This window comes from Mesorhizobium sp. M0800 (assembly GCF_040320095.1).
Taxonomy (GTDB): Bacteria; Pseudomonadota; Alphaproteobacteria; order Rhizobiales; family Rhizobiaceae; genus Mesorhizobium.
Genome location: NZ_JAMYOZ010000002.1, coordinates 1 through 55619, shown reverse-complemented (window position 1 = coordinate 55619; position 55619 = coordinate 1). Strand labels below are relative to the sequence as shown.

Here is a 55619-nt window from a genome sequence, read left to right as displayed (position 1 = left end):
TCCGACTATTCCATCCAGCATTTTCTTGCCGAGCGCCTGACCGAAGGCGCCGTGCTCGAGGAAGGCCTGTTCAAATTCACCGACACCAGCTTCGGCATGGAGCGGATGATCGCCGTCTTGACCGAGGCGCCGCCGCAGAGCGAGAAGCAGGATCTGAGTTTCCTGGCGCAAGAGGGGGTTATCTCGGTAACGCGCGGACTTGGACAGCCAAGCTTCGCCGATATGCTGGCCGATATCGGCATGGCGCCGGCGACGCGTTCGGCCATGCGGCTCACCGACGACAAGGGATCGAAGGGCGCCGTGATGATCTTCCCGATGGAGACGGTGCCGCGCGCCTGAGGCGCGGTCAGGTGCCCGGCCGGGCCTCTTGCCTAATCGGCTGATAATGAACATTCTTCGACCGCCGCTGTCGGCGGCCGAACGGAACGGATGAGGGCGTTCGTGAACAGAATCGTATTTTCGTGGCGCGCAACAACCGCCGGCCTTGTCGCCGGGCTGTTGCTGGCCGCGAATGCTTCGGCGGACGAGGCTTGCGGCCTCTGCGCCAAGGAGGTCGTCATCAATTCCGAACTGGCGAGTTGCTTTCTCGACCAGTACGACCAGATCGCCAAAACCGGCAACGCCGCCGTCGTCGTCGATCTCAGCAGTTGCACCTCACGCGGCGTGGTCGAACCATTGCCGTCGCCGGGCAAGGCGCAGGTGGCGCCTGACGTGCAGTTCATCGTTTCGCGGGCGCAGCTGGATTGCCTGAAGAAGAAGCTGGAGGCGCCGGGCATCGTGCTCGACCCGTCCGCCACCATAGAACTGGACAGCTGCGGATGACGAAAGCGGGGGGCAACGCAACGCAGCAGGCAGTGACGGCGCCGGTACCGCAAAAGAAGCCGGTGTCGCTGCCGGAAACCGTCGAAGGCCTGCCGTGGGTGAGCAATCACGAGGTCAAGAAGGAGGCGAACCCGTTCACCGATCGCGACTGGCGCATGCTCGTCTATGCCTGGTCCGGATTGCTGGTGCGCCTGGCGATCATCTTTACCTTGATCTTTTCGGTCTACCAGTTCCTGGCGAACCAGGAGCAGAAGCGCGTCGAGCAAACGATGTCGCTGGTCGAGCTCTTGGAAAGCAAGGATTACCAACAGGCGCAACGGGCCTTCAAGCAACGCCTGGCGGCGCTCAACGCCAAATACGGCAATCTGCTCAGTGCCAATCCGACGCCGACCGAGGAACAGGTGTTCAGACAGCGCATCGGCATCGAAGCGATGAGCGCAACCGGCGGCGACATGCCGCTTGCCGAGTTCAGCGACAATTTCGACCGCATCGTCTATTTCCTCAACCGCCTTTCCTTCTGCGTCGAAGGCAGGCTGTGCTCGCGTGAGGTCGCCGACTCCTATTTCCGCGACTATGCCGCTTCGTTCTGAAGCTATTTTGCCGGCTATATCGACAAGGAACGCAAGGCCGGTTCGCCGACTTTCGCCCAGCCGATCGAGAACTATGTCCGCCAGGCGCCACCCTCGGCCCAGTCCAGATAATTCCCGAAAATGCGAAAGCCGGCGACGGAAATGCTCCGCCGCCGGCAGGTTTTCCGCGACGATCGCGGCCGAAATTCTGCAGGCCTATTTGTACAGGCTGTTGATCCACTGGACGTTGATGGCGTTCAGACGCACGGCTGTGTTGGCATCCGGGCTCTCGGCCACGTTCACGCCGGTGATGACGCGCTGCTTGGAGCCATTGTCATAGGCGTAGACCGAGCTGCCGCTCGATCCTGGATAAGTGTCGCAGTCGTACTGGAAATACTCGGTGGCGATGTGTTCGGCGAGCACTTCGCAGGTCGCCTTCCACATCGTGCCCATCGGCTTGTCGCCGGGATAGCCGACGATGTTGGCGGTGAAGTCGCCAAGATCCACGTAATTGGCATAGCCCAGCCAGCCGAGATTGGTGCCGACATCCTGTTTCAGGGTGACGATGCCGAGATCCCACGGCACGACCGAGCCGTAAAAGCCCTGGTAATTGTCGATGAAGCCCTGGACGATATAGGCGCTTTCATAGGTGAAGGCGCCGAACGGTGCGTCGTCGGCGGTCTTGCCATTGAGAGCCGGGACGAACAGGATGTCGTCCAGCCAGGCCTTGTCTTCGTGGCTGTAGAGGCAGTGCGCCGCGGTGAGCACCGTGCGCGGGCCGATCAGCGTCGCCGAGCAGCTGCCATAGCTGCCGCTCTTCGATTTGCCTTCGAGGTAGCCGATCGCGGTGAACGGGTAGGTTTTGGTATTCTTGATCTGCTCGCGGTCGTCCGTGCCGAACACCTGGCGGCCGGCCTCTTCGCCTCCGCTCAGTCCGGAATTGTCGGACTTCTGCCCGTCGGCGGGCGCGTTCATTTCCTTGATGACAAGGTCCTTCAGCGTCTCGTTCGGATCGATCTTGATGTCCTTGCCATCGGCGGAGCGGCCGACGATGCCATAGGATTTGACGGCTGTTGCTTCGTCGGTGAGCGGCGCGGCGCGGTTGGCCTCGTCCTCGGTCAGTTTCGGCGGGGCGATCGGTTTCGCCCGGCCAGGCTTGTAATCGCCCGATGTCACATCCCGCATGCTTTCGCCGTTGCCGGCATTGGCGGAACCTGGATCGGCTGCCAAGGCAGGAACCGCCCACATTGCGGTGGAAAGCAACGCGGACGCAATAATGCACTGTGTCAGTTTTGTCATGGTGAGACTCTCCCAAAAGTCAGCAAGGACTGGATCAAGATACAGAAATATTGTCGAGATCGTGGTGGCGCAGAAAAATGAAATTGGTTACCGGTGCCTTTACCGGGCCATTATTCAGTGCAGCCAGTTTAGGTCCCCGCCAAAAATGCCTGCAACGGTATACTGCCTAAAATAATCCAACATTGGCAACGACTAATTGCTTCCACATAGCCCGTGGGGGGCTATAGGATTTTGGGCGGGTTTGGCTCGACAGCACGACTAGCAGAAATGGTGCTCGGCTTTGTGACGGATCATGCTTCGCCGTGGAGCATGATCTCACCGGCCGGTTCCATTTCAGTGGATCATGCGTCGGCGACTGACCTGTCGGGAACATCGTCTCAGGGGGTTCGAGGTGAAGATCATCCATAGGTTCAGACCGATTGCCGCCGCCGCACTGCTCGGCATCGCGGCGGCCTTGCCGGCCGTCAATTCCGTTCATGCCACGGACGCGGCCGCCCGGCCGGAGGCGGCGATCTCGCCGATGAAACGCGTGGCCAAGGCCAGGGCCAAGGCCAAGGCGGAGAACCCCGACGGCGCCGATCGCGTCTACGGCGGCAAAGAGGCCGAGAAGGGCGCTTACCCGTTCCAGGTGGCATTGTTGACCACCAACAGACTGGACAAAAGCCCGGCCTCGCAGGCGAATGCGCAGTTCTGCGGCGGCAGCCTGATCGCGCCGCAATGGGTGCTGACGGCGGCGCACTGCCTCAATGACGACGGCGGGCCGATTTCGCCTGATGTGGTCACCGTGCTCACCGGCGCCACCGATCTCAGCGAGGGCAAGCGCTACAAGGCGGCGGAGATCATCGTCAACGAGGGCTATAGCGAGCAGACGCTGGACAACGATCTCGGCTTGATCCGGCTGGCCGCGCCGGCCGATGCCCCGACCATCAAAATTGCCCGTGAGCCGACACCGGACACCGGGAAGACGACGGTCACCGGTTGGGGCAAGATGCAGGACGGAACGTTTCCCACCGCGCTGATGGTCGCCGACCTGGACCTCCAGCCGAACGCAACCTGCAACAGCGGCATCAAGGCGATTTATGCGCATGATTTGAAGGCAGCGCTCGGCGAGCTCGCCCGCCGCATGCGTTACTCGGAAAGGGGCATCGAGGCGGCTGCCAACGCGATTGCAGCCGACATGGCCGATCCGCTGACCGGCAACATGATCTGCGCCGGCACCGCAAGCGGCGAGCGCGACGCCTGCAACGGCGACAGCGGCGGACCGCTGTTCATGACCGGTGCCGATGGTCCGGTGCAGGTCGGCGTCGTCAGCTGGGGCGAAGGTCCGGCCGACGGCAGCACCGCCTGCGGCCACAAGAACGCCTACGGCATCTACACGCGGCTGGCCAATTACACCGGCTGGATCGAGGAGAAGATGAGGACGGCAGCGCCCGCAGCGCCCAAAGCCCTCGGCACGGCGCAGAAGCCCGCCACGCCCTGACCGGTGTCATTTGCTGAATGACGGCGGGAGCAATCCCGCCGTTTCTGCCCGGAACCTTAGGTTGGGACTAGAACCAGCGATCGCGGCGCTGGTCTGTGGCGGCCAAGGCGAGGCCCAGTAGCGCCCCTACGGCCGCTCCGAGTATGAAGGCGGACGATATTGTGCCGGGATTCTCCTGGACCACCCCGGACACTGTCTGCGCCCTGTTGCGCAGGGCTTGTGCCGTCCGCGAGGCGCGCTCAGCAGCGTTGCCATACCAATCGCCGGCGTCCTCGATCGCCTCTTCCGCGCGTTCCGCCAAGGTTCGGTTGATCTTGTTGATCTCGCGCCTCAGCTGCGCGACCTGCTTCTCCAGGGCTTCCTGAGCTTCACGTTGAGTCATCTTCGGTGCTGCGGATTCGTTCGGTTCGTCGGCCATTGTAATCTCCTTTGCTCAGGCTCGGCTCAACGGCCGGCCCACTGTGCAGGTTCCTCCGCAAAACGCGTATGTCCGGTGTTTGTTCGGTGAGAAACCGGCTTTTGTCCGGCATGTCTGCGAATTCGGCATCAACATCGGATCGTTCCGGCGCTCGCCGCGTTGGTGAAAACGCCACAAGGGAGGATCCGCCATGGACGACGATCGGCATGAAAAAATTCGGCAGCGAGCCTATGAAATCTGGATGCGCGAGGGCCGCCCGGATGGCGCGCATGAGCGTCATTGGCAGCAGGCGAAGCAAGAGCTTGGCTACGATGAGACGACGACCGGCCAGGCTGATGATGGAGCGGCCGAGCACGGTCCCACTGGAACGATCGCCAGTTCCGACGTTCTGACGGTCGAGGCGCTGGCGATGCGCACCGGGATAACCGGTGATCAGGCGCAAGAGCTGATCGACAGGCTTGGCAACGACAGGGCGACGCTGGAGGAAGCCGCGCGGAACCTCAAGGCAGCCGAAAGTTAGAGCGTGTTTGAGAAGGGGATTTCCAGCGTGGCTAAGGCGTACTTCATCGCACGCTATCAGCGGCGCTCGACACCCCTTGCCGCCAGGATGTCATCAACGGCTGCCGACATCAGAAATGCCGACAGCTGGTTGGCCGCTTCTGCATCCGTCGATTCGGCGCTGATGCCAATGGCGAAGTCGACGTAACTTTGGAGTTCTGCAGGAAACCGACCGACAAGCACGACCTGGGGAGCGGCCGCGAGAATCGAAGTCACGGGAACGACCCCCAACTCGGCTTCCCCACGGCCCACGGCCGGCGCTGTCTGCCCTCCTGGTATGGCCACCAGCTTGGGCCTCACCTCATCCGCTATCCCCAAACGTTCCAGCAAACCGGAGAAGTAGCCACCGCTGGTTCCTTCACTGGCGTAGGCGATCGATCTGGCGCTCTTCAACGCGTGTTCGAATGCTTCCACGGACCCGATGTCGAGCGGTCGACTGCCTGCCTTGGCCGCCACCCCCATTGCTATCCGGCCAAACACCATCTGGCTCCCCGCCTTGACCTTTCCCGAGGCAGTCAGATCCTGAACCAGGTCCGGATTGGTGATGACGAGGTCAAAAGCTTGCCCAGCTTCAATCTGCTTCTTTACTGTCGGATTGAGCTCCCACCTGACCGCAACTGTGAATCCCGTGGCCGTTTCGAACCGGGGTATGAGAGCTAGGATGGCGGGGCGGACCGCAATAGCGCCAAAAAGCCGGATTTCCTGATTCATCGCCTAACCCCGAATCGGACGAAACGACCTTCTTGCAATACCCATCCAGCTGCCCGGCCATTCTATGCTCAGCGTCCCGGAAGCCGTCGCCCTTCGGCCACCGGATGCCGTCGTCGCCTACTTCCTCGGCGGCCCCTTGCGCTCGGCCGATGCCGCCCAGAGATTGATATCCGACTCGCGGGCAAAGGTGTCGATCTCGGCGAGCTCGGCATCGCTGAAGTCGAGCGCCTTCAGCGCGCCGACACAATCCTCGACCTGTTCCGGCCGGCTGGCGCCGATCAGCGCCGACGTCACCCTGCCCCGGCGCAGCACCCAGGCCAGCGCCATCTGCGCCAGCGTCTGGCCGCGGCGACGGGCGATGACGTTCAGCGCCTCGATATTGGCGATCGACTTGTCGTTGATGAATGCCGGGCGCAGCGACTTGCCCTGGCTGGCGCGGCTGCCATCGGGGATGCCGCCGAGATATTTTTCGGTCAGCATGCCTTGCGCCAGCGGCGAGAACACGATCGAGCCGACACCAAGCCCCTCCAGCGTATCGAGCAGGCCATCATCCTCGACCCAGCGGTTGAGCATCGAATAGCTCGGCTGATGGATCACGCAAGGCGTGCCGAGCTGCTTCAATATGTCGGCGGCCTCGCGGGTGCGCTGCGAATTATAGGAGGAAATGCCGGCATAGAGCGCCTTGCCCGAGCGCACCGCGTGATCGAGCGCGCCCATCGTTTCCTCCAGCGGGGTGTCGGGGTCGAAGCGGTGCGAATAGAAGATGTCGACATAGTCGAGCCCCATCCGCTTCAGGCTCTGGTCGAGGCTGGCCAGGACATATTTGCGGCCGCCCCATTCGCCATAAGGTCCTGCCCACATTTCGTAGCCGGCCTTGGTCGAGATGATCAGCTCGTCGCGATAACCGGTAAAGTCCGTCCGCAGGATCTCGCCGAACGCCTGCTCCGCCGAGCCGGGCGGCGGGCCGTAATTGTTGGCGAGGTCGAAATGCGTGATGCCGAGATCGAACGCCTTGCGCGCGATCGCCTGCTTTGTTCTATGCGGCGTGTCGTTGCCGAAATTGTGCCACAGCCCAAGCGAGATCGCCGGCAGCTTCAGGCCGGACCGCCCGCAGCGATTGTAGACCATCTTGTCGTAGCGGTTTTCGGCGGGGACATACGGCATGGGAAATCCTCAAATCGAAACGAGCCCGACGGCTGCCGCCGCGACAGTGGGGCGGTCGAGCTTGCCACCCTTAGCCTCTCCCCGCGCAAACGGGGAGAGGCTTTTTGCGGTGCTTGGGAGGTGCGCCGCCTACTTGGTTTTCTTCTTCGCCAGCAGCTCCTTCGCCGCCTTGACGCCGAGTGCCGCGGGCCGCTCGCAGCTGGTCTGCATGGCGACGAACTTTCCGGTCTCGCCCGAACGCAACAGGCCGGTCATGACGTCGACGGCATGCAGCGCCAGTTCCATCGAGCAGCGGTGCGGCCGGCCTTCCCTGATCGCGATCGCCATGTCGGCCAAACCGGCAGTGCGGTAGTTGGCCATCATGCCTTGCGAATGCATCTCGTTGGGCACGCCGAACGGATGCGGCCATTTCGGCAGCTTCTTCACCGGTTTGGCGGCTTCGGTGTAGCGCACTTCGCCGCCGAAGAAGTTCGGATCCGGCACGAACACCGTGCCCGCCTCGCCATAGAGTTCCATCGGCGCGTGGCCATGGCTCCAGACATCCCAGCTGGTGTTGAGCGTCACCATGGCGCCGTTCTCGAATTCCAGCACGCCGTGGATCGTCGTCGGCGTGGAGACCGGGATCTTTTCGCCGGCGCGCGGCTTCGAGCTGATGATGCGTTCCGTCATCGGGATCGAAGCGAAGGCCGCGACCTGCTTCACCGGCCCGATCAGCTGGATCAGGTTGGTGATGTAATACGGTCCGATATCGAGCACCGGCCCGGCGCCCGGCTGGAAGAAGAAGTCCGGATTGGGGTGCCAATGCTCCATGCCATGGCTCATCACATGACAGGTGCCGCTGGTGATCCTGCCGAGCCTGCCGGTGTCGATCAGGTCGCGGACAAGCTGGTGCGCGCCGCCGAGGAAGGTGTCGGGCGCCGAACCGATGCGCAGCCCCTTGCTTTCCGCCCGTTTCTTCAGGTCGAGCCCTTCCTTGACCGACAGCACGAAGGGCTTCTCCGAATAGACGTGCTTGCCGGCGTCGAGGATCTGCTTCGACACCTCGTAATGCACCGCCGGAATGGTCAGGTTGACGATGATGTCGATATCGTCGGCCTTGAGCAGCCCCTCGACGGTCTCGGCGCGCAGCTTGAACTCTTTTGCCCGCGCTTTCGCCGCTTCCATGTTGATGTCGGCGCAGGCGCGCATCTCGATGCCGCGAAACAGCGGCGCCAGCGAGAAATACGCCTTCGAGATGTTGCCGCAGCCGATGACGCCGATGCCAAGTTTTGTTGCCATGCTGATGTGCTCCTAATAGGTCTTGGCGGCTGCGATCGAGCGGCGGGCGAAGCGCTCGATATCGTTGGGATTGTCCTGTTCCATGACGTAGTATTTTGCGGCGCTTTTGGCGCGTAGCGCCTTGATCAGGCCGGGCCAGTCGATGGTGCCGTGGCCGACGTCGGACCAGCCGTCCTCGTCGAGGCCCTCGCCCGGCTTGGCCAAGTCCTTGACATGGACGGCGACGATGCGCTTGCCGTGCTTCTCGATCCAGGGCAGCGGATCGACGCCGCCGCGCACCACCCAGGCGACGTCCATCTCCCAGCCGATGTCGGGCGCGGAGGACAGGATATGGTCCTGCGGCACCGAGCCGTCGGCAAGCGCCTTGAACTCGAAATCATGGTTGTGCCAGGCAAAGCCATAGCCGGCTTTCCTGGCCGTCTCGCCGACCTTGGCCAGGCGTTCGCCGAAGCCGCGCCAGCCGGCTGTGTCGGCCGGCCTGAACTCGGCGTTCAGGAACGGGCAGATGAGCAGCGTGATGCCGAGCGCGTCGGCCGTCCTGCGCACGCCGTCGAAATCCTTCTCGAGCGCGTCGATCGAGAAATGCCCGGTCGGCATGGCGAGCCCGTTCTTGTCGAGCTCGGCACGGAACGCCTTGAGATCGTCATAGACGCCGCCGAACCCTTCGACTTGGCTGTAACCAAGCTCCCCCAGCATCTTGAGCACGCCCTCCCAGGGCTGGAAATTGCGGGCGCTGTAAAGTTGGAATGACCAGTTCATCGTCTCTGTCCGTTTTCTTGTGGATGGTTAGTTTTGGGGGATGAGTCTTGGGGGAGTGGAAGAGTCTTGGGAGGCTAAATCATGCTCTAGAGGCGGTTACCTGTGGCGGCGTCGAAAAGCGAGGCGCGCATCGGGTCAAAACCGATGCCGACCGCCTCGGCGTTGTTTGGCGTGCGCTCGGCTGTCACCCGCACCGTGAAATTCTGGCCGGCGAGCTTCAGCCAGACCAGCGTGTCGGAACCCATGGGCTCGACGACCTCGACATTTGCCGTGGCTGCGAACGGCCATCCCGTGCCGCTGTTGAACGCCACGTGCTCGGGGCGGATGCCGAACACGGCCGGCCCTGGCACCGGCTCCTTCTCGAAAGCATAGGTGGCAAGCGGTATCCGCACATCATCGGCGACGAAGTGCCAGTCGCCTGCCGCTTGCTCCAGTCTGCCGTCGAGGAAGTTCATTGCCGGCGAGCCGAGGAAGCCGGCGACAAACCGGTTGACCGGCCGGTTATAGATGGTCTGCGGCGCATCGAGCTGCTGGATGACGCCGCCCTTCATCACTGCGATACGGTCGGCCAGCGTCATCGCCTCGATCTGGTCGTGGGTGACGTAGATCATGGTGTTCTCGAGCTTGCGATGCAGCAGCTTGATTTCGACGCGCAATTCCGCGCGCAGCTTGGCGTCGAGGTTGGAGAGCGGTTCATCGAACAGAAAGACATCGACGTCACGCACAAGTGCGCGCCCGATCGCCACGCGCTGGCGCTGGCCGCCGGACAGCGCCGCCGGCTTGCGATGCAAAAGCGGTTCGATCTGCAGGATCTCGGCGGCCCGGGCGATGCGTTTGGCGATCTCGTCCTTGGCGAGGCCGGCAACGCGCAGCCCGAACGACAGGTTCTTCTCCACCGTCATCTGCGGATAGAGCGCGTAGGACTGGAACACCATGCCGATGCCGCGATCCTTGGGCTCTTCCCAGGTGACGTTCTTGCCCTTGATGAAGATGCGGCCTTCGGAAACGTCGAGCAGCCCGGCAATGCAGTTGAGCAAGGTCGACTTGCCGCAGCCGGACGGGCCGAGCAGCACGATGAATTCGCCTTCGGCAACATCGAGGTTGAGCGTCTGCAGCACCGATATCGCACCGAAATTCAGCGACAGGTTCTGGATCGAGACGCTGGTGCCGTTTGCCGCAATGCTGCCGTTTGCGTTCATCGCCATCATCCTTTCACCGCGCCGGCGGCGATGCCGCGCACAAACAATTTTCCGGACAGGAAATAGACGATCAGCGGCACCAGGCCGGTCAGGATGGTGGCTGCCATGTTGACGTTGTATTCCTTCACGCCTTGCACCGAGTTGACGATGTTGTTGAGCTGCACCGTCATCGGATAGGTGTCGGGGCGGGTGTAGACGACGCCGAACAGGAAGTCGTTCCAGATGCCGGTCACCTGCAGGATGATGGCGACGACGAAGATCGGCAGCGACATCGGCAGCATGATGCGGAAATAAATGCCCCAGAAGCCGGCGCCGTCGACACGCGCTGCCCGGAACAGCTCCTCCGGCATGGAGGTAAAGTAGTTGCGGAACAACAGTGTGAGGATCGGCATGCCGAAGATGGAATGGACGATCACCAGGCCGCTGAGGCTGCCGTAAAGGCCGACCTCGCGCAGGATGATGACGATCGGATAGATCATCACCTGATAGGGAATGAAGGCGCCGACGATCAGGATGATGAAGAAGGTGTCGGCACCTTTGAAGCGCCAGTTGGCCAGCGCATAGCCGTTCACCGAGGCGAGCGCGATCGACAGGATCACCGACGGGATCGTGATGCGCACCGAATTCCAGAAACCACGCGACAGCCCGTCGCAATTGAGCCCGGTGCAGGCGCTCGACCAGGCCTTGACCCACGGCTCGAAGGTGATCTCCATCGGCGGCGAGAAGATGTTGCCGAGGCGTATCTCGGGCATGCCTTTGAGCGACGTCACCACCATGACGTAGAGCGGCAAAAGATAGTAGAGCGCAACCACGATCAGCGTGCCGTAGAGGAAGATGTTGCGGCGCGAGAACGTGTGGCGCGGCTTCGGTCCGCTCGGCCCGTAGGCTTCGAGCCCGCCGGCGCCGGCAATGGCGGGCAATGAAACGGCTTGGTCAGACACGCTTCTTGCCTCCGAACTCGAGATAGGCCCACGGCACGATGACGATGATCACCGACAGCAGCATCATCGTCGAAGCGGCGAACCCCTGACCGAGGTTCTGGGCGAAGAACATGTAATCATAGACATATTTGGCCGGGACTTCGGAGGCTATGCCGGGTCCGCCGCTGGTCTGGGCGACAACCAGGTCATAGATCTTGACGATACCGGCAGCGATGATGACGAGCGTAGTGATGAACACCGGCCGCATCATCGGTATGATGATGAACAGATAGGTCTTCCAGGTCGGTATCCCGTCGACCCGCGCGGCCTTCCAGATATCCTCATCGATGCCGCGCAGGCCCGCCAGCATCAGGCACATGATGAGCCCGGTGCCTTGCCAGAGAGCGGCGATCAATATGCCGTAGATGACGATGCTGGAATCATAGAGCGGATTGAAGCTGAAGCTCGTCCAGCCGAGGCTGCGCACCACTGCCTGGACACCGAATTCGGGGTTGAGCAGCCACTGCCAGACAAGGCCGGTGACGATGAAGGAGAGGGCGAAGGGATAGAGGAAGATGGTCCGGAACGTGTCCTCGAACCGGATCTTCTGGTCGAGCAGGGCGGCAAGCAGGAAGCCGATCACCAGCGAGAACACCAGCGACAGCACGCCGTAGATCAGCAGGTTCTCGATCGAGACCAGCCAGCGCGGCACCGACCACAGCCGGTAGTACTGGTCGAGCCCGACGAAATTCAGCCGTGGCAGGAGCTTCGAACTGGTGAAGGAATAAAGCACCGTCCACGCGCTGCCGCCGACAAAGATCACCAGCGCGGTGAGGATCATTGGGATCGAGGCGATTTTCGCATTGAGGTTGCGAAAGAGTTGGCTAGGGCGTTCGCTCTTGCTCATCTGCACAGCCGCGCTGGATCGGGTAAGGGCGGGAGGGTCAAGAGGCCTTGACCCGAGCTCCCGACCCTGCGTTTGCAGGGGCGGGAGTGAGGCGGTCGGTCGATCGCTCAATCGGCCGAACCGACAATGGCGGCGAAGCGCTTCTGCGCATCTTCCACGGTCATGTCCTGCTTGGCGAAGAACTCGGAGAACAGATCCTCCTTCTGCTTCTGCGTATCCTGCGAAAGCAGCTGGTCGGTCCACGGCATGACATTGCCCTTGGCGAGAATTTCGAGCCCCTTCTTCATGCAGTCGTTCGCCGCCTTGAGGTCGACGTCGCCGCGCACCGGCAGCGAACCTTTCTTGAGATTGAAGGCGACCTGCGTCTTGGGATCGAGCAACGTGTGGGCCAGCACTTCCTGTGCCTTCGATTTTTCGGGATCCTTCAGCAGCGGGAAGTAGAAAGCGTCGCCGCCGGTGGCGATGACCTCGTTGAGACCGAGGCCCGGAAGGCAAGTATAGTCCTTGCCGGCGGTCTGGCCGGCAACCTGGAACTCGCCCTGCGCCCAGTCACCCATGATCTGGCCGCCCGCCTTGCCGGTGATGACCAGATTGGTGGCCTGGTTCCAGTCCTGCACATTGGTGTTCTTGGCCATCTTGCGGGCATCGTCCGCGGCCTTGAAGACCTTGGCGACCTCGGGCCCAGCGGCGAATTCCGCGTCCTTGTCCTTGTAGACCTTGAGGAAGGCGTCGGTGCCGCCGACCGCCGCAAGCAGCACGTCGAAAGCGCCCGAGGCCTGCCAGGGCTGGCCGCCGACCGCTAGCGGCTGGATGCCTGCCTTTTCAAGCGCGGGCGCCGCAGCGACATATTCATTCCAGTTCTTCGGCACCGGCACGCCGGCTTTTTCGAAGGCCGCGTTCGACAGCCACAGCCACTGCCAGGAGTGGATGTTGACCGGCACGCAATAGATCTTGCCGTTGAGGGTACAGCCGTCGAGCAGGCTCTTCGGCTGCACGATTTCCGTCCACTTTTCCTTGGTGGCGAGATCGGTGAGGTCGCGCATCAGCCCGGCCTGCACCAATTCTTCCGCCTGCCGGCCGTGATTGAACTGGGTCGCGCCCATCGGGTCGCCGCCGGTGATGCGGCTGATCATGATCGGCCGCGCCGTGCCGCCGGAGCCGGCGATGGCGCCGTCAACCCAGTGATTGCCGGTTGCGTCGAAAGCCTTGGCGAGTTCGGCGACCGCTGCCGCCTCGCCGCCGGAGGTCCACCAATGGGTGACTTCCAGATCCGTCGCGGCCGCCGGGCCGGCAAATTGCAGCGCGACCGTCGCAGCCAGCGCAGCAGTCATGAGTTGGTATCGCATTTCGTTCCTCCCAGAATCTGAAACGTTACAGATTTTCGATACGGCAATTGCTTGAGGCGCGCAACCCCTCAGGCGAAGGTGGCATCAAGTTTTTTCGAAGCGCGAATAAAATCGCGCGGCTCGTCGGCCTACCGCATCGCAACAAGAGGGGTTGCACTGCAAAATGCAATGCTGCGACGCCAGAAAACCGGAAAAGCGCCTTCTGTCGCTCTTTTTTGCGCCGACCGGAGTGCCGCTCGTTTTGCGCCTGTCACCAGTGATATCGCCATGGCAGTGACAATCTGTAACGTTTCAGTATATAGCGGTTTCATTCGGTGAAGGCCCGCGGCGTACCCGCGGCCCGCCGATTGCCGGCCTGCCCGGCAACTGCTATGCGCCTGACGGGGCGGGATGAATGAACAGGCATCAAAAAGAGAAGGCCGACGAAGCGTCGGGCCGGGGCCGGCCGACACTGAAGACGCTCGCCTTCATGACCGGGCTGGGCGTCACCACCGTGTCGCGCGCGCTAAAGGATGCGCCCGAGATCGGCGCCGAGACCAGGCGGCGCGTCCAGCTTGTCGCCAAGCAGATCGGTTATCGGCCCAACCGTGCCGGCGTCCGCCTGCGCACCGGCAAGACCAATGTCATCAGCCTGGTGCTCAACACCGAGCACGAGATCATGAGCTTTGTCTCGGATATCATCTACGGCGTTTCCGAAGTCATTGCCGACACGCCCTACCATTTGATCGTGACACCCTACTCGCGCTCGCAGGATCCGCTCGACCCGATCCGCTACCTCGTGGAAACCGGTTCAGCCGACGGCGTCATCATTTCGCGCACGCAGCCGAACGATCCGAGGGCCCGTTATATGCTGGAGCGCGGCATCCCCTTTGCCACGCATGGCCGCACCGATATGGGGCTGATCCATCCCTACCATGATTTCGACAATTACGCTTTCGCAGCCGAGGCGGTGCGCCATCTGGCCGGCCTCGGCCGTCGCCGCCTGGCTCTGTTGGCGCCGCCGGTCGAGCTGACCTATCACGGCCACACGCTCGCAGGCTTTGCCGATGCGCTGAGCGAGGTCGGCGCCAGCGAGATTCCGTTCAACACCGTTTCGATCGATCATTCGATCGAGCAGATCAGAATGCGGACCGCGCAGCTGATGCGCCGCGAAAGCCGCCCGGACGGTTTCATCAGCAGCGCCGCCGCCGCGACGCTCGCCATCGTCGCCGGCATCGAAGACGCCGGCCTCAAGCTTGGCCGCGATGTCGATGTGGTGTCCAAACAATCGTCGGAGCTTCTGCACCTGTTTCGCAGCGAATTGCTGGTCGTCAACGAGAACTTCCGACTGGCCGGCGCCGAACTCGCCCGCTCGGTGCTGGGCTGGATCGGCGGCGCCGCACCCGGCACCCTGCAAAGCCTGAGCGAACCGGGCGAAGTCCAGGCCTATCGCCGCCCCGAGTAGAGCGGGATATGTTCAGATTGATCTGGCATCCGGCTCCATCTATTTGTCTTAGCGCATTTCTGCGACGCCAAATGATTCCACTTGGCTGAAAAATGCGCGCTGCTGACTGGCAGCCTTGGGGCCGTTTCCTGACGGTCTGGTTTCGGGCCTGCACAAACGAAAGCTACCGTTCGGCAACCGATTCCATTGCGGACGTTCACGGTCACCGATAACTGCTCGAAAGCTGTCGTTTCCGGCACACCACCTGTCGGCGTGACGGGGCCGAGAGCGGACTATCCACCATCAGCTGGACTGGGAAATAGTTTTACAACTATCATTCGCTATCCCATAGCAACTTCTTTTGGCAGAGATAGCGAACACTGCGTCCCTCGACGGCAGGGATCTCTCGCTATTCTGTAAAATTTCGCGGCCTTGTCCACCACATAGCCAGAGTGATCACTTCACAAACTACAACCATTATGAGCACATTCCGGACGAGAATCATACTTTCTGGCCGGGTCATAGAATGAAAAACAAATCTGACTTCGACCTGTTCTTCGACCTCAATTTCAATTCCCTCAATCAGACCGGCTTCGAACAATGGTTCGCCACGATGGCTGCATGCGTCTATGGCGGGGACTTCGAACTCATTAAGGCAGGTGGACCGAAAGGCGACAAGAAGAGTGACGGCCGACGTCTCTCCACTGAAACTATATTCCAGTGCTATGCGCCTGAGTCGCCTGCAAAATTTGCGAGCAATGCTGCGACAAAGATGGCAGATTCATTCCCGGAGGTGGTCAAGTTTTGGCCAACGATGAAAGTTTGGCACTTCGTTCATAACAACGATGCTGGGTTGCCAACCTCGGCGAGCGATAAGATCGAAGAGCTGCGGAAAGCCTATCCGAGCATCAAATTCCTCTCAGGCTCGCGGCGATTCCTGAAAGACGAGTTGCATGACAAACTATCTCTGCAGCAACTGATCCACCTTTATCCAAAGGCCGCCCTGAATATCGAAGGGGTGCAGATGGAGCATATTCGTCCTCTCCTAAAGCGGATCATCACCGAACGTGGGAAGCAATTCGGTTCAACGGAGTTTGGCGAAATACCGGATAGGGCTAAGCTGGAATTCAATCGGCTTAGCGAGGCATCGAAATTCGATATCCGCAGGGCCCGGAGCAATGTGGATGTAGTGGGCCGGTTCCTAGACGGTCAAAGCAATCCGGCAGCGGTTAGCGTCATCCAGTCTGCTATGCGTGAAAAATATCTTCAGCTCGTCGACCTTGGATACGATCCTGACGATATTTTTTTCAAGTTGTGCGATTATGTTCGAATCACCGCGACGTCGGAAGAAGTCGCAGCCTCTCACGTCATCATAACCTATTTCTTTGATTCCTGCGACGTTTTCGAAAACGTGCCGGTGTCCTGATGCTTTTGCCCACGAAGCACATCAAGATTGAAAATGCACTTTTAGGGGTGGGCGCAGAGGTGTTGGCGGAACTGGATCGCCCAAAGACCGTCTCTACACTGTTTTATGACATCCAGGCGCGTCGGTCAGAGTATGAAATGACGACGATCGAATTCGACTGGTTTCTGCTTGCGGTTGATTTCCTATATGCAGTCGGTGCGGTGCGCCTAGAGGCGGGCGTGCTTAAGAAGCTCAACCAATGATCACTGAAATCTACAGCAACCTGCCGAGTTTCAGAACCCTGACATTTAAACCGGGGATGAGCATCCTGCTGGCTGAGAGGCATGAGGCCTCGAGTGCACGCGACACTCGCAATGGTACCGGAAAGACCAGCATGGTCGAGCTGATCCACTTGCTAGTGCAGGATCGAAAGAACCCTGACGACGATTTTCACAAAGAAATCTTGGTGAGCCGAACATTCGGAGCGAGGTTTCGCGAGGCCAAGCACCAATTTACAATCGAACGGAGGACGAATCCTGGCAAGGATAAAGATGAGGCCTTCCTTGACGGCGTCTCAATTGATTTTAAAGAGCTTCGGTCAAGGCTTGCGCGGCAGTGGTTCGGGTTAACTGACGAGGACGCGGGAAGCATATATTCACCCAAGTTCGGTGCATTGTTCGCATTTTTTGTACGAAAGGCGAGAAACGGGGCCTTTAATAGCCCAGCCTTAAACTCATCTGACCAAAGCGCTTGGGATAGTCAGGTCAATCTCGCTTACCTTCTCGGCTTCGACTGGCGTCTAGTGCAAAAACTCCAACTGCTCAAAGAAGAAAAGAAGAAGGCCGACAACCTTGTTGGAATGATCCGCGAAGGTTACTTTTCCAATGGCGCGCTCGATCTGAACAAGATGCAATCTCGCCTCGACATTCTTGAGGTTGAGGTGGAAAGAAAGCGCGGCGAGATCGCTTCGATGGAAGTCGTCGACGGCTATCGAGACCATCAGCAGATCGCCAATGGAATTGCCGCTGAAATCCGAGACTTGAACGAAGCAAATCTGCGGGATCTTGACCTTAACGAGAATATCAATCTGGCTTTGCAAGAGGTCGAAGAAGCGAAACTTGCTGATGTGAAAACAATGTACGAGCAGGTTGGTATTTTCTTCGCCGACCATGTCAAGCGCCGGTTCGACGAAGTGACTGAATTCCATAGAAAGCTCACTGAAAATCGACGCGCGCAGCTGAACGACGAGAAGACTCGGGCACTACAGCGCATAAAGGACCGGCGAACTCAGATTGACCGCCTGCAGAAGGCCCTTAAGGAGAAAATGGCGATCCTGCGCTCGGGCATCGCAATTGATCGAATGACGTTGATGCAGTCCGAACTGACCGCCCTTGAAAGAGAGATGGCGGACCTCAACCAACAAATCCCGCGCCTTCGTGATGTGATTGAGGATCAGGCTCGTCTTAAGCGGCAAATTGGCGAGCAGGTGGAACTAATCGGACGCGACGTGTTGGAGCGCGAGGACGTCCGAAAGTTTGCTGTCCAAGCCTTTGCCGACGTTTCTAGATATCTCTACGACGAACCTGGTAACTTGATCATCGGGCGCTCTAAGGGTGTAGGCGGTCTCGAAATTGACACGGATATCGTCGGAAAGAAGAGTGGTGGCAAAAGCCACATGCAGGTGTTCTGTTTCGATTGGATGCTTGCCCAAGCGGCAAAGCGATACGACCGCTCGCCAGGCTTTCTGATCCACGACAGCCATATCTTTGACGGTGTAGACGGACGCCAAATCGGTCTTGCGCTCAGCTTTGCCGAGCAGAGATCCCGCGAAATTGGCATACAGTATATCGTCGCGATGAACTCCGACGACCTCGACAAAATCAAGACCGAGGAAACCGCCACCGGAGAGTCAATTTTTGATCCAGAACCGTTTATCATAGACCCCCGTCTTACGGACGATGAAGCTGGGGGACTGTTCGGCGTCCGGTTCTAGGTTAAAGACGCCCCGCTATTAACAGCACTTAAGTAGTTCACGACGAATGACCGCTATCAGGACCCGGTCACGAACGGCGAAAGGACCGACATCAGGCGCAGTCCCGACGTCCAGATGGCGAACCGCCGGACCGGCCCGAGAACTCCCAACGGCGCGCTTGAGATCACCCGCGCGCGGCTCTACTAGTCCGAAAACCTCACGCTCACGCCGCGCTGGCGAAAATAGGCCTGCATCAACTTGCGCCCCGAGCGGTTGTTCTGCGCCAACTTGGTCGGATCGAACACCGCCTGTTTTATCCCTTCTCGTGTCAGCGCCGCTTTAAGCGTCGCGATATGTGCGTCGATGTCGGCATTATCCGCCCGCAGCGAGGCATAGATACTTTCGGTCGCCTGGGCCACGGTCGGTTCGCTCACAGGTGTCGTCCTTTGGTTGGTTGAGCGGCGGCTTACCACAGATTCGCGGCTCCGCCGATACCGATGAGACCGTCAATCGTCTCTACCGGCATAGCAGGTTCCTGGCGCGAACCGACACCCAGTTGGTGGCTGGAGATATCTGCCTTCTGACAACCGCAAAATTGGACTCTAGGTCCAAGTCGCGGCGCTAACCCGCCGCGCCGCTTCCCCACGGGCCATGGAAAGCACCCTGCCCATCGATGCGCTCGAAGCCGTGCGCGCCGAAGAAATCGCGTTGCGCCTGGATCAGGTTCGAAGTGCCGCGGCCCTGCCGGTAACTGTCGAAATAGGCAAGTGCAGATGACAGGGCCGGCACCGGCGAGCCGGCTTCGGCCGCCCTTGCGACGACACGGCGAAGCGACGGATGTGCCTCCTGCATCAACGAGACGAAAGCCGGCGCCATCAACAGGTTGGTGGCCCCGCCGCCGGCGCCGAAGGCCTCCGCCATCGTATCCAGCAATTGCGAGCGGATGATGCAGCCGGCCCGCCAGATCTTGGCGATGACCGGCATCGGCAGGTTCCAGTTGAATTCCTTCGACGCGCCGCTCATCACCGCGAAGCCTTGCGCGTAGGCGGCGATCTTGCCGGCAAACAGTGCCAGCTCGAGATCGGCGAGCAGGGCGTCCCTGTCTCCGGAAATCTTGCTCACGCCGCCGGCATAGACCTTTTCGGCGGCAAGCCGCTCGTTCTTGATCGACGACAGTACGCGTGCCGCCACAGCCGCCTCGATCGCGGTGGCCGGGATGCCTAGCTGCTGCGCCTCGATCACCGACCATTTGCCGGTGCCTTTCTGGCCGGCGCGGTCGAGGATGATGTCGACCACCGGTTTGCCGGTCTTGGGATCGTCGGCGGCCAGCACCTTGGCGGTGATCTCGATCAGGTACGAATTGAGCCTGCCCGTGTTCCACTGGGAAAACACCTCAGCGATCTCTTTCGGCCCCATGCCGAGCCCGTCGCGCAATATGCCGTAGATCTCGGCGATCATCTGCATGTCGGCATATTCGATGCCGTTGTGGATGGTCTTGACGAAATGGCCGGCGCCGTCGGTGCCAAGCCACGCAGCGCAAGGCTCGCCCTTGAACTTGGCCGAGATCGCGGTCAGCACCTTTTCGACGCGCTTCCAGGACTCTTCGGTGCCGCCGACCATGATAGAGGGACCGTGACGTGCGCCCTCCTCGCCGCCGGACACGCCCATGCCGATGAAGGTCAGGCCCGAATCGGTAAGTTCGGAGAAGCGCCGCATCGTATCGCGGAAATTGGCATTGCCGGCGTCGATGACGATGTCGTTGGCCGACAGCACGCCGCGCAATGCCGCGATCTGCTCGTCGACCGGCTTGCCGGCCAGCACCATGATGATGATCGGCCGCGGCGGCCGGATCGCGGCGGCCAGTTCCTCCAGGCTATAGCAGGGCACCACCCTATCCCGAAGCGCGCCGGCATTTTCGACAAAGGCATCGGTGCGCGCCGCGGTGCGGTTGAAGACGGCGATGCGGTGCCCCTTCTCGGCGATATTGAGCGCCAGGTTGGAGCCCATCGTGCCAAGGCCGATCAGGCCGATTTCGGCTTTTTCCATTGTTTCTTCCCTGCTTTCGGATCTTGTTGGTTTGAGCCCGCGATTGGGTTGGATGCCCATTCTTGATGGCGATGATTGACGGGGGTTCGCGGCCGCGTCAACCGCCTCGCCGAATTGTCTTGCAGCCGGGGCGTGTTGAGATGCAGGTCAGGCCGAGCCGGGGTCGAAGACGGGCGCGTAAGCGACCAAACAGGTGGTTTCCGAGAACCGGAGCGGAGCGTACTTAAGTACGTGATCACTGGAAGCGCAGGATACCGCCATTTGCAGGTCGGCATCACCTGAATATCAGCACGTCACTCCGGCCTGATGTCGATCGGCGCCTCTATCTTCACCATCTCGAAATCCGAGACCAGGATATCGAGCCGCGCCGTCCACCGGCCGGCGACCGGAATGACGAGATCGTCGACGCGCCAGGTGCCGTCGCCGGGATTCGTCGCCGGGCGCTTGATGGGTTCAATGCCGGAATCGGGCTTTGATAGCACCAGTGTTACCTGCTTGGCGTCGAGCGGGCCGAAATCGCCGGTCATGATGAAGATCGAAGCGGCAACAGGCCCGGCATGGCCGGGCACAATGCTGAGGTCGGCCATCGCTTGCAGCGTGTGGATATGCACCGATGCCGGCTGTGCCGCGGCGATCGCCAGCGCCCGCGGCGGCGGCGTGAAGCGCCAGCCGGCGGCAACGCCGAAGATCGCCAGCACAATCAGCAGCTCGATGGCGATCGAGCGGGCCAGCCGCCGCTGGACTTCCGTTTCGCCCGCCTCAGCCGGGGCCGTAAGCTTGAAGCGATTGACGGCGGCGAGCGTGAACAGAAAGACGAGCAGCGCCAGCTTGAGCAGCAGCAGCCGGCCATAAGCCGTATGGACCAGCGCCGACGGCGTTCGCACCTGGATGACGGCGAGCACGATGCCGGCTACCGTAAGTACGGCCACGACGAACAGGATCGCTCGCGAAAACCGGCGCAGCAACGGCCCGGTTTTGTCCGGCTGCCGTTTCAAGGCAAGACCGAGCGGCGCCAGCGCCCCGGACCAAATCGCGATACCAGTGGCGTGCAGAAACACCATCGGCCGGGTCAGCCATTGCGGCTCGGCGGCACTGGCATGCCCGCTGGCGGCAAGTGCTGCGCCAACGCCAACCAGTCCGGCCAAGGCCAGCGGCTTTGCGTCGGCGGGCGGCACGACCAGCGATAGCAGGCCAAGGCCGAGCGCCATCAGCGCGATCAGCACCGTCCAGCCGAAGCTGGTGCCAAGCCCGGTCTGCCAGATGACCGGCTGCGCCAGCCGGACAAGCGGCGCACCGAGTGCATCCAGCCCCTGGAAACCGAGCGACAACAGTGCGGCGGCCAACCCGCACAGGATCGCGGCGACGATCATGTTCCGGCCGGATCGACCGCCTTGCGCCAGCCAGGCCTGCGCAAAGGCACCGCCGACGCCGAAAAACAGGCCGATGTATAGAAAAACCTTGCCGATCCAGATCGCCGTTCGAAGCTCCCGGTCGACAGCTTCGGAAGGGGCCGGCGCAGCACTCGGTGCACCGACCGAGAACAGCACCGAGCCGCCGACCGGATGGCCGTCGGCGGAAATCACCCGCCAGCTCAGCACATGCGTGCCCGACGTCAGCGCCTGCGGATTGTCGATCTCGACGGTCTGGCCGCTGAGCCGGAAAGAGCTCAGCGGGATCGACGTCCCGTCGGGCCGCACCAGCGTCAGCACCAGCGGCGAAACCGGCTCGCTGAAGGTCAGCGATAGCTGCGACGGGCTCTGCGCCAGCACCGCACCATCAGCCGGCTCGGCCTTGATCAGCGCTGCATGGGCGAAGGCGGGATCAGGCATGGCAATTACGGCGAGCAGCACGATGGCGGCCAGCAAGCCAGCCACAAGCCGGCCAGAATAGTTGCCGGCCATGCAAGCTTGCCGCAGGAAGGATGTCGCGCTCATCTCACCGCCAAGAGCAGCGGCGCGCCCATCCGCCAAAGCGCGCCGCCGGAGCTCACTTCTTCGGCAGCAGCTTGAGGCCGGGCGCCGGAAATTCCAGCGCATCCTCAGCCTGCCCGGCCGCCGGAATCTCGATCCAGCGATCGGCAACGCCGTCACATTCCTGCACCACCGGGAAATGCAGCATCTGGCCTGCCGGCAGGTCGGACGCCAGTGTCGCGCGAAAGACGAATTCGTCGTAGAATTCGTCCGGCAGGCTGCCGGCGCTCCAGTCGATCTCCTTGACGCCGCTGGTCACCGCCTGGCCGTAGAGCTGGTAGGACTTCTCGTATTTGCCGTTCTTGACCTGCAGCGTCCAACCCGGCTTCGGCATCGGTTTGACCGAAAGCACCCCTTCCGGGATCTGCACGCGCACGGCGGTCGTCGCTTTGCCCTCGCAGCCATGCGGCACCCGAAGAACCGCCTTGTAGGTCGAGCCCACCGCCGCCTCCGGCGTTTCGAGCGTGATGTGGGCAAAGGCCGCGCTGGTCCCGAGGACAAGAAGCACGCAGCCGGGCAAAAGAGATTTCTTCATGATGCTACCTCTCGAAGCGGCCAAGTCAGTCGTCGTCCTGGGGCGCCGCGCTGCCGATGCCTTGCACGGCGAATTCAATCTGCACAGGCCCGGCTTTCTCGAAGGTCAGCGTGGCGGAGAACGTTTCGCCCTCCTTGGGCTGCCGCTTCAAATCCATGAACATCAAATGATAGCCGTTGGGCGCCAATGCGACCTTGCCGCCAGCCGGGATTTCGAGGCCGCCGGTGACCGGCCGCATCGTCATCACGCCATTGCTGACGCCCATCTCGTGCAGTTCGGCCTTGGCCGAAATGTCGGAGGTGATCGACAGCAGGCGATCCGCCGCACTGCCGGTGTTGGTGATGGTGAAGTAGCCGCCGGCCACCTTGGCGCCGGCTGGCGTGGCGCGCGACCAGGGGTGCCCGATCTCGAGATCGCCAAGCTTGAACTCGTGTGCCAACACCGTCTGGGCGCTGGCGAACAGGAGGGCAAGAACGCAAAGGGCGATGCCGAGACGCTGCTCGAAACGACCCAGTGCGAAGCGCCTGCGGCTGGATGCGGCAGCGCGAAAAGAGTGAGACATGATTGCTCCGTGGACTTTAAGGGGGATCGCGCCGATGGCCGGTCGCGAACGATGTCGATAAACGCGCCGGCAAAGCGTTGCGCGGCGCGAACCAGAACGGATCAGGCCGTCGCCGGTGGTGCACGCGGATTGGACGGAGTGCGGGCGCGGGCGAAATCGCGATGCCGGAAGGCCGGCAGGAAAAAGGCGATGGTTTCGACGGAAAGGCTGCGAGCCAGGCTCCCGGCTGCATCCAGCGGCGCGTAGACCGCCGAAACGAGATTGCAGCCAAGCATGCAGCAAGCCGGCATGTGCTGCTGATGCGGATCGCCGGCGGGGAGTTGCGCCGCACCGTCATGGGTGCAGATCGTATTGCCGAAAGCATCGAATTGCGAGGCTTTCGGCGCGACGCCGGACGCAAACGCGCCGAACATCGACTGGAGCATGACAAGCCAGGCCGCGGCGAACGCGACCGGCATGCTCCATCGTCTCCGGCGTATGGTCAAGAACCAGCCTCTTCGCGCAGCAACGTCAGCTCTCTAGCACGGAGCCGGCGGCCGGAAAATCGCCAAAACGTTGCTGCGGCAACGCAACACAATCACGCGCGTTGCGGCTGCCTGCCCTCGGGAATGGACGTCAGCAGCGTTTGGCGGGCCGATTTCAGGTGCTTGCGGCAGGCGGCGTCGACCTTGGCGAGATCGCGCGATTTGAGCGCGGCGATATAGGCGAGATGCTCCTGGACCGCGACTTCGTTGCGCTCGCGCTCCTGCGCCTTGTTCCACTGGTAGTGGTAGTGGAAGATCATGGCGATGACGTCGTAGAAATCGACGATGAAGCGGTTGTGCGACGCCCGGTGGATCAGCCGGTGAAAGCGCTCGTCAAGCTCGGAGAATTCGTTGAAGCGCACGGCGATCTCGCGCTCCAGCCGGTGATGCTCGTCTTCCAGGCGGTCGAGGTCGGCCCACACCGGGCTGTCCTCGGGCAGAGCGGCAAAGGCTGCGGCCGAGCGCAGTTCGAACATCTCGCGGATTTCGGTCAGCTCCAGCGCGAAGGCGCGGGTAAAGCCTTTCAGCACCCAGTGGCTGTTGCGGCGCTTCTCGATCAGCCCAAAGCGCGAGAAGCGGATCAGGAATTCGCGCACGCTGGTGGTGCCGACGCCGATCTCGCGCGCCAGTTCGAGCTCGTTGATCTGCATGCCGGCTTCGGCACCGCTGGCAAGCAGCCGCCGCATGAAGGAGCGCTCGATGATCTCGGCCAGCGTGTCGGTTTCTTCCTCGGGGAAGAAATCGTCCGGTCGCGGTTCGCGCAGGACCGTCTTGCTGCGCTTGTTCCAGTCGATCAGCCCGGTTTCTTCCATGCGCGCAAGGATAGTGCGGACCGTCGTGCGGCTGACGCCGAGCAGCGTACCCAGCTCCGGCTCCGAAGGCAGGCTCCTGGTTTCGTCGAGCAGCCTCAGACCGCGATTATAGGCGTCCTTGTAAACGTTGTTGCTCTTCGACATCCCCTGCCCCGTGGCGCATCTGCGTTTGCGGCCAGTGTGAAGCGTTTCTCGCGCATGAAACCGGTACCTTTTCGGAAAACATCATGCGCAACGCTAGTTTTGGTTGTAGAGCCTACTTCTCGCATCCAAAAGACGCGTCGCGCTCTGACGAAAAAACAATTGACGCAAAAATGTTTTTTCACGATAAAAGACATTATATGTTAAGAGACGCGTGTCAATCCGCTCGCGCACCCAGGAACACACCCAGGAAGCTCCCGTGAACGCCGCAAACAGCATTCTTCTGTCTCCCGCCGACAATGTCGCGGTCGCCAATGGCCGCATCGAGATCGGCACCGTGCTGCCGGGCGGCGCCGTCGCCGCCGCAGTGATCGAGCCGGGCCACAAAGTGGCGATCAAGCCGATTGCGGCCGGCGAGGCCGTGGTCAAATACGCCCAGGCGATCGGCCGCGCCACGCAAGACATCGCGCCCGGCGAGCATGTCCATTCGCACAATCTGGTCTTCGAAAGCGGGCGTTTGCCGGTGGTGCCGCCGAGCGAGGCAGTGCATGCGACTGAGGCCGACCGCGCCCGCACCTTCATGGGCTACCGCCGCGCCGACGGCCGCGCCGGCACGCGCAACTTCATCGGCATTCTCGCCAGCGTCAATTGCTCGGCCACCGTCTGCCACGCCATCGCTGACGCGGCGAACCGCACGCTTCTGCCGCAATATCCCGGCATCGACGGCTTCGTCCCGATCGTCCACGGCCAGGGCTGCGGCATGAGCGCCACCGGCGACGGCATGATGGTGCTGCATCGCACGCTGGCCGGCTACGCCCGTCATCCGAATTTTGGTGGTGTGCTGATGGTCGGGCTCGGCTGCGAGGTCAACCAGCTCACCCTCTACGGCCAGAAGGGCGTTGCCGCGGGAAAACGTCATTTCAACATCCAGGAAGCCGGCGGCTCGCGCAAATCGGTCGAGAAGGCGTTGGTCGTGCTGGCCGAGATCGCCGAGGAGGTCGGCAAGCTTCAGCGTGAGCCGATCCCGGTCAGCGAGATCGTCGTCGGCCTGCAATGCGGCGGCTCCGACGGCATGTCCGGCATCACCGCCAATCCGGCGCTGGGTGCCGCGGTCGACATTTTGGCCGGCGTCGGCGGTGTCGGCATTCTCTCCGAGACGACGGAGATCTACGGCGCCGAGCACCTGCTTGCCTATCGCGCCGCCACCCCCGAGATCGCCACCAAGCTCGACGGTTACGTGAAATGGTGGGAAGACCATGTCGCCAAGCATGGCGCTTCCATCGACAACAACCCCTCGCCCGGCAACAAGCGCGGCGGCCTGACCACCATCCTGGAAAAGTCGCTCGGCGCGGTCGCCAAGGGCGGCCAGACGCCGCTCAACGGCGTCTTCGGCTATGCCGAAAAGGTCACCGGGCACGGGCTGGTGTTCATGGACACGCCCGGCTACGACCCGGTCTCGGCCACCGGCCAGGTGGCGGGCGGCGCCAACGTCATCGTCTTCACCACAGGCCGCGGCTCCTGCTTCGGCTGCCGGCCGACGCCGTCGATCAAGGTCGCCAGCAACTCGACCATGTATCACACGATGGAAGAGGACATGGACGTGAATTGCGGCGTCATCGCCTCGGGCGAAAAGACCATCGCCGGCATGGGCCGCGAGATCTTCGAACTGATCGTCGAGACGGCTTCGGGCCGCAAGACCAAGAGCGAAGAGTTCGGCTACGGCGACAACGAGTTCGTGCCTTGGCATCTCGGAGCGACGCTCTAAGCCGGACATGCGCAATAGTCGCGAACACCGGACGTGATGGCCAGGCGTCACAGTTCCAACGCTCCCGAAAAAGAATGAACATTCCATATTGACTGGATGATGGAATTAATATTCCATGCGACATATTGGAGGAGATTGGCAGCGGAGTTCCGAGGGAGCAAGCTTTCCCGCCCAGCCATTCGAGCGGCCATCAAACATCGCTTGCGCCGACCGAGGTGATGCACTATCAAAATGCGGTAAATGTTTTTTATTGATAAAGTTCCGTTTGGGCCGCGCCATCCGAATGGAGCTTCCGTAACATTCACCGGGCGACTTAGGGAGGACTCCTAATGAAATTCGTGACCAGCATTCTCAATCGCCGCGCCTTCGTGGCACTTGCAGCCGCCTCGATGCTTGCCGGCGTGATGCATTCGGCGCCGGCATCCGCGGCCGACGTGACCATCCCGATCATCGTCAAGGACACCACGTCCTTCTACTGGCAGATCGTTCTGGCCGGCGCCCGCAAGGCCGGCAAGGATCTCGGCGTCAACGTGCCGGAGCTCGGCGCCCAGGCCGAGACCGACGTCAACGGCCAGATCTCGATCCTTGAAAATGCCGTCGCCGGCAACCCGGCGGCCGTCGTCATTGCGCCGACCGAAGCCAAGGCGCTCGGCAAGCCGATCGACGAGGCCGCCACCAAGGTCAAGATCATCGGTATCGACTCCGGCGCCGACTCCAAGGCCTTCACCTCGTTCCTGACCACCGACAACATCCAGGGCGGCCGCGTTGCCGCTGACGGCCTTGCCGCAGCCATCGGCGAAGCCAATGGCGGCAAGGTCGAGGGCGACGTCGCCCTGATCACCGCGCTTCCGGGCGCCGGCTCGCTCGAACAGCGCGCCCAGGGTTTTAAGGAACAGCTCGCTGCCAAATATCCGGGCCTCAAGCTGGTCGCCGACAAATACGCCGACGGCCAGGCCACCACCGGCCTCAACATCGCCACCGACCTGATCACCGCCAACCCCAACCTCAAGGGCATCTTCGCCTCCAACCTGATCATGGCGCAGGGCGTCGGTCAGGCGATCGCCGAGAACAGTCTTGCCGGCAAGGTCGGGCTGGTCGGTTTCGACAGCGACGAGAAGCTGATCAAGTTCCTCAACGACGGCGTCATTTCGGCTCTCGTCGTTCAGGATCCGTACCGGATGGGCTATGACGGCATCAAGACGGCGCTCGCCGCCTCGAAGAGCGAGAAGGTCGAGGCCAATGTCGATACCGGCGCCAATTTGGTCACCAAGGCCAACATGAAGGATCCGAAGATCGACGCGCTGCTCAACCCGAAGCTCGACTGAGCATAGCCGCAAGTGAACTGTTTCCGGGGCCTTTTTCGCCCCGGAAACATCCCACTCGTGCCAATCGCGAGGCCAATCTTTGGGGGCCAATCTGGGAGGATTGTCATGATGTCGACGGCGCAGGAACTCCATCCGGCCCCAACGCTGGAACCGGGCAGGACCATCCTCGAACTCCGCGGGCTGGAAAAGCGCTATCCCGGCACCCACGCGCTGAAGCCGGTCGATCTCGCCTTCAAGGCCGGCGAGATCCACGCCATCGTTGGCGAGAACGGCGCCGGCAAATCCACCCTGATCAAGCTTCTGACCGGCGTCATGCCGCGCACCTCCGGCGACGTCATCTGGGAGGGCAAGCCTGCCGCATTGGCAACGCCGCATGAGGCGATGGCGCTCGGCATCAATGCCGTGCATCAGGAAGTCGTCCTGTGCCGCCATCTCACCGTCGCCGCCAACATGTTCCTCGGCGAGGAGGATTCCCGCTTCGGCATCCTGCAGCAGCGGGCGATGGTCAGGCAGGCGCAGAAGATCATCGACGATCTCGGCTTCGACCTGCCGGCGCATGTCATGCTGGGTGACCTGACCATCGGCCAGCAGCAGTTGATCGCCGCCGCCCGCGCCACGGTGCGCGGCACCAAATTCCTGATCTTCGACGAGCCGACCGCCTATCTTACCCGCAAGGAGGCCGACCAGCTGTTCACGCTGATCCGCCGGCTGAAGGGCGAAGGCGTCACCATCATCTACATCAGCCATCGCATGGAAGAAGTGTTCGAGCTCGCCGACCGCGTCTCGGTGCTGCGCGACGGCACGCTGGTCGGCACCAGGAACATTGCCGAGACCAATGACGCCGAGCTGGTCAAGATGATGATCAACCGCTCGATCGAGCAGGTCTACCACAAGGAGCATTTCACCCCCGGCGCGACCATCGTCGAAACCAGGAACCTGTCCGGCAAGGGTTTCGAAAATGTCTCGATGTCCGTCCGCGCCGGCGAGATCGTCGGCCTCTACGGCCTGATCGGCGCCGGGCGCAGCGAGTTCGTCACCACGCTCTATGGCCGGCACCGCAAATCGGCCGGCCAGATCCTCTGGGAGGGCAAGGAGGTCAAGGTCAATTCCGAACATGACGCGATCAGGCTCGGCATGGCGCTGGCCCCGGAAAGCCGCCGCGACCAGGGCCTCTGCCTCAACCTGCCGGTCGGACTCAACCTCAATCTGCCGATCTACAAGCGCATCTCGAGCAATCTGCTGATCTCCCGCGCGCAGGAAAAGGCGCAAGCCGATCGCCAGATCGCCGATCTGCGCATCAAGACGCCGACGCGCGGCGCGCTGGCCTCCAGCCTGTCCGGCGGCAACCAGCAGAAGATCGTCATCGGCAAATGGCTCGCCCATGGCGCCAAGCTATTCATCTTCGACGAGCCGACTGTCGGCGTCGACGTCGGCACCAAGGCCGAGATCTACCGCCTGTTCGGCGCGCTGTTGTCCAAGGGAGCCGGCATCATCCTGATCTCGTCCTACCTGCCCGAGGTCTATGAACTCGCGGACACGCTGCACGTGTTCCGGCGCGGCAAGCTGGTGGCCACGCACGGCTTTCGTACCGCTGACCACGAGGAGATCCTCACCCAGGCGCTGGCCGAGAAACAAGAAAAACCGGGAGGACGGATATGAGCACCGAGGCGATCGCTGCCGAAAGGCCGAAACGCAACTACAACGCCCTGTTCGGGCTGACACTGCTGGCGCTGCTGGTTCTTTTATGGATCATCCTGTCGGTGGCGACGCCGAGCTTCGCCTCCGCCAACAACATCTCCAACCTGTTGCGGCAAGGGTCGATGATCGCCATCCTGGCGGTCGGCCAGACCTTCGTCATCATCACCGGCGGCATCGACCTTTCCGTCGGCGCCGTGGTCGGCTTCGCCACCGTCATCGTCGCGATGCTGATCAACGCCGGCACACCGGTTTTCCTCGCCATCCTGATCACCTTGCTGGTCGGCGTCGCCATCGGCATGTTCCATGGGTTCGGCATCGTCAAGATGGGCCTGCCGCCCTTCATCATCACCCTGGCAACGCTGACCTCGCTGCGCGGCATCGGTCTGTTGATGACCAATGGCAACTCGATCTCGATCAACAACGACGCCTTCCAGACGTTCTCGCGCAGTTCCTTCGCCGGCGTCCCCAATCTGTTCTGGATGGTGATCCTGGTCGGCATCCCAGCCTACATCTTCCTGCACCACAGCCGGTGGGGCCGCTATCTGTTCTCGGTCGGCTCCAACGCCGAGGCGTCGCGCCTGTCAGGCGTCAACGTCCAGCGCACCATCTACATGGCCTACACGCTGTCGGGCCTGTGTGCGGCCTTCGTCGGCGTGCTGCTTGCCTCGCGCATCGGCATCGGCAATCCGACGCAGGCCGAGGGCTGGGAATTGCAGGCGATCGCCTCCTCGGTGATCGGCGGCACCTCGCTGTTCGGCGCTGTCGGCTCAGTGCACGGGCCGCTGCTCGGCGCCTTCATCCTTGCCACCATCAACAACGGCGCCAATCTGCTCAACGTCAACGCCTTCTGGCAGCGCATCATCACCGGCGTGCTGATCATCGTCATCGTCTATTTCGACGGGCTGCGCCGCCGCGGCAAATAGACCGCCTCCCAACAACCGCCGGCCTCGCGACAGCAGGGCCGGCGGTGCCATGAACCGACTGGATTGAAGCATGAAAGCCGTCGTCTGCCGCTCGCCCGGCGAACTTGTCCTCGAAGATCGTCCGGCGCCTGGCGCGCCCCCCGCCGGCTGGGCGCTGGTCGCCGTCAGCCATGTCGGCATCTGCGGCACCGACTATCACATCTTCGAAGGCAAGCACCCGTTCCTCGCCTATCCCCGCATCATGGGCCACGAGGTTTCCGGCACCGTGATCGAGGTTGGCGAAGACGTCGATCTCGCCGTCGGCGAAGCGGTGATCGTCAATCCCTATCTCGCCTGCGGCAAATGCATCGCCTGCCGGCAAGGCAAGCCGAATTGCTGTGTCATGATCGAGGTGCTCGGCGTCCACCGCGACGGCGCCATGTGCGAGCAGATCCTGGTGCCGGCGCAAAATCTTTATCCGGCAAACGGCTTGTCGCTGGCCGATGCTGCCGCCGTCGAATTCCTGGCGATCGGCGCCCATGCCGTGCGGCGCTCGCTGGCTGATCCAGGTGCGCGCACGCTGGTCATCGGCGCCGGCCCGATCGGGCTCGGCACGGCGCTGTTCGCCCGCATCGCCGGGCTCGATGTGACGCTGCTCGACATGAGCGCTGAACGGCTTGGCTTTGCCGAAAGCGAACTCGGCTTCGCGACGCTCGACGGCTCGCGGGGCGCTGCTGCCGACCTGGTGCGGGAAGCAACCGGCGGCGACGGCTTCGACGTGGTTTTCGATGCCACCGGCAACACCCGGTCGGTGCAGTCGGCCTTCGCCCATGTCGCGCACGGCGGGGCGCTGGTCCTGGTTAGCGTCGTCAAGGACGACATCGCCTTTTCCGATCCCGAATTCCACAAGCGCGAGATGATGCTGATCGGCAGCCGCAACGCCCTGCGTGCCGATTTCGACCATGTCGCCGCCTCGATCCGCAACGGCGCGCTGCCGCTGACAAAGCTGGTCACCCACCGCACCACGCTTGGCGAGACGCCGCACGACCTCGCCCGCTGGGCGCATGAGAAGTCCGGCCTGATCAAGGCCGTCATTCAAGTCGGATGATGCCAGGGCTGCCGCATCTCAGAGGGCCGACAATTTGAGCTCGATCCGCTCGGCCGGGAAGCGCGACTCCGAAAACTGTATCGGCTGACCGTCGGGCGTGACGTTGACGGCGACCGTCACCAGCACGATGGCGCCGGGCTGCAGCTCGAGGTCCGCAAGGTCGGCGGCATCGGCATGGCGCGCCGACAGCACGGTCGATTGCCTGAGATAGTCGTCGATGCCGAAACGTGCCAGCGATGCGGTGATCGAACCGGTTTCCGCCATGGCGGCATCGATGCCGGCAAAGCGCCTGGCATCGAACCAGCCGGCCGCGCGAGACACCGGCATTCCATCGGCTTCGCCGCGCGTTTCCAGGCGTATCACATCGGCCCCCGTCGCAAGGCCTAAGCCCTCTGCGACACGACGGTTGGCCGGCTCGATCGATGACGCGAGCAAGGTGATATGCCGCTCGGACGCCTGTCCTTGCAATCCCTCGGAAAAGCGGGTGCGGGCGCCGATCGGATAAGACAGCCGCTTGCGCGACAGCACGAAGGTGCCGCGCCCCTGCTCCGCCCTGAGCACACCCTCCTGCACCAGCGCTGCGATAGCGCTGCGCACCGTGTGGCGGTTGACGCCATAGCGTCCGGCCAACGCGATCTCCGGCGGCAGCGCGGCATTCTCGGGAAAATCGCCGGCGGCGATCGAATGCAGGATCTGGTCGGCGATCTGCCGCCACAGCGCGACACCGCTGCGCCGCTCGATGCTGTTGGCTTGTCCGATCATCTCCCGCCCCAATTCCATGCGCCGATCTTTTGGCCCGTGTCACGTGCCCGTCATGGACACGCGCTAGATAATGGATATAATTTGTATAGTTGTCTATATCAATAGACAAAATGAACGCAGACGAGGAGCACCGCCATGCGAGGACGGGAAGCGCGAGAGCAGGCCGAGCGCAAGGCCGTGATGGCGACGCTGGCGCAATCGGCCGGCGACGACATCGTCCGCCTCTGGGACGAAGCCGGCCTGCCTTGCGAAGCGGAACTTCTGCGTGGCCCCGAAACCGGCCTGGTTACGGTACGCGGCCGCATCGGCGGCGGCGGCGCGCCCTTCAATGTCGGCGAGGCGACGGTCACCCGTGCCACGGTGCGGCTTGCGTCCGGCCATGTCGGCCACTGCTACGCGCTCGGCCGCGACAAGCAGAAGGCAAGGCTGGCTGCAATCGCCGATGCGCTGTGGCAGGACCCTGCCCACCGCAATGAGGTCGAGATCAGGATCGTTGCGCCCTTGCAGGCGGCACTGGCCAAGGCGCGTGAACAGCGCCGCGCCGAGACGGCGGCGACCAAGGTCGATTTCTTCACCATGGTGCGCGGAGAAGACTGATGGATATCGCCACTCAATCCATTGAAGGCGGCTTCGCCGATCCGGTATTCAATGCCCAGACCGTATTCCGTGCCGTGATGGACGCGATGGCGCGGCCAGGCAGCGTGCAGCCGCTGCCGGCCCTCGCCCACCCCCCGGTGCCGCTATCGGCCACCGCCGGCGCCGTTGCGCTGGCGCTGTGCGACAACGACACGCCGCTCTGGCTCGACCCGGCTTTGCAGGGGTCGGCGGCGGTGAAATCCTGGCTTGGCTTCCATACCGGCGCGCCGCTGGCCAACACCCCGGCCGACGCGCATTTCGCGCTGATCGCCACGCCGGCCGAGATGATGGCGCTCGACGGGTTTTCGCAAGGCACCCAGGATTATCCCGATCGCTCCACGACGCTGATCCTCGAGGTCGGCGATCTCGTCTCCGGCGCTGCGCTGCTGCTCGAAGGCCCGGGCATCGAGAAGACGGCGACGATCGCGCCGGCGCAAATGCCGCGCCATTTCGTCGAGCAATGGAAGCAGAACAACCAGCGTTTTCCGCGTGGCGTCGATATCATCCTCGCCACGTTCGACGCAATTGCCTGCCTGCCGCGCACGACGCGCATCAAGATGATGGAGGCGTAGCATGTATGTTGCGGTAAAGGGTGGCGAGACGGCCATTCGCAATGCTCACAAACTGCTCGCCGACCGCCGGCGCGGCGACCGTTCGGTGCCCGCACTTCGTCTAGACCAGATCGTCGAGCAGCTGGCGCTCGGCGTCGACCGGGTGATGAGCGAAGGTTCGCTCTACGACAGGGAACTGGCGGCATTGGCGATCGTCCAGGCGCGCGGCGACATGATCGAGGCGATCTTCCTGGTTCGCGCCTATCGCACCACGCTGCCGCGTTTCGGCTACACCAGGGCGATCGACACCGGCACGATGCTGGTCGAGCGGCGGGTGTCGGCGACCTACAAGGATCTGCCCGGCGGCCAGCTGCTCGGCCCGACTTTCGACTACACCCACCGGCTGCTCGATCCCGAACTTGCTGCCGGCGGCGATGTCGCCGAGCCGGAACAGCGTGCAGGCGAAGCGGAGGCGATGCCGCGCGTCTCGGCCATCCTCGCCCGCGAAGGCCTGATCGAGCCCGACGGCGACATGCCCGGCGATCATGTCCCCGGCGACATCACCCGTGAGCCGCTCGAATTCCCGATGGCGCGTGACATCCGCCTGCAGGCGCTGTCGCGCGGCGACGAGGGGTTTCTGCTGGCGCTCGGCTATTCCACCCAGCGCGGCTACGCGCGCAACCATCCCTTCGTCGGCGAGGTTCGCATCGGCGAGGTCGAACTGGAACTGGACGTGCCGGAACTGCCCTTTGCCGTGCCGCTCGGCAGCATCCGCGTCACCGAATGCCAGATGGTCAACCAGTTCAAGGGCTCGGCCAAGGCGCCGCCGCAATTCACCCGCGGCTACGGCCTCGTCTTCGGCCAGAGCGAGCGCAAGGCGATGGCCATGGCACTATGCGACCGCGCGCTGCGCGCCTCGGAGTTGGGTGAGGATGTCATCGCCGCCGCGCAGGACGAGGAGTTCGTCATCTCGCATTCCGACAATGTCCAGGCGACCGGCTTCGTCGAGCATCTGAAGCTGCCGCATTATGTCGACTTCCAGGCCGAGCTCGACCTCGTGCGCCGCATGCGCACCGAGCACGACGCCCGCGAAAATGCCGGCAAGGGCGAAGAGAAAAGGCAGGCAGCGGAATGAGTGCACAACCAGCGGACATCGCCACCTACAACTTCGCCTATCTTGACGAACAGACCAAGCGGATGATCCGTCGGGCGATCCTCAAGGGCATCGCCATTCCTGGCTATCAGGTGCCGTTCGCCTCGCGCGAAATGCCGATGCCCTATGGTTGGGGCACCGGCGGCGTCCAGGTCACCGCTTCGATCATTGGCCCGGACGATGTGCTCAAGGTCATTGACCAGGGCGCCGACGGCACCACCAATGCCGTCTCGATCCGCGCCTTCTTCAAGAAGGTCGCCAATGTCGCGGTCACCACCGAGACGGCGAAGGCGACCATCATCCAGACGCGCCACCGAATCCCTGAATATCCGCTGAGTACCGGTCAGGTGCTGGTCTACCAGGTGCCCATCCCCGAGCCGCTGCGCTTCCTCGAGCCGCGGGAAACGGAGACGCGCAAAATGCATGCGCTGGAGGAATACGGCCTTATGCATGTGAAGCTCTACGAGGACATCGCCAGGCACGGCCGCATCGCCACCACCTACGCCTACCCGGTCAAGGTTGAGGGCCGCTATGTGATGGATCCCTCGCCGACGCCGAAATTCGACAATCCGAAGATGCACCGTTCGCCGGCTTTGCAATTGTTCGGCGCCGGCCGCGAAAAGCGCATCTACGCGCTGCCGCCCTTCACCGATGTGGTCAGCCTCGATTTCGAGGACCATCCGTTCGAGGTGCAGACCTTCGACCAGCCCTGCGCGCTGTGCGCGGCCGAGAACGTCTATCTCGACGAGGTCATCCTCGACGACCATGGCGGCCACATGTTCGTCTGCTCCGATACCGATCATTGCGAGAAGCGGCGCGCTGACGGCCACCGCGGCCATCTCGCGCTCGAGACCCATCTTGCCCCAGGAAAAACGGAGCCGGCGCAATGACCGACGAACCGCTGCTGCGCGTTTCGGCGCTGTCCAAATTCTACGGCTCGCGCGTCGGCTGCGAGAACGTCACTTTTGACCTCTGGCCGGGCGAAGTGCTGGCGGTGGTCGGCGAATCCGGTTCCGGCAAGACGACTTTGCTCAACTGCCTGTCAACTCGACTGCTGCCCAGCTCCGGCACCGCCAGCTACCGGATGCGCGACGGCCAGTTTCGCGAACTCTACCGCATGAGCGAGGCCGAGCGCCGCTTCCTGATGCGCACCGATTGGGGTTTTGTCCATCAGAACCCGGCCGACGGGCTGCGCATGACGGTGTCGGCCGGCGCCAATGTCGGCGAGCGGCTGATGGCGGTCGGCGACCGTCACTATGGCAGGATCCGCGCAACGGCGGTCGACTGGTTGTCTCGTGTCGAGATCGACGAAGACCGCATCGACGACGAGCCGCGCGCCTTCTCCGGAGGCATGCGCCAGCGCCTGCAGATCGCCCGCAACCTCGTCACCGGGCCGCGGCTGGTGTTCATGGACGAGCCAACCGGCGGCCTCGACGTCTCGGTGCAGGCGCGCCTGCTCGATCTGTTGCGCGGCCTGGTCACCGATCTCGGCCTGGCCGCCATCGTCGTCACCCACGATCTCGCCGTGGCGCGGCTGTTGTCGCAGCGCATGATGGTGATGAAGGACGGCCGCGTCGTCGAAAGCGGCCTCACCGACCGCGTCCTCGACGATCCGCGCGCGCCTTATACCCAGTTGCTTGTCTCCTCGATTCTGCAGGTGTGACGATGATTGCTCCGGCGTACCCCCCTCTGGCCTGCCGGCCATCTCCCCCTCAAGGGGGGAGATTGGATGTCGTCACCGCCTACGCCAATCATCGACGCTGCAAAGCGGATGGGACATCGAAGTTGCCGATCTCCCCCCTTGAGGGGGAGATCGCCGGCAGGCCAGAGGGGGGTGCTCAGGCGAAGACATTGCGGGCCGGCGAAGCGCCGAACGGGAGAACCCTCTGATGGCAACCCCGCTCGTTGTCTCCGATGTCGCGAAGAGCTTCACCATGCATCTGCGCGACGGCATCAAACTGCCGGTGGTCGCCGGTGTCTCGTTCGCGATCAGGGCCGGCGAATGCGCCGTGCTCGGCGGCCCGTCCGGCGCCGGCAAGAGCTCGATCCTGAAAATGCTCTACGGAAATTATGCCGCCGATGAAGGCCAGATCATCGTCCAGCACGAGGGCGGGCTCATCGATCTCGCCTCGGCCAGCCCGCGCACCGTGCTTGCCGTGCGCCGGCTTACCATCGGCTATGTCAGCCAGTTCCTGCGCACCGTGCCGCGTGTCTCTGCGCTCGATGTCGTGGCCGAACCGCTGGTCGAGCGCGGCGAGGAGCGCGAGGTCGCGCACGGCAAGGCACGTGCCTTGCTGGCGCAGCTCAACCTGCCGGAAAAGCTCTGGGCGCTGCCGCCGGCGACGTTCTCCGGCGGTGAACAGCAGCGCGTCAACATCGCGCGCGGCTTCATCACCGAGCACCCGATCCTGCTGCTCGACGAGCCGACCGCTTCGCTCGACGCCAGGAACCGCGATGTGGTGATTTCCCTGATCGCCGCCAAGAAGGCGGCGGGCGTCGCTTTGCTCGGCATCTTCCACGACCACGACGTGCGCGAGGCGGTGGCCGACCGCATCATCGACGTGACCGCCTTCGCCGCCGGAAAAATTGCCGCATGACCAGGAAACTGTCGGAGGCGCCGGTGATCCACGAGACGGCGGAAGTAGAGAACTCAACGCTTGGCCGCTGGACCGAGATCGCCGAGCGCTGCCGGGTTTCCGAAAGCACGCTCGGCGACTATTCCTACATGATGCAGGACTGCGGCGTCTGGTGCGTGACGATCGGCAAATTCGCCAACATCGCCGCCAGCGTGCGCATCAACGCCACCAACCACCCGACCTGGCGGCCGACGCTGCACCACTTCACCTATCGCGCCTCGGACTACTGGGACGACGCCGAGCACGAGAGCGAATTCTTTGCCCAGCGCCGCGCCAAACGCGTCTCTATCGGCCACGACACCTGGCTTGGCCACGGCTCGACCATCCTGCCCGGCGTCACCGTCGGCGATGGTGCAGCAGTCGGCGCCGGCGCGGTGGTGTCGAAGGACGTCGCGCCCTACACCGTCGTCGCCGGCGTACCGGCCAAGCCGATCCGCGAACGCTTCGACCGCCGCACCGCGGAGCGCTACCAGGCGCTCGCCTGGTGGGACTGGGACCATGCAAGGCTGCGCGCCGCGCTCGACGATTTTCGGGAATTGTCGGCGGAGGCGTTTCTGGAGAAATATGGCGGCTAAGGGATCGTGGACGGTGAATGGTGAATAGTGAATGGCGGGACGGATAGGTTTCGAGGCTTAGGGAAGCCTCTCTTGCCACCATTCACTATTCACTATTCACTATTCACTATTCACCATTCACCATTCACCATTCGAGCTTCTCGCGCCGAGTTGATCCCGCCCCGCTCCAGGCTGTGGGCAGTAACAAAACTGACATCGTTCCGACACTGCAGGTTCATGCGGCTGCGCTAGCCAGGGTAAACAGACCTTCAATTGCGATTGGACTGGAGCCTGCACCATGTCAGCTACGCTCGAAATCCGCGGCGTCACCCGCCGGTTCGGCAAGAACACCGCCGTCAGCAATGTTCACATCGCGATTCCGCAAGGCCAGATGGTCGGCATCATTGGCCGCTCCGGCGCCGGCAAATCGACGCTGCTGCGCATGATTAACCGCCTCATCGAGCCCAGCCAGGGATCCATCCTGTTCAACGGCGTCGAGGTCTCCGGGTTGCGCGGCTCGCCGCTCCGGCGCTGGCAGCGCGACTGCGCCATGATCTTCCAGCAGTTCAATCTCGTGCCGCGCCTCGATGTGCTTACCAATGTGCTGCTCGGCCGGCTCAACCACCGCTCGACGCTGTCCAACCTGTTTGGCATGTTCTCCCGCGGTGAATGCGCGGAAGCGGTTGCAGCCCTCGAGCGCCTCGACATCGCCCGCACCGCCCTGCAGCCGGCCGGCACGCTTTCCGGCGGCCAGCAGCAGCGCGTTGCGATTGCGCGCGCCATGATGCAGCAGCCGAAGGTGTTGCTGGCGGATGAGCCGATTGCCTCGCTCGATCCGCTCAACGCCAAGGTGGTGATGGATTCGCTGCAGGACATCAATTTGCGCGAGGGCATCACCGTCATCACAAATCTGCATACGCTGGATACGGCCCGCACCTACTGCAACCGCATCATCGGCATGGCCGCCGGCAAGGTTGTCTTCGACGGCCCGCCCGAAGCCCTCAACCGCGAGGCCGTGCGCATGGTCTACGGCGCCGACAGCAATGGCGGCGAAATCTCCGAGGCCATCACCTCCACCAGTGTCGCCATCAAACAGAAAATCGCTGCATCCGCCGGACCGCTCGAGCCCGCATTCCCGGGATATTGAGAACGGCCTGATCGCCCGCCCGCGTCAAAGGCACCTGTCAAAAAATTCGAACGCTACCGGCGCGAGGCCGGGACCAACAGGAGAGAGATAATGTTCAGGAAGATGGTTTTTGGTGCCGTTTCATTGCTCGCCATCGCGGCAAGCGCCGCTCACGCCCAGGATATCAAGGAATTCCGCATCGGCATCCTTGGCGGTGAAAACGAAGCGGACCGGCTGCGCAACTTTCAGTGCCTCGCCGATCACCTGAAGTCCGAATTCGGCTTCGAGAAGGTCTCGCTGTTCCCGGCCGCCGACTATGACGGCGTTATCCAGGGCCTGCTCGGCGGCACGCTCGATTTCGCAGAGCTTGGCGCGTCGGGCTATGCCAGCGTCTACCTCAAGGATCCGAACGCCGTGACCCCGATCCTCACCACCCAGCAGACCGACGGCGCGACCGGCTATTATTCGATCGGCCTTGCGCTGAAGTCGTCCGGCATCACCGACATCAAGTCGGCCAAGGGCAAGAAGCTCGGCTATGCCGACCCGGATTCGACCTCCGGCTACCTGATCCCGCTGACCCAGATCCCGAAGGACACCGGCGCTTCGAACGAAACCTTCTTCGCCTCGACCCAGTTCAATGGCGGCCACGAGAACAACCTTCTAGCGGTTCGCGACGGCAAGGTCGATGTTGCGGTTGACGATTCCTCGGGCATCGGCGACTTCAAGAACGGCTACACCTCCGGCACCTTCCACAAGGAAGTCGCCAAGGGCGCCGTGGACCCCAACGATTTCGTCGAAGTCTGGCGCTCCGGCTTGATCCCGAACGGACCGCTGGTCGTGCGCACCGCACTCGGCGGCGGTATGAGCGCCAAGCTCGCCAACTTCTTCACCAGCCTGCCGGCCAAGGACAAGCCTTGCTTCGAGGCCGTCGAAGGCGGCGATTTCACCGGCTATGTTCCGGTGAAGCCGGACTTCTACAGCGTCATCGTCGAAGCCCGCAAAGCCGCGATCGGCGGCTGACGACAATTGCGGAAAGGGCGGCGTCCTCCAGCGCCGCCCTTTTTGCGTGTCCGCTCGTGACCCCGTATGACCTTCGCCGCTACAATTCGTTCAGACGCGGTCCGGCAGGCAGCAGACGCCTGGCGACGCCAGACGTCCTTGCGCCGGTTCTACACGGCGATCGGCATCGGCTCACTGCTTGTCGCCATATGCACAGCCATGTGGTTCGCCGACGAGGCCAATGCCGGACATTTCTTCGATCGGCTGCCGCACATACTGGATTTCCTTGGTTGGCTTGTTCCCAAGGACTGGAACGACGTCTGGCGGGCGCTGTTCGACATCGCATCGCCGCACGACAAGGGCAGCCAAGAGTTCAACTTCCCGCTTGGCCGCGTCTATCTCTGGGGCGGCTTTTATCTACCCGAATATTTCGAGCTGATGCTCACCACGCTTAACGTGGCGCTGGTTTCCACTTTCATCGGCTTTGTCTTTGCGGTGCCCTTTTCCTTCATCGCCGCGCGCAACTTGACGCCCAGTCCGGTGCTCAGGCTCGTCGTCAAGCGCTTCATGGAACTGCTTCGCGCCTTCCCCGAGATCGTCATTGCCGGCCTGTTCGCAGCCATCCTCTCGACCGGCCCGGTCGCAGCCATCATCGCCATCGGCCTGCATTCCATCGGCGCCCTCGGCAAGCTCTTCTACGAGATCAACGAAAACATCGACATGCGTGCCGAAGAAGGCCTGCGCGCGGTCGGCGCCAACTGGTTCGAGCGCGTGCGCTTTGCCGGCCTGCCGCAAGTGCTGCCCAATTTCATGTCCTACACGCTGCTCAGGATCGAGATCAATGTGCGTATCTCGACCATTATCGGCGCGGTCGGCGGTGGCGGCATCGGCGAGGAACTGAAGCTCTCCATCTCGCGCGGCTTCGGCGCCAAGACGCTGGCATTGGTGCTGCTGCTGTTCACGACGATCTTCCTCGTCGACCAGTTTTCCGCCTGGCTACGCCGCAAGCTCGTCGGCGAGCAGGCATTCATGATGGGTGCCTGACCATGATCCCAAAAAGTGGATTCCGGTTTTTGGAAAAGATCATGGCAAATCAACAAGAAGACTGCCCATGGCCGCAATGACCGCCGATGAGATGCGGTCGATCGAGGACCGCTTTCCCCAAGTGTTCCGGCGGCCCTTGTACAAACGCTTTGGCCCGCTCGTGCTGTTCGCCGGCATCCTGCTCTACCTCGTCTATGCCTTGTGGTTCTTCAGCCTGCCGCAAGTGCTGAGGGAATCGCACTGGGAGCGCCTGCCGCTCTTCCTGACGCAATGGATCAGCTACGATCTGCAGCCGGAATTCCGTCTCGACCAGCCTCAGATCACACCCAGATACCCGCGTTTTTCGGCGCTCGGCGAAGACCCGCATCCCGATTGGGTCATCACCAACGCCAACGGCTCCTACTCCATCCTGATCGACGGCCGGGCCAAATCGGTCACCTTCGACAAGACCGAGGCGACGCTGGTCGCCAATGGCCAGACGGTGCCGGTGTCCTTGGCCAGCGGCAAACCGGTAACATCCGGCCCGGTGCCGGAGTGGATCACCGCGCATGACGATGAGATCGTCGCCAGGATGGGCTTTGCCGGCGAGGTCCGTATAACCGTCGATCGCGTCAAGGTCCGCAAGCGCTTCCTCGGCTGGGCGAATTTCGTCTTCGACACACGCTCGCCCTTCTTCGGCAAGTCGCCCGGCGAGGTGGTCTCGTTGCTGGTGTCCGGCCCCCAGCTCAAGCCGGGCACATCAAACATTGCGCTGGCCGCCGATAATATCTGGAACAACGCCCAATGGCAGCATGGCGACGTCTGGACGAAGCTGTTCCAGACCATCGTCATGGCGTTTCTCGGCACCTTGCTCGGCGGCATCGTTGCCTTCCCGCTCGCCTTCTTCGCCGCCCGCAACATCACCCCGAGCGGCCTGCTTAGCCAGGTGCTAAAGCGGTTCTTCGATTTCATGCGTTCGGTCGACATGCTGATCTGGGCGCTGTTCTTCACCCGCGCCTTCGGCCCGGGGCCGCTTGCCGGCAGCGCCGCGATTTTCTTCACCGAGATCGGCACGCTCGGCAAAGTCTATTCGGAAGGCCTCGAGAACATCGACGACAAGCCACGCGAGGGCATCCAGTCGACCGGCGCCAACGGCTTGCTGGTGCAGCGCTATGGCGTGCTGCCGGAAGTGATCCCGGTCTTCATCAGCCAGACACTCTATCAGTGGGAATCCAACACCAGGGGCGCGACGATCATCGGCGCCGTCGGTGCCGGTGGCATCGGCCTGAAGCTCTGGGAGGCCATGCGCACCAATTCCAACTGGGCCAATGTCTTCTACATGGTGCTCTTGGTCCTGCTCGTCGTTTTCATCTTCGACAACATTTCCAATTTCCTGCGCCGCCGCTTGAGCAGGACGATCCACGACTACAACCGGATCCAGGCCGGCCAGGGCTGACGGGGGGCGTTGCGCAGGCGTGCGGTTAGGGCGCCTTCCTCCATCCATTCCTGATATGCCTGTAGCCGTCGCGGTAAACAGCTTCCGGGCCCTCGGAAAAGTCGCGCCACACCTTGGTGGCCGCGGCCAGATCCTTCAGCGAACGCCCGAACGCCTCGATCGTCAGCCAATCGTCGTAGCCGCTCTTGCGAATGGCGGAGAAAGTCTCCTTCCAGGGGACGTGGCCGCGGCCCGGCACGCCGCGATCGTTCTCCGAAATATGGATATGGACGATGTTCTTGCGGTTGCGCGTATAGGCGCCGATCGGGTCGGCCTCTTCGATGTTGGCATGGAACGTGTCGTACATCGCCTTGATGTGCGGCCGGTCGATCGCGTCGATATGCGCCGACAGATCGTCCATCGTGTTGAGCAGATAGCATTCGAAGCGGTTGAGCGCCTCCAGCCCGATGGTGACACCCTTGTTGCCGGCATGGTCACCGATGGCGCGCTGCGAAGCGATCGAACGTTTTTTCTCAGCCGCCGTCGGCCCGCTGCCGGAGAAGGCCCCGAGTGTCGAATGCAGCGGGCCGCTCAACGTGTTCGCGCCAAGCGCCTGAGCACAGTCGATCGCCGATTTCATGTAGTCGATACCGGCCTTGCGCGTCGAGGCGTCGGCCGAGATCAGGTTCATCGCCGGATCGCCCATCGCCGAGACGGCGGTACGTTGCAGCCCGATGCGGTCGAGCAGCTCACCGAGCTTCTTGTAGTCGTCCGGCGTGCCGGAGAAGACCGGTATCTCGACGCCGTCGAAGCCGGTCGCCTTGATATCCCTCAACAACGGCTCGTGTTTTTTCGTGACACTGGTCGTCCACAACAACATGCACATGCCGATTTTCATCGACGCCCTCCCCTTTGACGGCCGGGCTTGCTCCTCCGGCGACTTCGCCACAAGCCCCCCGTCCGGCCACTTCGCGGCCATCTTCTCCCCAGCTGGGGAGAAGATGCAGACGCCAACGCAGGCGATCTCCTCTCCCCTCGGGGAGAGATCGGAATGCCCCGAATTGCCCTTGCAATTCGGCTGGCATCCGGGTGAGGGGGACTTCCCGTTAACCGGACGCAGTGATTAAAGTTTCGTCCACGCTCCATTCTTCTTCGCCGATTTCACGCAGGCCTCGATGAAGGCCATGCCTTCGACGCCGTCTTGCACAGTTGGGAAAACGACATCCTTAGCCGGCTTGCCGCCCTTCCGGCGCGCCGCACGAATGGCCCGCGCGGCTTCCTGGTAGATGTTGGCGAAACCTTCGAGATAGCCTTCCGGATGGCCTGGCGGAACGCGGCTGACGCGCCCGGCGACGGGCAACGCTCCCGCGCCGTTTCGGGTGATCAACTGCTTCGGCTGGCCGAACGGCGTGTACCAGAGATAGTTCGGATCGGCCTGCACCCATTCGAGCCCGCCCTTCGAGCCGTAGATGCGCAATTTCAGGCCGTTCTCGTGGCCGGGCGCCACCTGGCTTGCCCAGATCATGCCCTTGGCGGGGTGCGATCCGCCGACCGGCTTGAAGCGCAGCAGCACATTGATGTTGTCGTCGAGCAGCCGCCCCGGTACGAACGCATCGAGATCGGCCGACAACGAATCGAGCTCCAGCCCGGAGACGAAACGGGCGAGGTTGTAGGCGTGCGTGCCGATATCGCCCAGCGCACCGCCGGCACCGGCCTGCTTGGGGTCTGAGCGCCACGCAGCCTGCTTCTGGCCGGTGGCGGCCAGATCTTCGGTCAGCCAGTCCTGCGGATATTCCGACTGCACGATGCGGATATCGCCGAGCTGTCCTTTGGCCACCATCTCGCGTGCCTGCCGCACCATCGGATAGGCGGTGTAGTTATGCGTCAGCACAAACACCTTGCCGGTCTTTTCGACCAGCGCCGCCAGCTTCTTTGCCTCGGCCAGCGTCGTCGCCAGCGGCTTGTCGCAGATGACGTGGATGCCGGCCTCGAGAAAAGCCTTGGCGGCCGGCACGTGCACATTGTTCGGCGTGACGATGGCCACCACCTCGATGCCATCCGGCCGATTGGCCTCGGCCTTGGCCATCTCGGCATAGGAGCCGTAGCTGCGTGCCGGATCGAGCCCAAGCTCGGCCGCCGAGGCCTTGGCGCGCTCCGGATTCGACGACAAGGCGCCGGCAACCAGCACGAACTCGTTATCAATGCGCGCCGCGATGCGGTGCACCGCGCCGATAAAGGCGCCTTGTCCGCCGCCAACCATGCCGTAGCGGATCGGACCGCCTCCCGTTTCCGTCTTCGATGCGCCAACCATGATTTTCTCCCTCGTTATCTGAGATACCCCTCCCCCTTGAGGGGAGGGTCGACGCGCAGCGCGGGGTGGGGTCGCCGGGCATGAAGCTCGGCATGGACCGACCCCACCCGGCCCTCCGGGCCACCCTCCCCTCGGGAGGGATATCTGTGCTAGATCCCCATCATGCCGCGCAGCACCTTTTTGTCGGTCGTGCCGCCGGCGAAATCGTCGAATGCTTTTTCCGTCACCCTGATGATATGGTGCTGGATGAAGGGGGCACCTTCGGCAGCACCATCCTCCGGGTGCTTGAGGCAGCATTCCCATTCCAGCACCGCCCATGAATCGTAATTGTATTGGGTGAGCTTGGAGAAGATGCCGCCGAAATCCACCTGCCCGTCGCCGAGCGAGCGGAAACGCCCGGCGCGGTTGGTCCAGCTCTGGTAGCCGGAATAGACGCCTTGCCGCCCGGTCGGATTGAATTCGGCGTCCTTGACGTGGAATGCCTTGATCCGCTCGTGGTAGATGTCGATGAATTCGAGATAATCGAGCTGCTGCAGCAGGAAGTGCGACGGGTCGTAGTTGATGTTGCAGCGCTTATGGCCGCCGACCGCATCGAGGAACATCTCGAATGTCGCGCCGTCGAACACGTCCTCGCCCGGATGGATTTCGTAGCCGACATCGACGCCGTTCTCGTCATAGACGTCGAGGATCGGCTTCCAGCGCTTGCCCAACTCAGCAAATGCTTCCTCGATCAGTCCCGCCGGCCGCTGCGGCCATGGGTAGAGGTATGGGAAGGCCAACGCGCCGCAAAACGACACCGACGCCTTGAGCCCGAGATTCTTCGACGCCTTGGCGGCGAACTTCATCTGTTCGACCGCCCATTGCTGCCTGGCTTTTGGATTGTTGTGCACCGCAGCCGGCGCAAAGCCGTCGAACTGCGCGTCATAGGCGGGATGCACCGCCACCAGTTGCCCCTGCAGATGCGTCGACAGTTCGGTGATTTCGACGCCGGCATCGGCGCAGATGCCCTTCACCTCGTCGCAATAGGCCTTGGAGGAGGCTGCCTTCTCGAGATCGAACAGTCGAGCGTCCCATGTCGGGATCTGCACGCCCTTGTAGCCCAGACCAGCCGCCCATTTGGTGATCGAGCCCAGCGAATTGAACGGCGCGGCGTCGCCCGCAAACTGCGCCAAGAACAGACCAGGCCCCTTCATCGTCGTCGGCATCGGCATCTCCCTATGTTTCACGACCAAGCATAGCGCCGATTGAAAACAGGGCCAGCGTCTTTGGTCTCTTTGCACAGCGCGCTCAGCGCTGCTATTCTGGTATTACCAAATGCCGAAATCTGGTCAAGCCATTTGACGCGCTGCGACGGTCCTGCAACCATGCCGAGTTAGGCCACATGTTTAAGTGTAATCAATAGCATAGACAGGAGCCAACGCTTGATGGCAGCAGTTCTTGCCGTCCAGATGAAATTACTGTAGACCTCCCATCAGGCCCAATTGGTCGAACCAGTTTGCCAAGAAATGCTGGGACGCCTTGGGGAGGAATCATGCGGCACGCTTCGGCAGAGTGCGCCGCAGGCGAACTGGTACAGGCGATTCTGGGAAGGATAGACCATGCATCTTTCGACGCACAATTGGATGCGGGCGGAGCCGCTGGAAACGACGCTCAAGCGCATCAAGAAATTCGGCTACGAGTCGATCGAGATCTCCGGCGAACCCGAACAGTACAAGCCCAAGGAGACGCGCGCACTGTTGAACGAGTACGGCATTCGCTGCTGGGGAGCGGTGACGCTGATGCTGGGCGAGCGCAATCTCGCCGCCAAGGACCAGGGCCAGCGCGAGCGCTCGGTGCAGTATGTCAAGGACGTGCTGACCATGGTCAGCGAACTTGATGGCGAGATCATCACGCTGGTTCCGGCCACCGTCGGCAAGGTGGTGCCGGACGGCACCGAGGAAGAGGAGTGGAAATGGGTGGTCGACGCCACCCGGGAATGCTTCACCCACGCCAAGAAGGTCGGCGTCAAGATCGCGGTCGAGCCGCTCAACCGCTTCGAGACCTATCTGTTCAACCGCGGCGCCCAGGCACTGGCGCTGGCCGATGCGGTCAGTCCCGAATGCGGCGTCTGCCTCGACGCCTACCACATCCACATGGAAGAATTTAACGTCTACGACGCCATCCGGCAGGTCGGCAAGCGCCTGTACGACTTCCATGTCGCCGACAACAACCGCTTCGCCGCCGGCCTCGGGCAGATCGACTGGCCGAAGATCGTCGGCACGCTGAAGGAGATCGGCTATGACGGCGCGCTGACCAATGAATTCGTCGCCCCCGTCGACCGCACGCCGGCTGCCCCCTATCCCGACATGGTCGAACGCAACCCCGTCGACATCTCGCCGGAGCAGCTGAAATTCATTCAGGACCACGGCTCCAGCGTGCTCACGGAGAAATTCTACACCGACCAGATGCGCATCAACGCGGAAACGCTGCTGCCGCTGATCAAGTAGCCGACCCGTTTGGAAAAGCCCTTCCGCCTCACCGCGGCCGGGCCGAGGATGAACATGCGCATCAAGACGGTCCAAGCCTGGTGGGTCCGCATACCGATCGAAGCCGCGAAGCAGCACCGCAGCGACTTCGGTCAGGTGGCGACGTTCGACGCCGCCATCCTGCGCATCGAGACCGACGACGGGCTGGTCGGCTGGGGCGAGGGCAAGAATGCCGCCGGCAGCGCCGGCAGCTACGGCGCCCTTGTCCATTTGCTGAACTACGAGGTCGGCCCGCAGCTGGTCGGCCGCGACCCGGCTGACATCGGCGTCATATGGGAAATGCTCTATAATGGCACGCGCCACGACAGCGCCGCTCGCGCCGGCCACGCCATGCCGCAATTGGCGCGACGCGGCATGAGCATCGCCGCTATCAGCGCCGTCGACATCGCATTGTGGGACATTCTTGGCAAATCGCTCGGCGTTCCGGTCTGGCGGCTGCTCGGCGGCCGCAAGCTGGACCGCATGCCGGCCTATGCTTCCGGCGGCTGGGCCACTGCGGAAGCCATCGGCGACCAGCTGCAGTCCTACATCACCAAGGGCGGTTTCAAGGCGCTGAAGATGCGCGTCGGCGCCATGGACGGCGCCCCACATATCTCGGCCGCTCGCGTCCGTGCCGCCAGACAGGCGCTCGGTCCCGATATCGACCTGATGGTCGACGCGCACGGCACCTACACGGTGGCCGAAGCCAAGCGCTTTATCCATCTCGCCGGCGACCTCGATCTCGCCTGGTTCGAGGAGCCGGTGATTGCCGACGACAAGCCCGGCATGGCCGAGGTGCGCGCCTGCGGTTCGATCCCGATCGCCACCGGCGAAAGCGAGGCGACGCGCTATGCCTTCCGCGACCTCGCCGTGCTCAAATCCGCCGATATCTTCCAGCCGGATCCGGCCTTTTGCGGTGGCATCAGCGAGGCGATGAAGATCGGCACCATCGCCAGCGCCTTCAATCTGCGCTTTGCGCCGCATCTTTGGGCCGGCGCGCCCTGCTTCTTTGCCGGGCTGCATGTCTGCGCTGCTTCACCGGCGAGCTTCACCGTCGAATATTCGCTCGGCGCCAACCCGATGATCCACGATCTGATCGAAGAGACTGTCGAAGCAAAGGACGGTATGGTAGCGATCCCTGATAGACCCGGGCTGGGATTCACCATTTCGGAGCGGTTCCTGGAGGCGCACGCGCAACACGGCTGACATGAAAGAAAAGAACCTTCTCGCGGAACTCGCCGCCTATCTGTTCTCCCATTCGGACAAGGAGACGGGCCGCACGCCGTCGGAGCGCGAACTGGCAGAGCATTTCAGCGTCAGCCGCGGCCAGATCCGCGAGGCGCTGGCCATTCTCGAGGCCATGCGCATCGTCGAGCGACGGGCGAAATCCGGCATCTACATCGATACGAAGCAGGCGAGCGTCGAGGCGATGGCGCTGTTCGCCCGCGCCGGCCTGCCGCTCGATCCCGTCCAGATCTACGAGACGGTCGAGTTGCGCAAGATCCACGAGATCAAGGCCGCCGAACTTGCCTGTTCACGCGCCACCGAGGAGAATTTCGAGCGGCTGCGCGAGATCCTGAAGGCCTCCGAGGATCGCATCGCCGCCGGTGAAGGGCTTGCCCGGGAAGACCGCGAGTTCCACCTCGAGATCGTGCGGGCGACCAAGAACAGCGTCTTCCACAATATCTGCAGCGTCTACTACATGATGGGTGAGCTGCGCCTGCCGATCTATTTCAACGATCCCGAACGCAGCGTGCGCTCCCATGCCGAGCATATCCAGATCTACGAGGCGCTGCTGCGCCGCGACGGCAATCTCGCCCAGGCGCTGATGAGCGCCCACCTGCAAGGCGCGGAAAGCTACTGGAAGGGGCTGATCGAGGGGCGTGGGGCGGAACCGGAAAGCCCTGCGCTCGAAAAGGCCTGAAATGCCCAAGATCCTGTCAACACACAGACTGCACCCTCGTGCCGCTTCCATGCTGACCGGGGCCGGCGAACTCGTCGTTGCTTCCGCCCTCGATGCGGCCACGCTGGCCGCCGAGGCGAGGAACGCCGATGTCATCATCGTTCGCGCTCCCTTGCCTGCGGCGCTTTTCGAAGGCGCGAAGAAGCTCAGGGCCGCGATCCGCCACGGCGCCGGGCTGGACATGGTACCGATGGAAGCGGCCAATGCGGCCGGCGTGCTGGTGGCGAATGTGCCGGGGGTGAACGCGCGATCTGTCGCCGAATATGTGATGTTCGCGGCGCTGGCGCTGCTTAGGCGCTTCCGTGTGTTGGACCGCGACTTGCGTGCGAAGGGCTGGCTGGCGGGCCGCGAACACACGGTGGTGGCCAGCGAGCTAGCGGGCAAGACGATCGGCATTGTCGGCCTCGGCGCGATCGGTCAGGCGGTTGGCCACATCGCCGCCCATGGGTTCGATCTGAATGTGGTGGCGACGACGCGCAGCATGCGGCCGGCGCCGGACAGGGTCGGCTTCCTGTCGATCGATGCACTCATCGAGCAGAGCGACATCATCGTTCTGTGCTGCCCGCTGACGCCCGAAACACGGGGGCTGATCAGCCGCGAGCGCATTGAGCGGATGAAGCCGGATGCGCTGCTGATCAATGTTTCGCGCGGGCCGGTGATCGATGACGACGCGCTGATCGAGGCCTTGCAGAAGGGCCGGATCGGCGGCGCTGCGCTCGACGTTTTTGCTACACAACCGCTACCGCCCAACCATCCTTATTTCGGCTTCGACAACGTCATCGTCACCCCGCACATGGCTGGGATTACCGAGCAGTCGATGATGCGCATGGGCGTCGGCGCGGCTGGCGAAGCCTTGCTGGTGCTGGCCAACAGATTGCCGGTCAATCTGCGCAACCCCGAAGTGGTCGAGCACTACCGGCGGCGGTTCCCTGCCGATTTCTGAAAGCGCCCCAATTTTCCCGAATTCGCCGGCGATGGTGCCGGCATGGCAAGCGTCACAAAATTCCTACTGACCGCCGGCTTCTGCGTGGCGACGGCGCAAGCCTTCGCCAACGGACAGGGTAGCTACGTGTTCTGCGACAACGGCATACGCTGCGTGGCGGCACCCTGTCCATCGAACAGCGCACTCGACCTCGCTGCTGGGAAGCTCATCAAAGGCGTTTCAATCGACATCGATCGCCTGCCGCAGCAAGACAAGGCGCTCGATCTTTCAGACAAGCTCTATGCCGGCAAGGTCATTGTTGTCGGCTCGATCGAGAACCGCACCCGGACCTTCAACGGCAAGCGGTACACCCTGCCTTGGCTGGTCGCCACCAGCATCGAACGCGCCGCCAAGGACAGCGAACGCGGCCACTGCTCGTCGCGCTGACACGCGCTATCCGATCAATTTGCAAGCAGCCCCTCCACGCCCGCTGCGATGCGCAGCAGGTGGTCGTCATGGCCATTGCGCGCCACCAGCATCAGCCCGGCAGGACGCGTCATTCCCGGCATCGGCAGCGAGATGGCTGATAGATCGAACTGGTTGGCGACCTGCGTGTTGCGCAGCAGAAGGCCTTCCGTCCTGTTGCACAGCGCCTCGTCGCTGGTCATCGACACGATTGTCGGCGCCGTCACCGGTGTGGTCGGCAGGGCCAGCACGTCGACCGACGCCAGCCGGTCATCCATCGCGGCGGCCAGCGCCGTGCGGCGGCGCATTGCCCTGATATAGACCGTGGCCGGAATGGCGGCGGCGCGCGACAATGGCCCGCTTACCCGCGGGTCGACCGGCCTCGTCGCTCCCGTCGCCAGCCAGTCGGCATGGATCTCCGCCCCTTCCATCGCCGCGATCGACGCGCGTTGGGTTGCCACGCGCAGATCGGCAAGCAGGTCGTCGATCGACAGCTCCACAAGCCGTGCGCCGCTAAGCTCTATCTTGCGCAGACACCGGTCGAACGTCGTCGCGACCTCTTCCTGCGTATCATCGAACAGCACGCCGCGCGCAATACCGATGCGCAGGCCGTCCAGCGGCAGCGGCAACAGTGCCGCCAGGTTTTCGCCCGACATCACTGCATCGGCCGCCGCACATTCGGCGACGGTGCGGGCCAGCGGACCGATCGAGTCCAGCGTGGCTGACAGCGGAAACGCACCCGCAAGCGGCACGCGCCGCGCAGTCGGCTTGAAACCGACGACGCCATTCAGCGATGCCGGAATGCGCACCGAACCACCGGTATCGGAACCGATGGAGATTTCGCTGGTGCCTTCGCCCACCGAAACGCCGGCGCCTGAGGAGGAGCCGCCCGGAATACGGCTGGCATCGCTAGCATTGCCGGGCGTGCCATAATGTGGATTGACGCCGATCGCAGTAAAGGCGAACTCGGTCATGTTGGTCTTGCCGAGGATGATTGCACCGGCCTGGCGCAACTGTTGCACGACAATGGCATCCCGCAGCGCCGGCGCTGCGTTGGCGAGCAGCAGAGAGCCGGCCGTGGTCGGCTCGCCGGCGACATCGAACAGATCCTTGATCGAGACGATCGCCCCATCGAGCGGCCCGAGCGTGACGCCGATTTTTCGCCGCGCATCGGCGGCGTCCGCCGCCGCCCGTGCGGCTTCCGGGTAGAGCTTTACGAAAACCCTCTCATCGTCGACGCGAGCGGCAAGAGGCGAAAGAATTGCTTCGAGGTGATCGCGGGCTGATTGCATTTTTCGGTGTCGGACTCCGCGCGCTTGCAACGTCTTAAGGTAGCAGCCAGAAACTGGCCGCAGGAGACATAGCCCGGCACGGTCGGATTTGCACCTCTCGAACCGAAGGAGGAAGGCCCGATGCTCTACCAAGGCAGCTGCCACTGCGGCAAGGTCGCGTTCGAGGTCGAAGGCGAGCTGACCGGAGCCGTTCGATGCAATTGCTCGATCTGCTCGCGCAAGGGTGCACTGTTATGGGCAGTTCCGCATGAGAGCATGCGGGTGCTTGCCTGGGGCGATGATCTCGGCCGCTACAGCTTCGGCAACCATGTCATCGCCCACCGCTTCTGCCGCAGCTGCGGCATTCACCCCTTCGCCGAGGATGTCGGCGAAGGGAGCGGGCGAAGTGCCTATATCAATATTAATTGCATCGAGGCGTTGGACGTCGCCGCCGTGCCGGTCTTCGACTTCGACGGCCGTTCCGTTTAGGCCTTGGGGTCGTCGATCGGCTTGGGGCCAAGGAAGAACGCCGCCAGTGCCGCAAGCAACGTCGCCGCCGCGCAATAGGCGAAGGCGGTGGCAACGCCGGTATTGTCGACCAGCAGGCCGCCGAAGACGGCGCCCAACGCGATGGCGACCTGGAACGTCATAACCATGAGCCCACCGGCGCTTTCCGCCTGATCGGGGGCGGCCCGCACCAGCCAGGTCTGCAGCCCGACTGGGACGGCGCCGAAGGCAAAGCCCCAGCTGGCCACTGCTATTGCAGCCACGACGGGTGAACCTCCGACCACCAGCAGCAGGAGCGCCGAAAACGCGATCAGCAGGGGCGCCAGGCTGACGGCTGCCTTGAGGCTGCGTTCGGCAATGAAGCCGCCGGCAAAATTGCCGAAGAAGCCACCAATGCCGTAGGCGAGCAGCACAAGCGAGATCGTCTCGATGTCCAGCGCGGGCACCTTCTCGAGAAACGGGCGGACATAGGTGAAGCCGGCAAAATGTCCCGAGGCGACCAGCAGCACCACCAGCAGTGCCACCCTGATCATCGGCCGCTTCATCACCTCCAGCAGCGTGCGAAAACCTGCCGTACCTGCTGGCGGCAGCTTCGGAATGGTAGCCACCTGCACCAGCAGCGCCAGCGCACCGACCACGGCGGCGATCATGAACGCCGTCCGCCAGCCCCAGATGTCGCCGACATAGGCGCCGACCGGAGCCGCGCAGACCGTCGCCACCGAAACGCCGGTGAGAATGATCGACATGGCGCGCGGCATCAGCCGCATCGGAACGAGCCGCATCGCCATGGCTGCCGACATCGACCAGAAGCCGCCAAGACTGATCCCGAGCATGATGCGGGCAATCAGAAGAACGGGAAGCGAGGACGCAAACGCGGCCACCAGGTTTGACAGCACAAGCAGCACCGTCAGCGCCCACATGACCAGCCTGCGGTCCAGCCGCTTGGTGACAATGGCCATTGTCGGCGCGGCAATCGCGCCAATGACGGCGGTGGCCGTTACCGCCTGCCCGGCGGCGCCTTCGGTAATGCCGAGATCCTGCGCAAGCGGCGTCAGCAGGCTGGCAGGCAGAAACTCCGCGGTCACCAGGCCGAAGACTCCGAGCGCCAGGGAGACCACCGCCCCCCATGCGGGCTCGGATCGTTCGCCGGTTTCCGATGGGTCGAGAACGGCGTCCATGACGCCTATCGCGGGTTCGGTCATGAGGGATCTCCGATCTGGTTGCAGCGCAGCATCTGGCTGCAGTGCAACATAGGGAGTGACTGTCTGGAGTTTCCATGCTAGAAACACCATTATGTTTGACCGTTCGTCCAAAATTCCAATCACCGGCGATCCGCTGACAGACATATTGCGCGGATTGCGCCTCGAAGGCGTCGATTACGGCCGTTGCGAGATGAAGGAACCCTGGGGCATCCATTTTCCGGCTCAGGCGGCGGCACGGTTTCATTTCATCGGCCGCAAAGGCTGCTGGTTGCTGCAGCCGTCCGGCGAATGGGTGGAACTGAAGGCGGGCGACGCGGTATTGTTGCCGCGCGGCTCAGCCCACACGCTGGCAAGTGAGCCGGGCACCGAGGCGGCGCCGATCCACGGCTATGAGGTCGAGGAAATCTGCAAGAATGTCTATTGCATGTCGAATGACGGCGTGCCCGGCTGCCGTCCGGGGACCTTGCTGTTTTTCGGCAGCATGTATTTCAATCTCGATGGCTTGCACCCCTTGCTCGGCATGATGCCGGACGTGATGCGCGCGCATGAGTTGGAAGCCTATGAGCCAGGCATCCCGCATTTGCTGGAGGCGATGGCTCGCGAGGTGACGATGGAGCGCGTCGGCTCCGGCGGCATCCTGGCGCGGCTGGCCGATGTGCTCGCCGCGACCGTCATCCGCTCATGGGTCGAGCGCGGCTGCGGCGACTCTTCCGGATGGATCGCGGCGGTGAGGGACCGCGAGATCGGCCGGGTGCTGGCCGCGATCCATCTGGAACCGAACCGCGACTGGACGGTGGAGGCTCTGGCGAAGATGATGGGTGCCTCGCGATCAGGTTTCGCCGAGCGCTTCGCAACCATTGTCGGCGAAACACCGGCAAAGTACGTCACGCAGGTGCGGATGCACCAGGCGAGGCAATGGCTGGTCCGCGACCGGCTCAAGATTTCCGTCGTCGCGGCGCGCCTCGGCTACGAATCCGACGCCTCCTTCAGCCGCGCCTTCAAACGGGTCATCGGGTCGCCGCCCAGCCATTTCCGGGCCGAGGAACAGGCGGAGATCCGCCAGGCCGGCTAAACGTTGGCCGGCTTATTGCTCGGTGATGCAGGCCGAGCCGGCGCTGCTCTTGCAATATTTGCCGGAGGCCCCGCACCTGCCATCCGAGACTTCCACCACGGTGCCGCTCAACAACAGCTTGCAGTCGCTGGTGGACAGATTGACCGTGCCGTTGAGATCCTTGATCTTCTTGGCGTCGACCTTCGCGCCGGCGACAACTTTCTTGGCTGCCTGCGCCTCGCCCAGATGCGCCGCCGACAATCCCATACCGGCGACGAGTAGGATCGTCGCAAAACCGCGAAATAGATTTCCCATAGCCAACCCTCCGTTTTTGGGCCTCCAAATTGGGTTTGCAAAGCCCGTTTGGGACCAAAGAATCAGCCTATTCGACAAATCGGAGCATCCGCATCCCCCGTATGGGGGATGACGGGAAGACTAGAGCATTTTGCAGCCAAGGGAATCACTCGACGTCGCACAAATGCGGCTAAAACACATGGATAGAGCGGGATGCACGGTTCACCTTGAACGCATCCCGCTCTAGCTGCAGCAAAGAGGCTTGTACTTAGCCGGCGTGACGCAGGCTTATTCCGCTGCCCTTGTCGAACAGCACCACCTTGTCCGGGTTCCAGGCAAAGCGCACCGGCTGCTCTATCTTGACGTCGGTCCTGGCCGGCACGGTGGCGCGCAGCATGGCGTCACCGACCCGCAGCGTCAGGATCTTCTCGACGCCATGGTTCTCGACGTCATGGACCCGCGCCTCGACCGGCGCGCCGGTCTCGAGATAGACGTCCTCGGGACGAATACCGAAGACGAGCGGGCGACCGTCGGTCGCCGCGCCCGTCTTTAGCCCCCACGCAGTCGGGGGGGGGGGGGGGGGGGGGGGGGGGGGGGGGGGGGGGGGGGGGGGGGGGGGGGGGGGGGGGGGGGGGG

General features: G+C 62.8%; 56 protein-coding genes and 1 pseudogene (1 of these 57 running past the window's edge). 32 read left to right on the top strand and 25 right to left on the bottom strand.

Features of this window, described 5'->3' with window-relative positions; genetic code table 11:
* The 3 genes from NKI18_RS02705 to NKI18_RS02695 form a co-directional block, all read left to right on the top strand.
* Positions 1–339 carry the end of a caspase family protein gene (locus NKI18_RS02705; RefSeq protein WP_352616518.1) on the top strand. The gene continues 1863 nt to the left of window position 1, outside the view, so only the last 339 of its 2202 coding nucleotides appear in the window; the start codon falls outside the window, past its left edge; it ends in the stop codon at positions 337–339.
* Between the two features lie 102 nt (positions 340–441).
* Positions 442–822: a hypothetical protein gene (locus NKI18_RS02700; RefSeq protein ID WP_031211345.1), complete on the top strand. Its 381-nt coding sequence runs from the start codon at positions 442–444 to the stop codon at positions 820–822.
* Positions 819–1412, top strand: a complete 594-nt coding sequence (locus NKI18_RS02695) for a hypothetical protein (protein ID WP_352616520.1) — start codon at positions 819–821, stop codon at positions 1410–1412. The genes NKI18_RS02700 and NKI18_RS02695 overlap by 4 nt, the downstream gene beginning before the upstream one ends.
* Before the next feature lie 195 nt (positions 1413–1607).
* On the opposite strand, the gene NKI18_RS02690 is transcribed toward NKI18_RS02695, so the two are convergent.
* Complete coding sequence (locus NKI18_RS02690) at positions 1608–2690, bottom strand: trypsin-like serine peptidase (RefSeq protein WP_352616523.1); 1083 nt, start codon at positions 2688–2690, stop codon at positions 1608–1610.
* A gap of 391 nt (positions 2691–3081) precedes the next feature.
* On the opposite strand from NKI18_RS02690, the gene NKI18_RS02685 reads away from it, so the two are divergent.
* Positions 3082–4170 (top strand): S1 family serine peptidase, encoded by a 1089-nt coding sequence (locus NKI18_RS02685; RefSeq protein WP_352616526.1) that lies wholly within the window; start codon positions 3082–3084, stop codon positions 4168–4170.
* Between the two features lie 67 nt (positions 4171–4237).
* On the opposite strand, the gene NKI18_RS02680 is transcribed toward NKI18_RS02685, so the two are convergent.
* Entirely contained in the window at positions 4238–4588 is a 351-nt protein-coding gene (locus NKI18_RS02680; RefSeq protein WP_023675228.1) for a hypothetical protein, read from the bottom strand.
* 190 nt (positions 4589–4778) lie between these two features.
* On the opposite strand from NKI18_RS02680, the gene NKI18_RS02675 reads away from it, so the two are divergent.
* Positions 4779–5108 carry a DUF2934 domain-containing protein gene (locus NKI18_RS02675; RefSeq protein WP_352616529.1) on the top strand — a complete coding sequence of 110 codons (330 nt, stop codon included), beginning with the start codon at positions 4779–4781 and terminating at the stop codon, positions 5106–5108.
* A gap of 56 nt (positions 5109–5164) precedes the next feature.
* Here NKI18_RS02675 and NKI18_RS02670 read toward each other — a convergent pair whose 3' ends face one another.
* The 8 genes from NKI18_RS02670 to NKI18_RS02635 form a co-directional block, all read right to left on the bottom strand.
* A complete protein-coding gene (locus tag NKI18_RS02670; protein ID WP_353018783.1) occupies positions 5165–5857 on the bottom strand; it encodes a molybdate ABC transporter substrate-binding protein in 693 nt (230 codons plus the stop codon).
* Positions 5858–5974: 117 nt separating this feature from the next.
* Positions 5975–7021: an L-glyceraldehyde 3-phosphate reductase gene (gene mgrA, locus NKI18_RS02665; RefSeq protein WP_352616533.1), complete on the bottom strand. Its 1047-nt coding sequence runs from the start codon at positions 7019–7021 to the stop codon at positions 5975–5977.
* Positions 7022–7150: 129 nt separating this feature from the next.
* Positions 7151–8299 carry a Gfo/Idh/MocA family protein gene (locus tag NKI18_RS02660; RefSeq protein WP_352456787.1) on the bottom strand — a complete coding sequence of 383 codons (1149 nt, stop codon included), beginning with the start codon at positions 8297–8299 and terminating at the stop codon, positions 7151–7153.
* Positions 8300–8311: 12 nt separating this feature from the next.
* Positions 8312–9058: a sugar phosphate isomerase/epimerase family protein gene (locus tag NKI18_RS02655; RefSeq protein ID WP_352616535.1), complete on the bottom strand. Its 747-nt coding sequence runs from the start codon at positions 9056–9058 to the stop codon at positions 8312–8314.
* Positions 9059–9144: 86 nt separating this feature from the next.
* Positions 9145–10257: an ABC transporter ATP-binding protein gene (locus tag NKI18_RS02650; RefSeq protein ID WP_352456789.1), complete on the bottom strand. Its 1113-nt coding sequence runs from the start codon at positions 10255–10257 to the stop codon at positions 9145–9147.
* Positions 10258–10262: 5 nt separating this feature from the next.
* Positions 10263–11198 (bottom strand): carbohydrate ABC transporter permease, encoded by a 936-nt coding sequence (locus tag NKI18_RS02645; protein WP_352644084.1) that lies wholly within the window; start codon positions 11196–11198, stop codon positions 10263–10265.
* The gene (locus NKI18_RS02640; protein WP_352616539.1) at positions 11191–12084 is read right to left on the bottom strand and encodes a carbohydrate ABC transporter permease; all 894 of its coding nucleotides are present in this window, start codon (positions 12082–12084) and stop codon (positions 11191–11193) included. The genes NKI18_RS02645 and NKI18_RS02640 overlap by 8 nt, the downstream gene beginning before the upstream one ends.
* 107 nt (positions 12085–12191) lie before the next feature.
* Positions 12192–13430 carry an ABC transporter substrate-binding protein gene (locus tag NKI18_RS02635; protein WP_352616542.1) on the bottom strand — a complete coding sequence of 413 codons (1239 nt, stop codon included), beginning with the start codon at positions 13428–13430 and terminating at the stop codon, positions 12192–12194.
* Positions 13431–13824: 394 nt separating this feature from the next.
* On the opposite strand from NKI18_RS02635, the gene NKI18_RS02630 reads away from it, so the two are divergent.
* The 4 genes from NKI18_RS02630 to NKI18_RS02615 all read left to right on the top strand — a co-directional run bounded on the left by NKI18_RS02630 (position 13825) and on the right by NKI18_RS02615 (position 18251).
* A complete protein-coding gene (locus NKI18_RS02630) occupies positions 13825–14874 on the top strand; it encodes a LacI family transcriptional regulator (protein WP_352616544.1) in 1050 nt (349 codons plus the stop codon).
* 505 nt (positions 14875–15379) lie between these two features.
* Entirely contained in the window at positions 15380–16279 is a 900-nt protein-coding gene (locus tag NKI18_RS02625) for an ABC-three component system protein (protein ID WP_352616547.1), read from the top strand.
* The gene (locus NKI18_RS02620) at positions 16279–16521 is read left to right on the top strand and encodes an ABC-three component system middle component 6 (RefSeq protein WP_202325396.1); all 243 of its coding nucleotides are present in this window, start codon (positions 16279–16281) and stop codon (positions 16519–16521) included. The genes NKI18_RS02625 and NKI18_RS02620 overlap by 1 nt, the downstream gene beginning before the upstream one ends.
* Positions 16518–18251 carry a DUF2326 domain-containing protein gene (locus NKI18_RS02615; RefSeq protein WP_352616550.1) on the top strand — a complete coding sequence of 578 codons (1734 nt, stop codon included), beginning with the start codon at positions 16518–16520 and terminating at the stop codon, positions 18249–18251. The genes NKI18_RS02620 and NKI18_RS02615 overlap by 4 nt, the downstream gene beginning before the upstream one ends.
* 182 nt (positions 18252–18433) lie before the next feature.
* On the opposite strand, the gene NKI18_RS02610 is transcribed toward NKI18_RS02615, so the two are convergent.
* The 7 genes from NKI18_RS02610 to NKI18_RS02580 all read right to left on the bottom strand — a co-directional run bounded on the left by NKI18_RS02610 (position 18434) and on the right by NKI18_RS02580 (position 24823).
* Complete coding sequence (locus NKI18_RS02610) at positions 18434–18664, bottom strand: hypothetical protein (protein ID WP_095488311.1); 231 nt, start codon at positions 18662–18664, stop codon at positions 18434–18436.
* A 187-nt stretch (positions 18665–18851) separates the two neighbouring features.
* Positions 18852–20276, bottom strand: a complete 1425-nt coding sequence (gnd, locus tag NKI18_RS02605) for an NADP-dependent phosphogluconate dehydrogenase (RefSeq protein WP_352616553.1) — start codon at positions 20274–20276, stop codon at positions 18852–18854.
* 293 nt (positions 20277–20569) lie between these two features.
* The gene (locus tag NKI18_RS02600; RefSeq protein ID WP_352616555.1) at positions 20570–22210 is read right to left on the bottom strand and encodes a copper resistance CopC/CopD family protein; all 1641 of its coding nucleotides are present in this window, start codon (positions 22208–22210) and stop codon (positions 20570–20572) included.
* A gap of 52 nt (positions 22211–22262) precedes the next feature.
* Positions 22263–22781, bottom strand: a complete 519-nt coding sequence (locus NKI18_RS02595; protein ID WP_352616558.1) for a YcnI family copper-binding membrane protein — start codon at positions 22779–22781, stop codon at positions 22263–22265.
* A gap of 25 nt (positions 22782–22806) precedes the next feature.
* Positions 22807–23343, bottom strand: coding sequence for a copper chaperone PCu(A)C (locus tag NKI18_RS02590; RefSeq protein WP_352616560.1), 537 nt, complete (start codon positions 23341–23343; stop codon positions 22807–22809).
* 101 nt (positions 23344–23444) lie between these two features.
* The gene (locus NKI18_RS02585; RefSeq protein ID WP_352616562.1) at positions 23445–23801 is read right to left on the bottom strand and encodes a DUF2946 family protein; all 357 of its coding nucleotides are present in this window, start codon (positions 23799–23801) and stop codon (positions 23445–23447) included.
* 119 nt (positions 23802–23920) lie between these two features.
* Entirely contained in the window at positions 23921–24823 is a 903-nt protein-coding gene (locus NKI18_RS02580; RefSeq protein ID WP_352456803.1) for a GntR family transcriptional regulator, read from the bottom strand.
* A gap of 256 nt (positions 24824–25079) precedes the next feature.
* Between NKI18_RS02580 and NKI18_RS02575 the strand changes: the two genes are divergently transcribed.
* The 5 genes from NKI18_RS02575 to NKI18_RS02555 all read left to right on the top strand — a co-directional run bounded on the left by NKI18_RS02575 (position 25080) and on the right by NKI18_RS02555 (position 31618).
* Positions 25080–26585 (top strand): UxaA family hydrolase, encoded by a 1506-nt coding sequence (locus NKI18_RS02575; protein ID WP_352616564.1) that lies wholly within the window; start codon positions 25080–25082, stop codon positions 26583–26585.
* Between the two features lie 329 nt (positions 26586–26914).
* On the top strand, positions 26915–27910 hold the full coding sequence (locus NKI18_RS02570; RefSeq protein ID WP_352616566.1) for an ABC transporter substrate-binding protein: 996 nt from the start codon (positions 26915–26917) through the stop codon (positions 27908–27910).
* 105 nt (positions 27911–28015) lie between these two features.
* A complete protein-coding gene (locus tag NKI18_RS02565) occupies positions 28016–29569 on the top strand; it encodes a sugar ABC transporter ATP-binding protein (protein ID WP_352456805.1) in 1554 nt (517 codons plus the stop codon).
* Complete coding sequence (locus NKI18_RS02560) at positions 29566–30531, top strand: ABC transporter permease (protein ID WP_352448376.1); 966 nt, start codon at positions 29566–29568, stop codon at positions 30529–30531. Before NKI18_RS02565 ends, NKI18_RS02560 begins: the two co-directional genes overlap by 4 nt.
* A 70-nt stretch (positions 30532–30601) precedes the next feature.
* Complete coding sequence (locus tag NKI18_RS02555) at positions 30602–31618, top strand: zinc-binding alcohol dehydrogenase family protein (RefSeq protein WP_352616569.1); 1017 nt, start codon at positions 30602–30604, stop codon at positions 31616–31618.
* An 18-nt stretch (positions 31619–31636) separates the two neighbouring features.
* Here NKI18_RS02555 and phnF read toward each other — a convergent pair whose 3' ends face one another.
* On the bottom strand, positions 31637–32380 hold the full coding sequence (phnF, locus tag NKI18_RS02550; protein WP_352448378.1) for a phosphonate metabolism transcriptional regulator PhnF: 744 nt from the start codon (positions 32378–32380) through the stop codon (positions 31637–31639).
* A 135-nt stretch (positions 32381–32515) separates the two neighbouring features.
* Here phnF and phnG point away from each other — a divergent pair, with 135 nt between their 5' ends.
* The 11 genes from phnG to phnE (NKI18_RS02495) all read left to right on the top strand — a co-directional run bounded on the left by phnG (position 32516) and on the right by phnE (NKI18_RS02495) (position 42514).
* Positions 32516–32977: a phosphonate C-P lyase system protein PhnG gene (gene phnG / locus NKI18_RS02545; RefSeq protein WP_023675204.1), complete on the top strand. Its 462-nt coding sequence runs from the start codon at positions 32516–32518 to the stop codon at positions 32975–32977.
* Entirely contained in the window at positions 32977–33588 is a 612-nt protein-coding gene (gene phnH, locus NKI18_RS02540) for a phosphonate C-P lyase system protein PhnH (RefSeq protein ID WP_352616572.1), read from the top strand. Before phnG ends, phnH begins: the two co-directional genes overlap by 1 nt.
* Before the next feature lies 1 nt (position 33589).
* Entirely contained in the window at positions 33590–34702 is a 1113-nt protein-coding gene (locus NKI18_RS02535; RefSeq protein ID WP_352698451.1) for a carbon-phosphorus lyase complex subunit, read from the top strand.
* Positions 34699–35610 (top strand): alpha-D-ribose 1-methylphosphonate 5-phosphate C-P-lyase PhnJ, encoded by a 912-nt coding sequence (locus NKI18_RS02530; RefSeq protein WP_353018770.1) that lies wholly within the window; start codon positions 34699–34701, stop codon positions 35608–35610. The genes NKI18_RS02535 and NKI18_RS02530 overlap by 4 nt, the downstream gene beginning before the upstream one ends.
* Entirely contained in the window at positions 35607–36383 is a 777-nt protein-coding gene (phnK, locus tag NKI18_RS02525) for a phosphonate C-P lyase system protein PhnK (protein ID WP_140536281.1), read from the top strand. The genes NKI18_RS02530 and phnK overlap by 4 nt, the downstream gene beginning before the upstream one ends.
* 226 nt (positions 36384–36609) lie before the next feature.
* Positions 36610–37317 (top strand): phosphonate C-P lyase system protein PhnL, encoded by a 708-nt coding sequence (phnL, locus tag NKI18_RS02520; RefSeq protein ID WP_352539450.1) that lies wholly within the window; start codon positions 36610–36612, stop codon positions 37315–37317.
* Positions 37314–37931: a DapH/DapD/GlmU-related protein gene (locus NKI18_RS02515; protein ID WP_352616582.1), complete on the top strand. Its 618-nt coding sequence runs from the start codon at positions 37314–37316 to the stop codon at positions 37929–37931. The genes phnL and NKI18_RS02515 overlap by 4 nt, the downstream gene beginning before the upstream one ends.
* Before the next feature lie 277 nt (positions 37932–38208).
* Positions 38209–39057 carry a phosphonate ABC transporter ATP-binding protein gene (phnC, locus tag NKI18_RS02510; protein ID WP_352616585.1) on the top strand — a complete coding sequence of 283 codons (849 nt, stop codon included), beginning with the start codon at positions 38209–38211 and terminating at the stop codon, positions 39055–39057.
* Positions 39058–39147: 90 nt separating this feature from the next.
* A complete protein-coding gene (gene phnD / locus NKI18_RS02505; RefSeq protein ID WP_352616588.1) occupies positions 39148–40056 on the top strand; it encodes a phosphonate ABC transporter substrate-binding protein in 909 nt (302 codons plus the stop codon).
* Between the two features lie 66 nt (positions 40057–40122).
* Complete coding sequence (phnE, locus tag NKI18_RS02500) at positions 40123–41079, top strand: phosphonate ABC transporter, permease protein PhnE (RefSeq protein WP_352616590.1); 957 nt, start codon at positions 40123–40125, stop codon at positions 41077–41079.
* 67 nt (positions 41080–41146) lie between these two features.
* Positions 41147–42514 carry a phosphonate ABC transporter, permease protein PhnE gene (gene phnE, locus NKI18_RS02495; RefSeq protein WP_352616593.1) on the top strand — a complete coding sequence of 456 codons (1368 nt, stop codon included), beginning with the start codon at positions 41147–41149 and terminating at the stop codon, positions 42512–42514.
* Positions 42515–42539: 25 nt separating this feature from the next.
* Here the strand turns inward: phnE (NKI18_RS02495) and NKI18_RS02490 are convergent, their stop codons facing one another.
* The 3 genes from NKI18_RS02490 to NKI18_RS02480 form a co-directional block, all read right to left on the bottom strand.
* The gene (locus NKI18_RS02490) at positions 42540–43391 is read right to left on the bottom strand and encodes a sugar phosphate isomerase/epimerase family protein (protein WP_352456817.1); all 852 of its coding nucleotides are present in this window, start codon (positions 43389–43391) and stop codon (positions 42540–42542) included.
* A gap of 225 nt (positions 43392–43616) precedes the next feature.
* Positions 43617–44804, bottom strand: a complete 1188-nt coding sequence (locus NKI18_RS02485) for a Gfo/Idh/MocA family protein (protein ID WP_352616596.1) — start codon at positions 44802–44804, stop codon at positions 43617–43619.
* Positions 44805–44953: 149 nt separating this feature from the next.
* Positions 44954–46009: a sugar phosphate isomerase/epimerase family protein gene (locus tag NKI18_RS02480; RefSeq protein ID WP_352616599.1), complete on the bottom strand. Its 1056-nt coding sequence runs from the start codon at positions 46007–46009 to the stop codon at positions 44954–44956.
* A gap of 393 nt (positions 46010–46402) precedes the next feature.
* On the opposite strand from NKI18_RS02480, the gene NKI18_RS02475 reads away from it, so the two are divergent.
* Genes NKI18_RS02475 through NKI18_RS02455 form a run of 5 tightly spaced genes read left to right on the top strand, consistent with a single transcriptional unit; the run spans position 46403 to position 50640 of the window.
* Positions 46403–47290, top strand: a complete 888-nt coding sequence (locus NKI18_RS02475) for a sugar phosphate isomerase/epimerase family protein (RefSeq protein ID WP_023675190.1) — start codon at positions 46403–46405, stop codon at positions 47288–47290.
* A 54-nt stretch (positions 47291–47344) separates the two neighbouring features.
* Positions 47345–48514 (top strand): mandelate racemase/muconate lactonizing enzyme family protein, encoded by a 1170-nt coding sequence (locus NKI18_RS02470; protein ID WP_023675189.1) that lies wholly within the window; start codon positions 47345–47347, stop codon positions 48512–48514.
* A 1-nt stretch (position 48515) separates the two neighbouring features.
* Complete coding sequence (locus tag NKI18_RS02465) at positions 48516–49232, top strand: FadR/GntR family transcriptional regulator (RefSeq protein WP_292661187.1); 717 nt, start codon at positions 48516–48518, stop codon at positions 49230–49232.
* 1 nt (position 49233) lies between these two features.
* Positions 49234–50214, top strand: a complete 981-nt coding sequence (locus NKI18_RS02460) for a hydroxyacid dehydrogenase (RefSeq protein WP_352448395.1) — start codon at positions 49234–49236, stop codon at positions 50212–50214.
* 42 nt (positions 50215–50256) lie between these two features.
* The gene (locus NKI18_RS02455) at positions 50257–50640 is read left to right on the top strand and encodes a DUF6748 domain-containing protein (RefSeq protein ID WP_352616604.1); all 384 of its coding nucleotides are present in this window, start codon (positions 50257–50259) and stop codon (positions 50638–50640) included.
* A gap of 14 nt (positions 50641–50654) precedes the next feature.
* Here NKI18_RS02455 and NKI18_RS02450 read toward each other — a convergent pair whose 3' ends face one another.
* Entirely contained in the window at positions 50655–51950 is a 1296-nt protein-coding gene (locus tag NKI18_RS02450; RefSeq protein ID WP_352616607.1) for an amidase, read from the bottom strand.
* Between the two features lie 120 nt (positions 51951–52070).
* Here NKI18_RS02450 and NKI18_RS02445 point away from each other — a divergent pair, with 120 nt between their 5' ends.
* On the top strand, positions 52071–52418 hold the full coding sequence (locus NKI18_RS02445) for a GFA family protein (protein WP_023675184.1): 348 nt from the start codon (positions 52071–52073) through the stop codon (positions 52416–52418).
* On the opposite strand, the gene NKI18_RS02440 is transcribed toward NKI18_RS02445, so the two are convergent.
* The gene (locus NKI18_RS02440) at positions 52415–53638 is read right to left on the bottom strand and encodes an MFS transporter (protein WP_352616611.1); all 1224 of its coding nucleotides are present in this window, start codon (positions 53636–53638) and stop codon (positions 52415–52417) included. The two genes, NKI18_RS02445 and NKI18_RS02440, sit on opposite strands and share 4 nt — an antisense overlap.
* 91 nt (positions 53639–53729) lie before the next feature.
* Between NKI18_RS02440 and NKI18_RS02435 the strand changes: the two genes are divergently transcribed.
* Positions 53730–54710 (top strand): AraC family transcriptional regulator, encoded by a 981-nt coding sequence (locus NKI18_RS02435; protein WP_352616614.1) that lies wholly within the window; start codon positions 53730–53732, stop codon positions 54708–54710.
* 12 nt (positions 54711–54722) lie between these two features.
* Here the strand turns inward: NKI18_RS02435 and NKI18_RS02430 are convergent, their stop codons facing one another.
* Positions 54723–55004, bottom strand: coding sequence for a hypothetical protein (locus NKI18_RS02430; RefSeq protein WP_352616617.1), 282 nt, complete (start codon positions 55002–55004; stop codon positions 54723–54725).
* Between the two features lie 247 nt (positions 55005–55251).
* A pseudogene (locus NKI18_RS02425) lies at positions 55252–55527 on the bottom strand (TOBE domain-containing protein); the annotation flags it as partial.
* Positions 55528–55619 lie beyond the last annotated feature (92 nt).

What these genes read in the sequence shown, in the direction of transcription:
- NKI18_RS02615 (WP_352616550.1), top strand. Translation starts at nt 16,518, where the DNA reads ATGATCACTGAAATCTACAGCAACCTGCCGAGTTTCAGAACCCTGACA.
- phnL (WP_352539450.1), top strand. Translation starts at nt 36,610, where the DNA reads ATGGCAACCCCGCTCGTTGTCTCCGATGTCGCGAAGAGCTTCACCATG.
- NKI18_RS02445 (WP_023675184.1), top strand. Translation starts at nt 52,071, where the DNA reads ATGCTCTACCAAGGCAGCTGCCACTGCGGCAAGGTCGCGTTCGAGGTC.
- NKI18_RS02570 (WP_352616566.1), top strand. Translation starts at nt 26,915, where the DNA reads ATGAAATTCGTGACCAGCATTCTCAATCGCCGCGCCTTCGTGGCACTT.
- NKI18_RS02465 (WP_292661187.1), top strand. Translation starts at nt 48,516, where the DNA reads ATGAAAGAAAAGAACCTTCTCGCGGAACTCGCCGCCTATCTGTTCTCC.
- phnE (WP_352616590.1), top strand. Translation starts at nt 40,123, where the DNA reads ATGACCTTCGCCGCTACAATTCGTTCAGACGCGGTCCGGCAGGCAGCA.
- phnK (WP_140536281.1), top strand. Translation starts at nt 35,607, where the DNA reads ATGACCGACGAACCGCTGCTGCGCGTTTCGGCGCTGTCCAAATTCTAC.
- gnd (WP_352616553.1), bottom strand. Translation starts at nt 20,276, where the DNA reads ATGGAAAAAGCCGAAATCGGCCTGATCGGCCTTGGCACGATGGGCTCC.
- NKI18_RS02670 (WP_353018783.1), bottom strand. Translation starts at nt 5,857, where the DNA reads ATGAATCAGGAAATCCGGCTTTTTGGCGCTATTGCGGTCCGCCCCGCC.
- phnH (WP_352616572.1), top strand. Translation starts at nt 32,977, where the DNA reads ATGGATATCGCCACTCAATCCATTGAAGGCGGCTTCGCCGATCCGGTA.
- NKI18_RS02560 (WP_352448376.1), top strand. Translation starts at nt 29,566, where the DNA reads ATGAGCACCGAGGCGATCGCTGCCGAAAGGCCGAAACGCAACTACAAC.
- NKI18_RS02690 (WP_352616523.1), bottom strand. Translation starts at nt 2,690, where the DNA reads ATGACAAAACTGACACAGTGCATTATTGCGTCCGCGTTGCTTTCCACC.
- NKI18_RS02480 (WP_352616599.1), bottom strand. Translation starts at nt 46,009, where the DNA reads ATGCCGACGACGATGAAGGGGCCTGGTCTGTTCTTGGCGCAGTTTGCG.
- NKI18_RS02555 (WP_352616569.1), top strand. Translation starts at nt 30,602, where the DNA reads ATGAAAGCCGTCGTCTGCCGCTCGCCCGGCGAACTTGTCCTCGAAGAT.
- NKI18_RS02590 (WP_352616560.1), bottom strand. Translation starts at nt 23,343, where the DNA reads ATGTCTCACTCTTTTCGCGCTGCCGCATCCAGCCGCAGGCGCTTCGCA.
- NKI18_RS02440 (WP_352616611.1), bottom strand. Translation starts at nt 53,638, where the DNA reads ATGACCGAACCCGCGATAGGCGTCATGGACGCCGTTCTCGACCCATCG.
- NKI18_RS02515 (WP_352616582.1), top strand. Translation starts at nt 37,314, where the DNA reads ATGACCAGGAAACTGTCGGAGGCGCCGGTGATCCACGAGACGGCGGAA.
- phnG (WP_023675204.1), top strand. Translation starts at nt 32,516, where the DNA reads ATGCGAGGACGGGAAGCGCGAGAGCAGGCCGAGCGCAAGGCCGTGATG.
- NKI18_RS02625 (WP_352616547.1), top strand. Translation starts at nt 15,380, where the DNA reads ATGAAAAACAAATCTGACTTCGACCTGTTCTTCGACCTCAATTTCAAT.
- NKI18_RS02660 (WP_352456787.1), bottom strand. Translation starts at nt 8,299, where the DNA reads ATGGCAACAAAACTTGGCATCGGCGTCATCGGCTGCGGCAACATCTCG.
- NKI18_RS02460 (WP_352448395.1), top strand. Translation starts at nt 49,234, where the DNA reads ATGCCCAAGATCCTGTCAACACACAGACTGCACCCTCGTGCCGCTTCC.
- mgrA (WP_352616533.1), bottom strand. Translation starts at nt 7,021, where the DNA reads ATGCCGTATGTCCCCGCCGAAAACCGCTACGACAAGATGGTCTACAAT.
- NKI18_RS02475 (WP_023675190.1), top strand. Translation starts at nt 46,403, where the DNA reads ATGCATCTTTCGACGCACAATTGGATGCGGGCGGAGCCGCTGGAAACG.
- NKI18_RS02695 (WP_352616520.1), top strand. Translation starts at nt 819, where the DNA reads ATGACGAAAGCGGGGGGCAACGCAACGCAGCAGGCAGTGACGGCGCCG.
- phnF (WP_352448378.1), bottom strand. Translation starts at nt 32,380, where the DNA reads ATGATCGGACAAGCCAACAGCATCGAGCGGCGCAGCGGTGTCGCGCTG.
- NKI18_RS02620 (WP_202325396.1), top strand. Translation starts at nt 16,279, where the DNA reads ATGCTTTTGCCCACGAAGCACATCAAGATTGAAAATGCACTTTTAGGG.
- NKI18_RS02430 (WP_352616617.1), bottom strand. Translation starts at nt 55,004, where the DNA reads ATGGGAAATCTATTTCGCGGTTTTGCGACGATCCTACTCGTCGCCGGT.
- NKI18_RS02640 (WP_352616539.1), bottom strand. Translation starts at nt 12,084, where the DNA reads ATGAGCAAGAGCGAACGCCCTAGCCAACTCTTTCGCAACCTCAATGCG.
- NKI18_RS02655 (WP_352616535.1), bottom strand. Translation starts at nt 9,058, where the DNA reads ATGAACTGGTCATTCCAACTTTACAGCGCCCGCAATTTCCAGCCCTGG.
- phnC (WP_352616585.1), top strand. Translation starts at nt 38,209, where the DNA reads ATGTCAGCTACGCTCGAAATCCGCGGCGTCACCCGCCGGTTCGGCAAG.
- NKI18_RS02600 (WP_352616555.1), bottom strand. Translation starts at nt 22,210, where the DNA reads ATGAGCGCGACATCCTTCCTGCGGCAAGCTTGCATGGCCGGCAACTAT.
- phnD (WP_352616588.1), top strand. Translation starts at nt 39,148, where the DNA reads ATGTTCAGGAAGATGGTTTTTGGTGCCGTTTCATTGCTCGCCATCGCG.
- NKI18_RS02580 (WP_352456803.1), bottom strand. Translation starts at nt 24,823, where the DNA reads ATGTCGAAGAGCAACAACGTTTACAAGGACGCCTATAATCGCGGTCTG.
- NKI18_RS02455 (WP_352616604.1), top strand. Translation starts at nt 50,257, where the DNA reads ATGGCAAGCGTCACAAAATTCCTACTGACCGCCGGCTTCTGCGTGGCG.
- NKI18_RS02470 (WP_023675189.1), top strand. Translation starts at nt 47,345, where the DNA reads ATGCGCATCAAGACGGTCCAAGCCTGGTGGGTCCGCATACCGATCGAA.
- NKI18_RS02490 (WP_352456817.1), bottom strand. Translation starts at nt 43,391, where the DNA reads ATGAAAATCGGCATGTGCATGTTGTTGTGGACGACCAGTGTCACGAAA.
- NKI18_RS02595 (WP_352616558.1), bottom strand. Translation starts at nt 22,781, where the DNA reads ATGAAGAAATCTCTTTTGCCCGGCTGCGTGCTTCTTGTCCTCGGGACC.
- NKI18_RS02585 (WP_352616562.1), bottom strand. Translation starts at nt 23,801, where the DNA reads ATGCCGGTCGCGTTCGCCGCGGCCTGGCTTGTCATGCTCCAGTCGATG.
- NKI18_RS02630 (WP_352616544.1), top strand. Translation starts at nt 13,825, where the DNA reads ATGAACAGGCATCAAAAAGAGAAGGCCGACGAAGCGTCGGGCCGGGGC.
- NKI18_RS02535 (WP_352698451.1), top strand. Translation starts at nt 33,590, where the DNA reads ATGTATGTTGCGGTAAAGGGTGGCGAGACGGCCATTCGCAATGCTCAC.
- NKI18_RS02435 (WP_352616614.1), top strand. Translation starts at nt 53,730, where the DNA reads ATGTTTGACCGTTCGTCCAAAATTCCAATCACCGGCGATCCGCTGACA.
- NKI18_RS02650 (WP_352456789.1), bottom strand. Translation starts at nt 10,257, where the DNA reads ATGAACGCAAACGGCAGCATTGCGGCAAACGGCACCAGCGTCTCGATC.
- NKI18_RS02450 (WP_352616607.1), bottom strand. Translation starts at nt 51,950, where the DNA reads ATGCAATCAGCCCGCGATCACCTCGAAGCAATTCTTTCGCCTCTTGCC.
- NKI18_RS02565 (WP_352456805.1), top strand. Translation starts at nt 28,016, where the DNA reads ATGATGTCGACGGCGCAGGAACTCCATCCGGCCCCAACGCTGGAACCG.
- NKI18_RS02485 (WP_352616596.1), bottom strand. Translation starts at nt 44,804, where the DNA reads ATGGTTGGCGCATCGAAGACGGAAACGGGAGGCGGTCCGATCCGCTAC.
- NKI18_RS02530 (WP_353018770.1), top strand. Translation starts at nt 34,699, where the DNA reads ATGAGTGCACAACCAGCGGACATCGCCACCTACAACTTCGCCTATCTT.
- phnE (WP_352616593.1), top strand. Translation starts at nt 41,147, where the DNA reads ATGGCCGCAATGACCGCCGATGAGATGCGGTCGATCGAGGACCGCTTT.
- NKI18_RS02675 (WP_352616529.1), top strand. Translation starts at nt 4,779, where the DNA reads ATGGACGACGATCGGCATGAAAAAATTCGGCAGCGAGCCTATGAAATC.
- NKI18_RS02680 (WP_023675228.1), bottom strand. Translation starts at nt 4,588, where the DNA reads ATGGCCGACGAACCGAACGAATCCGCAGCACCGAAGATGACTCAACGT.
- NKI18_RS02635 (WP_352616542.1), bottom strand. Translation starts at nt 13,430, where the DNA reads ATGCGATACCAACTCATGACTGCTGCGCTGGCTGCGACGGTCGCGCTG.